Here is a 52392-nt window from a genome sequence, read left to right on the forward strand (position 1 = left end):
GGGGTATTCGTCCTTTTCGTGCTAAATCTGGCGGTTTTCCTGGCTTTTTCTCTAAAAATCAAAGACTTATGCGGTCATCAATTTCTTCCGAAGGTCAGCGCCTTAACGCAAAATCTGGCGCTTCCATCGGGCCGTACGGCGAGCGCAGGTTCGAAGGTGACAAGCAAATCCGCACCATGCGCCCGCTGTTCGGGTCCACGCTTCGGCTCATCGCACGCCTTGGCGACCAGACGCGCATTGCCCAGGTTGAACTGCCTGATCTCCCTCTGCGAGACGACCAGTCCAGTATCGAGGTTCATCGTCACTCGTTCTGCCGCGCCGCTTCACTATCCGGCCGTACGCTGCCAACGTGCCGCATCCAGTAGCATGTCGCGATAACGGTCAATCGGAAAGCTCAACGTACCGCGGAAATTGACATGCGCGAAGTGCGCCGGCCCCAGCCGCCGCAACCAGTCGTCGTCAATTCCCTGTCCTTTGCGTTGCCAGTCATCAAGAGTGGTCTGCATCCGCTGCGTGTTCCACGCAATTACCAGATTTCGCGACGAAACTCCAGGTTGCTAAAGTAATCGCACAGGAATAGCGTGCGCAGTAGCTTGCCAAGGTGGTCCGCCGCCCGGTACACCGGGTCACCCTGCGCGGCGCTGCCGAATCGCTGCAAAGCGATACTGGCGCTCACGCGTCCCGAATGAATCGACGCGACGACGCGCAGCAGTTCCTCCCAGCCATCCCGAATTGCCTTGATGGATATTTCGTAGGCAACGACCGATACCAGCCCGTCGGGAGCGGCCACTCGTCGGGGCAAATACAGTTTGCGTTCCGAGAGGTTGCGAAGCCGCGGGCATAGATCGAAACCGAGGAGCTTCGACACCGCCATTCCTACATTCGTGTACCCATGCGTGTCTACCGAAAGTCGCAGCAACCCGCCGTCGTCACGGTTCTCGTTGTGACGGATCACACCCTCGATCGCGACTCCGGCCTGACGTTCGTTCAGCACAATCGGCTGGTTATAAACAATGCCGTGCTGGTCCAGCACGTGCGTATACATACCCACCGCATGAGTGCGACGTCGCGGATCGACCCGCGCATAAAAGAGGTGCCTTGACGTATCAAGACTCATTGAGTCGCTTGATGCCTGCCGTCCGGTGCCCCAGAGTTCCGTAATCGGATGGCTGCGCTGGAATTCAACCACGCGGTCGTTTGCACGCGGCAGCCGACCGGGCATCTCAAGCAGGCGCATTGCCGTCGAAATGTGCGCAGGGTCCAGCTGCGGGATCATGGCGGCAACGTTCTTCGCGTCCATTTCCGTGCCGTGGGCGATCAGCGCAGCGTACAGCGAGACGAGTTCGTTTGCATCGCGCGCCTTGCGTGACCGGAGCACTTCACTGAAGCCCGTGTGGGCATCCGTCTCCATGATAATGTCGGCGAACTGCGCGGTGCCGATCTCCTTGAATATCAGATCCCGCGTGCGTTTCGGTATGCCGTCGGTCGGCAATGCCTCGATTGGGGACAAGTGCAGCGCGCCGTCGGTACCGATTGTCACGCGATCTGCCTCGCGCGCCTCCTCCAGCGCAGCAAGGCCTGCCTTCAGGTGTTCCGTCAACCGTTCTAGAAACGGCTCCGCGGTCCCCGGCAACCCGAGCGACGACAGATAGCGCTCGCGATCGCTTTCCCATTGCGTGGGCGGAATCAGCAACTGATCACGCTCCCGGAATGACAGGCTGTGGTTGATCCAGACCGAGCCGCGTCGAAGCCCCTTACGCAGACCTGTGATTGCCGATGCCTCCAGTGCCCGCAACGCGCGCGCCCGATCGTCACCCTTGACGAGATCGCGCCAGGCGGCGCTTACCGGCACATCGCAGTTGGGTGGCAATTCGGTCGCGCCACTGTCGTGCAGTGTGCCGATAAGTTCGAACTGTTGCAGGCTTTGTTCTGCTTCGCGGCCTACGAAGCCTAGCTCGCGTAACGGCCCCAGCAGGTTGCGGATGCGGTGATGATCGTCGGTGAGCGCTTCGCGTACGTAGGCTGCATGACTTGCCGGCGATTTGTCTGCGAGGCCGTCCAGCAGTTTGCCTATATCGTCGAGACGTTCTTGCGCCGGACGCTTGCCATCCTGAACCAACGCCTTGATCGCGAGCAGTTGCTTCCTGTATTCGACAGCCGAACGTGCCTGCCGGACCGTCGTACGGTCGTAAGCCTGCCGCACAAGGTCCGAGACCCTGCGTCCTGCCTGATAGAGGAGGGCGTCAGTCAACTCGAGCAGCGTGACCCGCAGGAAAAAAATCAGCTCAATGGTGCGGGTCGACTCCTTGAGTTCACGAACCTTCGCAGGACGGCGAGCCTGAATGCGCTGCGCGTATGCACGCTGCTTTTCGATCGGCACGGCGTCGAGTACCCACGTGTGCGCACCGAGTTCCTTGAGGAACCGAACCTTCGCGAGGGTTTCGGTAAGCGTCGTCGGGCTGTGTCGCGCGGGCGGCGTCTTCAGCCATTCGAGAACTCTCATGCCGGAGGTCCCATGCTGGGCAGAGAGGACAGAATCGGCATGCATTAACTGCGTTTCCGTGACTGCTGCTTTGATAAGTGCGAGCAGACCACGCTCAAGGTCCGACCAGATCTTGCGGCCGAGATCCCGCAATTTCCGCTCGGAGGGTATCAGGATGCGACGCTCATACAGCCAGTAATGGACGTGCTGGAGCAGCTCTTCAAGGGTAAGTGATTCGGCGGCATCCTGTCGCATCCACGCTTCCAGTGCCGCCCAGTGGTTCGGTTCGATCGACGTCAGGCCGAGATATTCGCAGGTCCAGACCTGATGCTCGTACAGCGTCTTATAGCGTTGATAAAGTGTGCGAAGGGAGGCGATAGTTGGGGTAGGAAGGCCAAGCCGCTCGCCAACGTAGTGCAGTAACGCGCGCGGCAGTGTGCCGACATGATCAAGGGTGTGGCCGCTGGCACGCAAAAAGACTAGTTGGATGGCAACGCCAGCTCGGCGATCGCGCCAGAATCGCTCGTTGATCGCGGCAATGTCGCTGTCAGTCAGCGCGAAGTAGCGCTCCACGTCGAATCCCGAGAGTCGGGAGGGCAGGCGATCCTGCCCCACATAGCGAAATTCCAGGCCTGGCATCTCCTCCCTCCCGTCAAGGTGGCGCGATCTGTAATCGCGGGCGGGTACGGTATCGCAGACGCTTTTGGTCCTTCGGACAAAAGTCAGATCCCCATGGCAGCTCACGAAATAAAGCTCTGAAGGGAAAACCGCCAGATTTAGCACGAAAAGGACGAATACCCCGGGTCGCAGACCGTCACCTGATAATCGAGGCCGACAGCGATATTGCACAAATAGCGTGACAACTGTCCGGCCCCGATTACCAGCATCCTGTAATGCGGTCCATGTGTCGTCACCAGACGCCCGTCGCTGAAGTTGACGCCGTCTCCCGAGTTTGCCTGAGCAAGACGTACCGCGCCCGTCTCCATATCCAGAGTCCGCGCAACCAGGTGACCATCCTTGATGGCTTCGCACAGCTCAGCTATGCGACTCGACTTCGTAAGCGGCTCCAGCACGAGCTGAATCGTGCCACCGCATGGCAAGCCTAAACGGCATGCTTCTTCTGCTGTGAGGCCGTATGTTAACGCTTCCGGTACCGAATACTGGGTACCGTGCTGCCGCACGTAGTCAACCAGGTTTTTCTCAATGCAGCCTCCCGAGACCGACCCTACCACCGCGCCGTCGTCGCGCAGAGCGAGCATCACTCCCTCCGGACGCTGCGAGGAGCCCCACGCCTTCACCACCGTCACCAGAAGAGCACTGTGCCCCTGGTCAAGCCATCGTGCGCCAGTCTTAAGAACCTCTACATCCACGCTTTCCATTATGTGCCTGCATCAGCTAACTCGCGGACGTCGCTACCGCATCTACATTCTTAAACCGATCCATGTTCGCCCCCGCTTCGGAGCCGACGCTACACCGGCCAATGTCATCACGCGTAGCAAGAGCAGTTTAAAAAACTGTCCCTGTCGGGGCTCTCGCTCCGCACATTGGCGCGCCGACCATCATGCGGTAGCGCGTCGCCAGCCTTCGATGACGTTGTTTCCTTGCGGTCGCTATAGTCTCACTCAACGCATCCCAGCTTGAAAAAACCCACTGTTGCGCTGAGATCCTGCCCCTGAGAGTTCAAGGACGCAGAAGCCGCCGCTATCTCCTCAACCAACGCGGCGTTTTGCTGCGTTGCATGATCCATCCCCGATACTGCGGTGTTCACCTCACTGATCCCATGGCTTTGCTCGTGCGCCGACCTGGCAATCTCGCCGGTGATGATCTCAACGTTGGAAATCGCTTCCGTCAATTCAACAATCGTCGCGCCTGCGCGGTTCACCTGCTCCGCCCCAAGCTGCACATTGCCAACGGAAGCCTCTAGCAACGCCTTAATTTCCTTCGCGGCACCAGTCGATCTCTGGGCGAGGTTACGTACTTCTGCCGCGACGACAGCAAATCCTCTTCCACTTTCGCCGGCTCGCGCGGACTCAACGGCGGCGTTGAGTGCCAGGATGTTAGTCTGGAACGCAATCCCTTCGATCATGCCAACGATTCCGACGATTCGCCCGGACTGTTCCCCCGCAACGCTCATAGTCTTCGCAGCGCTGGTCACCGCTTCGTTGCCACGCCGCGCAACTTCGACGGCACCTGCAGCGACCGCGTTGGCGCTTTTTGCCTGGTCGGCGGTACCGCGCACCGTGCTTGCGAGTTGTTCCATATTCGCAGCTGTTTGCTGGATCGACGCGGCCTGTTGCTCGGTCCGGGCTGACAGGTCAAGATTTCCAGCCGATACTTCGCTCGCCGCGAGTTCAAGAAGGCGACTGCTGACCATGACCTTTTGAAGAACGCCGTGCAATTTCTCGACGAACGCGTTGAACTGCCCCGCGAGTTGCCCCACTTCGTCACCGCTAACTATGGGCAGGCGTCGGGTGAGATCGCCGTCGCCTACTGCAATTTCGCGCATGGAGTTGGCCAGACTCCTGATTGGCGCGGTCATCCGACGCCCCAAGACTGCAGTAGCCAGGATTGAAGAAGCAAGAACCAGCATACCCGCCGCGATAAGCGTCCAGGTAAGAACGTTCGCGCCAGCCATTACTTCCGATTCGGGTACAAGAGCATAATATTTCCACCCGTTCTTTGGCGAGGTATAGACGTAAGAACGGTACACCGCGGCGTCCATCAACACGCTGCCCAGTCCATCTCCTGCAAGCGCCAGGTGCTCATATCCACCGCCGAGTCCTTTAAGTTCCTTGAACTCATGTTTTTTGTCATGGGGGTCGATCAGAATTTTTCCGCTGCTGTCCACGACCAGGAGGTAGCCGGTTTTGCCAAACCGGATACCGCTTGTCAAACGTGCGAAATCCGCTAGCGAGATGTCCTCCTCGATAACTCCAACCGCATCTCCCATGCCGTCCTTTGCTATGCGTGCAAATGAGATCATGGCGTCGCCACCGGCTGCGGCGCTTTGATATGGTGCGGGTCTCACGACATGGTCCGGAGTCGCCGCGGCTTGCTGATACCATCCCCTGGCACGGGGGTCATAATGTCCGGCACCGAGGCTTTCCATTGGCCACTGGATATATCCCCCCCAACGTGTGCCGATATCAAGATAGCGCAGGTTGGGGTGTGTATCGCCAAACTGCTTGAACAGGACAAAGATCGCCTTCTCGATCTCGCCATTGGAATCCGGCGTCATCTGACCGCCATGACTCAGGTAATTGGCGATGCTCTGGTCAGCATCCTTAACTTGCGTCGTCTGCGCCAGATAATTCAGATTCTGCTCGACCTCCGTGAAGTTGGCATCGAGCGACGCGTCGGCCTGAACAATTCGCGTCTGGCTGGAACGCGCAAACTCATCGACTGCCTGTTTTCGTACATTCAAAGCTCCGATCGTCGTGAGTAGGAAGACAGTAACGGCTAGTGCGCCGCCCGCTACGCCGCTGAACTTGAATGCGATTGAGTTAGTGAGATTCACAAACTGCCCCCGATGTGACTTCGAACGATCATCCAGTATCGCCTTGCATCGCGCGTGTTTCGCCATCTTCCATACGAGAGGCGCAATACATCTCACCTGACGCGCTCCAGATGGGCTTCATGATGGTGTGAGAATTCAGCATCGTCACGTCGTCCGTCACATGAATCATGCCTTCACGCATCCAGTGCGGCATTTATGCCGCGCCTTCGTCTTGCAGACTTACCGCGCGCCTAGACTTCCCATGCGAGTTCCAGGATGTTTCGCAGATCCTGTTCGGTACGGATCGGCCGGACATTGTTGAGCGTCACCATGGGGTGCTCCAGCGCCGGTTGAATCATTTTCTCAACGTGTTCCCGGTGAAGCCCCAAATCACGGAGCGACATTGGCATGCCAAGCTTGCGTAACAGTTCGGCAAGAATCTCGTGAAAGGGCCGCGTCGCCTCACCCAACGCCGCACGGAGACGCGCATGCTGTGGTTCGGCCCAGTCTTCTAGCCACTTTGCCTGCGCAAGCATCATGACGCATGCCGCGTCACTGTGCGCCACGCCACCGTAGGGCCCGATGATGTGCACCATCCAGTGACTGAATCCGTGCGGCACTGACATCTGACCCATTCCTGTGTACCAGGTAGCAAGTTGACAGTTGGTCAAGGAATCACGTGAGGGCCTGCTCTTCAGTTGGGGAAGGTTCTGCATATAAAGCCGGACTGCCTCCTCCGCCAGCAGCCCGGCAAAGGGATGAGGCAACGTCGAGCATGCGGTATTGATTGCATGGTCCAGGCCGCGGATACCCGTGGACAGCAGCAAGCTGGAAGACGTCTGCCCGAGAATCTCTGGATCGTAGATCACGGCACGCGGGGAACCATCTGGCACGACAAAGCGGGCCTTAAGTTTCGTCTCGTCATCAATCGGCGTACTGACCGGCGTCCACTCAGCGGTGGACAAAGTCGTGGGGATCGCTATTTGACGAATCCGCGCGCTCGCTCGAGCGGTCGATAACATTTCTGTCCCGTCTGGCGACAGCACGAATTGCAGCTTGAGCAGCGCGGCACGGTCGTACGCCTGTTCGGATACGCAAAGCTGGATGGCCTTGCACATATCCATGACTGAACCGCCACCCACCGAAACAATAACGTCTGCCCGCAGATCCCTTACAGCGATAGCAGCATTCAAGACGTTCGAAAGCGGCGAATGCTCGCCCACTTCGTCAGTCACTCCGACCAGTCGGTCTCCAAGGCATTCCGTCAATTCCGCGATGATCGTCGTTCTCGTTTTAATTGTCCGCGAGCACACGATAAACACGCGTTCATAACCGAACGTGTCAAGAGCCTGGGGCAGCTTCCCGGCGGCAGGCGCGTCGTGGTAAACACGTTCATGCCCGCTAAATCGATAACGCGGCGTAGGTTGAATGCACATTTTATTTGTCAAGATGCTCACGAGTTATATGCCCGGCCACCAACGCTTTCGCAGCGTTAGTACCGTGACACGGCAGCGGAGGCTCCATCGCAGGGGCGCGAAATTGCTGGCGTTGCAGGGGCCCCGCACCAACACGGTAATACACAAAAAAGAAGCGCCCAGAAGGCGCTTTAACTTGGAGCACCGATGTTATGCCGGCATGTCGTTGCCTGATGTTGTCAGCGATACGAGATGCCCGTTACCGATCCCGTACGACAGCGGGCAGAGGCCTATCGTAAATCAGCGATTCACAACCGCTTTTGGCATGGCAAGCGCGAGAAGCGAGCCCACCAGTACGATCACGCCAACAGTGACCAGACCTGCCGTCATGCTATGGGTGAGGTCCTTCAACCAGCCAATGAGGAAGGTGCTGGCGAAACCGCCGAAGTTAGCCACCGAACACATGAACGCGATACCGGCCGCAGCAGCTGTTCCTGCAAGAAACGTGGGCGGAAGCGCCCACACTACGGGCATCGCGGCCGCGACGCCTGCATTCGCAATCGAAAGCAGAATGATTGTGATTGCAGTGCTTCCCGTAAACATTGTGCTCGCGATAAGACCAAATGCAGCACACGCGAACGGCAATGCGATGTGCCAGCGGCGCTCACGGAATCGATCAGACGAAGACCCGTTAATCAGCATCATTACGACGGCCAGCGCATTGGGAATAGCCATCAGCAAGCCGATAACCAGGGCACTTTTCACGCCCGATTCCCGAATAATAGTCGGAAGCCAGAAACTGATGACATATGTACCAAGCACAACACAGAGGTCAATCAGTCCGACCGCCCACACCTTCAGATTGAAGAAAGCGTCTCTCATGCGATGCTGGCGGCCGGTCTGGGCGTCTCCTGCCAGGTCGGATTTCAGACGCGCTCGCTCATCATCGTTCAGGAACGGCGCGTTCTCTGCGCTGTTCGGCATGAACGCGAGGACAATTGCACCCAGTGCCACCGATGGCAGCGCCTCAAGAATGAACAGCCATTGCCACCCTCCGAAGCCATGCACTCCGTCGAAGCCAGTCATGATCCAGCCAGAAAGCGGCCCACCGATAAGGCTCGACAGCGGGACGCCCATCATGAAGAGTGCGATGATCTTGCCGCGACGTGCGCTGGGAAACCAGTTGCTCAGGTAGAGAAGAACGCCGGGCAGAAAGCCCGCCTCTGCGACGCCAAGTAAAAACCTGGCAATATAGAACTGGGTAGGCGTTGCAACAAATGCGGTTGCACCAGACAGGATGCCCCACGTGATCATGATTCGCGCGATCCACACCCTGGCGCCGACCTTCTGCAGGATGAGGTTACTGGGGACTTCAAAAATGATGTACCCGACAAAAAAGAGCCCAGAACCCAAACCGTAAACAGTGTCACTAAAACGCAGAGCGTCAAGCATCTGTAGTTTCGCGAGACCCACATTGACGCGATCAAGATACGCGAAGAAGTAGCAGAAGCACAGCAATGGGATGATCCGCCAGACTAGCTTCCTGTACAGATCACGTGCAGCATCCTCATGGACGACGCCCTGCGAGGAGTTTAAAGAAGGGGTCGACATAACGTCTCCAATGGTCAAAGGTAAGTCAAAGATTCGAAAGTTAAAAGAAGTTTGAGTAGGAACCCGAATTATTCAAAAGCGACGTCGTCGCGTGTGCCGAGTTACCAGACAGCGAGCGCGTTTTTCATTTCCGGACAGTTTTCTCGACCGAAGACTACGTGACATCCAGGCGCCCGTGATCCAAGGCAGGTATGGAGTGATCATAGTCAAAAACAATTCCGTGTACAAACTAAATTTCCGCTGCTCCCGGACTCGTTTACCCGTACACAACATAGCCTTACGGACAGAAATTTAGCGTCCGCCAAATTGACGCCAGAGCGGGACGGCCCCGCCACAGTATCTAAATCGACTTTGAAAAGATCAGGAGATTTCGGCTCCGTAAGTGCCGGGCGCGGCACGCACATCCACCGCGGTGCGAGCCGGCAAAGCAATTCGGAGTATGAGAAGGTGCGAGAGCAGCTGCGGGAAGACGTTAGTTCTTCCCACGCGCGGTCTCAAGAGGGAGAGCAAAAAGGCAGGGACTATTGCGTTGCCAGGTAGCGGAGCGTAGCGCGCACCGAGGAGTGAAAGGTGGCGGATCAATTGACGCGCGCAGCCGACTGCTCGCCTGCGCGAAGCACTCAGCCACCAGTATGGGTAAGCTTTTTCAGTAGTGCCAGCAAGGCGACGCGCTCGACGTCATTCAACGGCGTGAGGATTGCTTCCGTAATCTTACAGCCTACTTCGACCGTCTTCGAAACGACATCACGTCCTTCATCCGACAGGGCAATGATGACCTTTCGCTTGTCGCTTTCTTCAGAGGTAGTCTCAATAAGGTTCCTATCCCGAAGCCTTTCGACGACGCCCGTCATGGTGGAGCCGTCAATCGATGCGAGTTTGCTGAGCTTGCTCTGAGGCATTGGTCCGTGAGTCGCGAGCGCAAACAACATCGATATCTGAACTGACGTCAGCTGAGGTGTGGCGCTGTATTTTTGGAAGATCGCAGATGCCTGCTGGTTTGCCTTCCGCAGCAAATGACCGACCTGGTCCGAATAGATATACCGATCTCCCGCGGAGTTTACGAGCAACGCAGTGTCCCCTTTTTTGCCAGCCATAGTTCCTCAGTCGCGTGTCAATCGATTGACAGTCTCAGGTGTGAATCCGGAGCAACGAGACCTGCAATTTGCAGGTTCGATCCCGCAGCGAAGGTTTGTCCAGCCAGCACGCCGGCGGCGACCATCAAGCGACCGGCTACCAGCAGCTGATCCAAAAAACTTCGCATACGGAGATTCTACCGCAGAATAGCTGCGGCGGACCAATGGCGTAGTTCGGGAATCAGCGCGCAGTCTTCGACCAGCCCCGGTCGACAATGTATGCGTTTCCGTCAAGGATGCGCCGGGCCGTTCGCGAGAAATGAACCTGACGAACGCTCCAGCCCGATGGCGTGTGTTGGGTCTCACCGTAAATCGAGATGAGTCCGCTCGGGTGGCCGACCTTGACGTCCCGAGGCGTGGTAGCGGTCGAGCTGCACTCGTGCACAACGGTGCCGTCGATCTGTGCAGCGATCGAGATGCAGATCGATCCCCCGCCGGGAAACGCTTTGTGCATTCCGACGCTCGGCACGACCATGCGGGCCACAAAATCCATTTCCTCTGCCGTCACCTCGCGGTCCCCTGCATAGGTTACATAGGATTGCGATGGCGCGACGAGAATGGGAAATGGAGTCAACGTGTTGTCAGCGGGCAGACCGCACATCTCCGCAACCCTGCTCCTCACTTCCTCGATCACGTCGATCTGTTCGCTCGTAAGGTCGGTGGGCATTTCTACACCACTCATGTTGAGGTCACGAGCCCGGACAAATACGCTCAGTGTGCCAATGTCCACGATCGAGACGTCGACGTCTTTGCCCAACGAACTGATGTGAAGCGTGTTCCGGGGCATCCCAGTCGGCAGCAGGTGGCCGGTTGCGCCACCACTTGTGTCCGAGTAGTCAAGCTTAACCGCGGCGCCGGTTCCTGGGACTCCATCGATAGCAAAATCCCCCTGTACGCGCGGCTGCCCGTCGACGACCTGGACGATGATGTGCAACAGTTTTCCGGTGTTCGTGTTATGAACCCGGACTGTGGTCTCGGGCTCAACGGCAGCCACTAGCCCCTCCTCAATCGCAAAGACGCCGACTGCGGAGGAAATGTTGCCGCATACGATTTCATAACTCACCGTCGCATCCTCGATTCCAATCTGGGCGAACGTGTAGTCGAAATCCGCATCCGGTCGGGTTGCCGGGCCAATAATCGCGCATTTGCTGGTGAGCAGGTCCGCCCCGCCCAGGCCGTCAATCTGTCGCTTATCGGGACTTCCGAACAGCGCGAGAAGAAACTTGTCGCGTTCGCCGTCATCGACAGGCACGTTTTCCCGCATCAGAAACACCGCCTTACTCGTTCCTCCGCGCATGATGGTGCACGGCACCTTTATCTGTTCTGCCATGGGAATATATCTCCGTTTAAAGCCAAACGTTCGTGATTCGAGAGCGCACGCGAAAGAAATACGTCACGGTAGTTCCACACCTCTCAGTCACCTTTAAAGATCGGCCGACGTTTTTCAGCGAATGCAAGTCGGCCTTCAATCCGGTCCTCGGACGATAGAAGCATCGAGAACGATTGACGCTCAAGCTCGAGACCAACAGGTAGCGGAACATCGCGACCGGTCGTCGCCAGTTCCTTAACTGCGAGCACCGCGAGCGGAGCGTTTGCAGCGATACGGCTCGCGATAGCGTGCGTGGTTGTCGCCAGTTCCTCAGGCGGAACCACCCGGCTGACGAGCCCGATCCGCAGCGCTTCCTGAGCGTCTATGCGATCCCCGCCCAGCAGCATGAGCATCGCATCTGAGGTCCCAACTGCGCGAATCAGCCGTTGCGTGCCTCCCGCCCCGGGAATACTTCCTACAGAGACCTCAGGCAGTCCGAACGCCGCATTTGAAGACGCGATCCGGATGTCACACTGAAGGGCGATCTCGAGCCCCCCGCCCAGAGCGAACCCGTTGATGGCCGCAATCACAGGCTTCACGCAACGCAGGTCCGAAGGTACGGGAGAAGGGGGGATACGTCTGAAATGGCGCCGAGGCGCGCTCCCGGAAGGTGGCCTCGTCTTCTTCAGGTCTGCGCCTACACAGAAAGCGCGGCTGCCTGCGCCCGTCAGAACGATCACTCGAACTTCCTCACTTGCTGACGCCTGCGTCCACGCCTCGAGCAGCGCGGCACCCGTCTCGCTGTCAATTGCGTTGAAGGCTTCCGGCCGGTCGATCGTGATGGATGCAACGTGGTCCTTGATTTCGGTCCTCACACTCATGTCCCCACCTGCTTTTCAAGTCCACTCGTCATACCTGCAACGTTCAGTTTCCTTTCCGCCAATTCCTGAAGCAGCTCGGCGGTGTGCTGACCCAGAACAGCAGCCGGGCGGCTTCCGGTCGACGCGTCAAGTCCGAACCGGGCTCGTGGCAGGCGGCTTTCACCTGCCACAGGATGGGTGAGATGCTCTGTGACATCAGACGATTCGAACTGGGGACTCGTTACCAGATCCTCGTAGTCATTGATCGGTCCGCAAATGATGTCGACGTCGGCAAACGCTTTGAGCCAATGGCTCCGGGTACGAGTTCGCATTCGTGCCTCTAGCGCGCCAACAAGCGCCGGTCTGTTCGCAACTCTATCGGCAAGTGATCTGAATCTCGGGTCTGTCGCAACGTCCGGAAGCTCAAGCACTCTGCACAACGCATCCCATCGCGCGGGATGGTAGGCTGCCACCATCAGCCAACCGTCCTCGCACTGAAACGCTTCGTTCGGCGCCGCGTAGGGTGCGGCGCTGCCCATCGGAACGGGAACGATGCCATCCGACATATAGCTTGCCAAAGGAATCAGTTGAAGGGCAATCGCGCTGGAGAACATGTCCACGTCGACACGTTGGCCGCGACCCGTCCTTGAACGCTCCTGGATCGCACCGAGCACCTGAATTGCGCCCAGATATCCGGTGACCATGTCGACGATCGGCGCCTGGACCTTGCAAGGGCCGACGCGCGTGTCGCCGGTGATGCTCATTAAGCCGGAAACAGCCTGAATCACACCGTCAACCCCTGGTGCCTTCCTGAATGCCCCCCCCTGTCCGTATGACGAGAACGACACATAGATTGCCCTCGGATTGACGCGTTCGACCCACTCGTAACCGACTCCGAGGCGATCCATGACGCCCGGCCGAAAGCTCTCGACCACGACGTCGGCAGGGCCAATCAGTTCCCGCGCGACTGCAACGTCACCGGTGTTCTTCAGGTCGAGTACGATGCTGCGCTTGTTTCTGTTGAGTGCCATAAACGGCACACTCTCTCCATTCACGTGCGGGGTCAGTGCACGACCGAGATCACCGCTGGGCGACTCCACCTTTACGACGTCGGCGCCCATATTCGCGAGCATCATCGTGCAAGTAGGCCCAGCGGCGACCTGCGTGAAATCAATCACGCGCAATCCTTCCAAAGCCCGTTCCAACATCGCGCTCTGCCTTATAAATCAAATATCCCGACTACACGGCTCTCGCCGTGTTCCATTACCCTAGACAGACGGGCTGCTGAGGCTTCTTCCGCCGCACACGTATAGCAACTGACCTGTTACGTAGCTCGTCTGCGGCTGAACGAGAAATACGACTGCATTGGCGACGTCCTGCGGCATGCCGATGCGCTGTACAGGAACCGACTTCTTCAGACCGTCTTTCACATCGTCGCGCAGGCTGTTGAAAAGAGGCGTGTCGATAATGCCCGGGGCAATTGCGTTGACCGTGATGCCGCTGCGCGCATACTCAAGTGCCAGACTGCGCGTCAGGCTCACGACGCCACCTTTAGCCGCCGAGTAGCTAGCCTGTCCCCGGTTGCCCAACCAGGCTCTCGACGACAGGTTGACAATCCGGCCAAACCCGCTCTCGACCATATGCGGCAGCACCGCCTTGCAGCAGATGAATTGCGATGTCAGATTGGTATCCACAACACGCTGCCAGAAGTCCAGATCCATCTTTGCAACAAGACGGTCACCGCCGATGCCGGCGTTGTTCACAAGGATGTCGACCCCACCATGCGACGCGGTGAGCTCTCGAACCGCCTCCTCAACCTGATCAACGACGGTCACATCGAGCGCGGTACCAGTGACGTTAGCGCCCAGCGCCTTCAATTCGTCGATCGCCTCGACCAGGGTGTCCTCGTCGTAGTCCCAGATCGACAGCCGATAGCCTTGCCTCGCCAGCTCCTTCGCAATGCCGAAGCCTATGCCCTTTGCTGCACCCGTCACCACCGCGGTGAGCGTCTGCGGAGCTCGAAAGGCACTTGTGAGGTCTTCATTTGTTTCAGTCATTTCGGTGCCCATCACGCCGCAAAAATATGAATGGAGCACGCCGCGTGGTCCATGCCCCAGATGCCGCCACCGGTGACCTGCGTGAGTCCAATCTTCGCGTTCAAGACCTGTCTGCGCCCGGCACGCCCTTGCAGTTGCTCGCAAATCTCCACGATCTGAGCTACACCGGTACCTCCCGGCGGATGCCCTTTCGCGAGCAACCCGCCACTCGGATTGACAGGGATGCGCCCCCCCAGACTCGTTGCGCCACTCGCGAGAAGAGCAGCGGACTCGCCGCGCCCGCACAGGCCCAGTGCTTCGTAGTAGAGAAGTTCGGAGATCGTGAAGGCGTCGTGCAGCTCAATTACATCGAGGTCTGCCGGACCAATACCCGCCTGCTCGTAGGCGAGCTTTGCCGCGCGACGTGTGATCTCAGCCTCGGTCATATCAACAGATTCCGTCTCGAACAGCCCCGACTGAACAACGGATGCGAGGACCTTGACGGGTTCCGCATTTCCCTTGCCCCACGAATTCGAAATCACCACGGCCGCAGCGCCATCGACCACTCCGGGGCAACATTGGAGAAGCGTGAGCGGCTCTGCGACGGGCCTCGATGCCAGCACATCCTCTCGTGTGACTTCTCGGCAGAAAGTCGCAATCGGATTGAGCAGTCCGTGCCTGCGGTTTTTTACCGACACATCTGCCAGATCTGATTTCGAAAGGCCGTATTCGGCCATGTAGCGGGTTGCGCGCATCGCGTAGAGTGCGGGCATGATCATGCCTCGCCTGTTATTCCAGTCGTCGCTGCTGAGCGGCAATGCACCGCCGCCGAACGCACTAAGCTTGTCCATGCCGAATACAAGCACAGTGTCGTACTGCCCCGACCTAACGGCCTGCAGGCCAAGCTGGAACGCAGTCGCGCCGCTTGAACAGGCATTGTCGACGTTGTACACCGCCTGCCCCCGCGTATGCAGCTCCCGCAATGCACGCTGCCCAGGCAGCATCCCACCAAACGCGTTACCGCAGTAGAACGCGTCGATCTCTCCGATCTCCAATCCCGCGTCTGAGAGTGCGTCTGAAATCGCCACTTGCGCAAGAGTCTCTTCCGGCAACTCAGGGAAACGCCCGAAATCGGAGATGCCAACACCAACAATTCCTACCTGTTTCATAAGTCTCTCCTTAAACGATCGCGAACGCGTAATCCTTCGTTCCATCGGGAAACTCCCATGGCACTACCTTGACCGCCCTCTCGAGGACAATCGTCGACTCCGGATCGATCAGCAGACGTCCGAATACGCGTACCTGTCCGGGGAAGTCAACCATCGCGAGCCCGTACGGTGCGCGATCCTTACCTGGGTGAACAATCGTGTATGTGTAGAGGGTTCCGCGCGACCCCAGGGAAACGTCCTCGTTCTGAATCCCTCCTACGCCGTATTCGGCGGGTGGGAAGCGGGCGTGCTCGGCACGCGACGACACGCTACCAATCAGCTCGAGGCTGCCGTCCAGTTCACGAAAATGCGATCCTTCTCTTTTTGACAGATTCATACCGTTTCCCTGTTTGCCAACATCGCGCAGTTGACTAGCCATCACCAACCGCGCATTTACAATTCAAGAATCAGAACTTGTGATCGATACCAATCGCAATCTGGTAAGCCGACCTCGCTCCTGCCCTAAGAGGAGTGCCAGTGTCCAGCGTGGCTCCATTTGCGTTGAACCGTTCAAGCTCGAAAAGTCCGATCAATTCAGTGCGTTTTGACAGGAAGTATTCCGTTACGAAATAGCCCTTGTTCGCTATGCTTTTTGGCGATACATCGCTGGTCCGCTGTCCGCGGTAATACGCCAACGTCAGATCCAGAAATGGAGTCGCAAACCAGCTCACACCGCCCGAATACACCGAGGTCTTCAGGTTGGCGTAGCCAACGCTTCCGCTGTTAATTTTGTTCTGCGTCCATGTCGCCCGAAGCTGGACTGTTCCGAGGCTTACGACGCCACCCGCGGCGAACGCGTTAAGATCGACTCCCGCAGCGTCGCGAAATTGCATTGCTGCACCCCGCAGCGTGACAACGCCACCGTCGTAGCCAACCTGCCCACCTGCCGAACTGTTGCCTCGAAAGTTTCCGCCAATCCCGCTGAATGCGTACATCGCTTCAGCCGTTACGCCGTGATTTGCATAGGCATACTTGATCGAGTTATCTTGGCGATCGAGGCTGTTGCCGGTCGTCGTCGCGTCCGCTCCGAAGTGGGTTGCGATTGCCGATCCCGGGATTCCGAGGTAGCCGAAGGCGACGTTCATGTTCGTTGCCGCATTACTGGCGCGAAGCGGATCGGTCGCCCAAAAAAGCTCGGCGAGCGGCGTGTAGTTTCTGCCGAGCGTCACCGTCCCGTATTGATCGTTTGATGCCCCGACATACGCATTACGATCGAACATCCTGGAATTGTTTCCCCCAACTCCGTTCGCAACGTTGATTGTCGATACAAGGCTGAAAACTACCTTGGTACCCCCGCCAATGTCCTCGTCGCCCTTGATACCCCAAAACGACGGTGACCAGAAACCCGATCCCAGCGTGACCAGACCGCCCCCGCCCCCGGAGCCTGCCTGATTGCTTCGGTACACCACTCCGGCGTCAAGTACGCCAAACAACGCTACGTCTGAAGCTGCGTGTGCAGCCGTTGCGACCGTCAGCAGCGCTGAAAGCAAGACAAAACCCTTCACACTCCCTGAACTCATCACCAATTCCCCTTTGTCGAAAAGAACACCTTATACAAGTCCGTCGGCACCTTTTTATTTTGTAGTACTTATCGAAAGCAACAAGCCCAACGCTCCAAGATCTTCAGGTGTTTCCTTGCGCTTTCTTCTATCTTCCGGCCTTGCCAGCTCCTATGCAGCCAGACTACGACCGGTGTTCAGCATGAGTGACTCGTGGACCATTTCTCCATTCGCGAGGATTCGCACGTCGTCAAGCCACATTGAACATCCCCGCATCGGGACGTCGACGTGGCAAGGCGTGTCATTCAGCCCGCCAACCTCCCGGTTCGGACCAGTCGAGAACAGAACGTTCCCATAGAATGCCAACGCGTCCATGCCGATCTCTTTCTGAGGGTCGGCAATTGCCATGTGATGCCACTGTGCGGACTCGTTAAGTCCCCAGCCGATATGCGATATGGCGTAAGCTTTTTCGTCAAACGAAGCCATGTAGTCCCGCAGCAACGCGGCGTCCAGACCACGACCCTCAATCGAAACCACGTAGCCAGCTTCGATCTCAAGCGTGATGGGCTCTTCCACATACCGGCGGAACGCGCAAAGAATGTCGCCTCTATTGATAACCACGCGGCCGTCGACTCCCGCGTCATTGCCTTGCGTGAACAGGAAACCCGATGGCCAGTGATCCCATCGACCGGGCGTGTCTGTATAGCCGTACTCAGGGACTACCGGATACTGGCCCAGCTGGTATACGACATCCGTCCCGGCATCCGAGCGAATTTTCAGCGTCTTTGCAGCCGAGAGCATTTCGGTCGCACGTTCCACGCGTTTTCGGACACTCTCAGTGGGAAACATGCGCGCGAGGACTTCGGGCGGCTCGATAACGAGCAACATGCGCGCCCCAGCAGCAGTGATCTCATTCTGCTCATCCGAGAACAGCAACGTAACCAGATCAACGACCATGTCGGCACGCTTGAGCGCTTCGATGGCCGGACGGTTACCAGCAAGCGATGTCTGCCCAAAGTTCTGCATCACGCCGCCGTACGCCGGTCGTTTTGGAAGATTCATCTGATAGGCATGACCGCCAAGTTGCTGCGCCGCGAGCAGAAATGCTTCCGCGTAATCCGCACGCTCTCCACCTTCTGTAAGAATCGCGAGCGTCTGGCCGGGCCCGAATTTTGATAACTCGAGCTGCGCGCGAAACATCGCTACGAGATCAATGGTGTTCATTCTTTTCTCCGGAGTTATTCGGGCCGGGCCGCCTCGAGAGCAAGGCGCACATCGGGCAAACGCATCACATCCGCGTACTTCTGCTGCATATCGAAGATGCTGTTGTCGTGCGCGGGGATCGAGCGATCGCCACAGCAATCTTCGACCACAACGGTCCTGAAATTATGACTGACAGCGTCTACAACGGTCGCGCGCACACAGCCCGACGTGGTGCAACCCGCAACGATCAGGGTGTCGACCCGATGGCTCACCAGCCAGGCCGCGAACCCCGTGCCAAAGAAAGCCGAGGGTTCGGTCTTGTGAATCTCGAGTTCCCCGGCAATGGGCGCCATTGAACCGACAAATTCAGACGCGGGGTTTGAAAGTGTCAGAGTGGCCAACGATGGTACTTTCGTCGCCAGGACGCCAACATTGCTTCCGTCGGCGTGGTAGATGATCCGCGTGTGCGCGATCGGGAGATGCAGATTCCGGGCGTGTACCAGTAGTTCAGACGCCGAGTCGACTGCGCCGGGGATGTTGCCGCCACCGAAGAGTCGCGGATCGTTGAAGCCGACTGTGATGTCAACGAAAACGACTGCGGGCCGTCTGCCAATTCCGACACGGTTCCCGAATCCCTGCGTCTGAAAGATTGCGCTGTCGTTCATACAGCCCCCACGCGTTTCGTAAGGTCACTGGTCGCCTCGCGAGCACGATCGACAAGAGGAACATTAAAGACGTCATAACCGAAGACCCAATCTGGGTTGGTGTCGTGACGAAGCCAACGGTTCAGAGACGATTCGTGCTGGATCGCTGTCGCCCGATCAATGCGGTTTTCGCGGTAAAGCGAGAAAGCTGCGTCGTACTCGTCGGCTCCCGTTTCCTTGAGGCAACGCACCAGCATGGCTGCGTCTTCAATGGCCATGCAGGCACCTTGCCCCATGTGGGGCTTCATCGGGTGACAGGCATCACCCAGCATCGCGACGCGCCCACGACTCCAGAGCGGAAGAGGATTACGCTCGTAAAGCGCCCACTCACTTACGTCCGTGCATGCATCCAGGATCTTCTGCACCCGCGGCTCAAAATCCGCGAACGTCTCGCGCAAGGCGGAAATACTTCCTTCGCGCGATGACGCGCCGGCGTCCCAATTTTCAGACGGCACACCGGTAACGAAATACAACTCGTCTCTGGCTCCCGTCAGGAAGTAGACGATGATGTGCCTATCCGGCGACCACCACTTCGTACAGTCATCAAGCGCCAGGCCTTGAGCTGCGTTGGCCGGGAAGATAGCCCGGTGCGCCAGGTAGCCCGTATAGCGGGGCGCTTCGGGGCCAAGAAGAATCTCCCGGACTGTCGAATTGACGCCGTCTGCGCCGATAACCAGGTCAAAGACTTGGCGCGCCCCATCCGAAAAATGTAGCTCGACTCCGCGCTCATCCTCCTGAATTGATACCAGACGCTTGCTCATTGCGATCGAATCCGGGCGAACAGCGTCAGCGAGGATGGAATGAAAGTCGCCGCGATGGACGGTGAAGTACGGCGCACCGTATTTCGCCTCGATTGCGTCGCCCATCTCGAGTCGAAAGGTCTCTTCACCCGTGTCGAACATCCGACTGATAAAGGACCGCGGCTGGACCGCTGTGCCCCGCAACTTCTCGTCGATGCCGATGGCCCTGAGAATCCGCGTAACGTTCGGACTAAGATTGATGCCGGCACCAATACGCGCGAGCGCCGGCGCCTGTTCGAAGACCGTGACCTCGAATTCCGCCTGCTGCATCAACGCGGCGGCCGCCAGTCCTCCGAGCCCACCTCCAACTACTGCAATTCTCGGCTTTGATCGACTATTCATATTTCCTCTGTGCTTTTCCTGTAGTGGCAGCGGGCATCGACGTGGCTGCATCAACCGTAGAAACATTGTACACGGACTATTTTCATTCGGCGCCGCCTCGTGAGTCATGGATAACCCTATCAAAATGCGTTATTTTTTGTGATTCCGGGCCCGCGACGGCACCGTTTTGTCAGTACACATGCGATTTAGTCAAAGAGTGGCAGGACTGAGGGCTCGGGCACGATTTTCATCCCTGGTCGGGCGGGCGTCCGCACGAACCGTTGTGGCAGGTCCGCGGACACTGGTGAACCAGGTGCACAAAGAGAGTGGCGCCTGTATTCCAGAAAAAGCAGACCGCCTTGCCGCGGTGGGCGCTGGGCACACCCCAACTTCACCCGAGTTCACATTCATATTTCAACTCATTCAGCGCGAGCGCTTTGCGCAGAAAGTTTCAGCCTCAGTCCGAGGTTTCACGAGGCCATTTACGACGGGGAAATCGGTTGCGGCACCCGGCGCACGGTCTCGGCTCGCGTTTTCCCGCCGGGCGGGCGGTCCGGATCGCACTGAAACGTTGGCACGAGGCAAATAATACTTTGTACACAATCTATATTTATACATACAATGAGACTGCGCGGGTGGTTTGCGAAAGGATTGGTGCTCGGTCGAGGCGGACATCGCACGCATCGCCCGGCGCGTGAGTTCCAATTCCAGGAGAGCAGGATGAGTTCTACGGTTCGGGGGCGCCACGTCTTCGTAAATGGCATTCGATTGCACTATCTCGAGTTCCCGCGCGATGCGCCGGCACTTATCGTTCTCCCCGGCATCACGATGCCGGCCGCCACATGGGAGTTTGTCGGACACAGACTCGCGCAGAACTTCCACGTGATTCTGATCGACAATCGTGGCCGTGGCCTGTCGCAGGCAACCCCGGCAATGAGTTACCAACTCAACGATTACGCGAGTGACACGTTGGGGCTTGTGCGAGCGTTAAAGCTTGAAAGGCCTGCAGTGCTCGGACATTCGATGGGCGCGCGAATCGCTACGAGGTTTGCGGCCATGGCACCCGGCAGTTGTGGTCGACTCGTGCTTGCTGATCCACCCATGACTGGCCCGGGCCGGAGGCCCTACCCGGCCCCGCTCGACTGGTATCTCTCGTCAATGGAAAAGGTGTCTCGCGGCGAGGGCTTCGAGGAGATGCGCGCGTCACTAAACTGGCCGGAAGACCAGCTTAATCTCAGAATGCAATGGTTGCCAACTTGCGACCGCAAGGCAGTAACTGACTCCTACAACTCATTTAACGACGAAGACATCTTTTCGAGTCTGCCTAGGATCGAGTCAGAGACTCTGCTCATGTATGCGGAACACGGCGACACCGTGCGAGACGGTGAAGCCGCGGACTTCGTTGGCAGATTGCAGCGTGGTCATCTATGTAAAGTGGAGAACGCCGGGCACATGATTCCGTGGGACAACCCCGACGCGTTTCACGAGACCGCTGCCGCGTTCATCCAGACGGGCCGACTCCCGTAGATCCGCGTTCTGACCTGCCATATCGTTTAAGTAGCCACAGAGGCACACCACCTCTGCGGCCGACTGAAAGCGAGACACGCAGCCGCTGGCAGCGCCTCGACCTTGAACCGCATCCTCTTGCGCCGACGTCCAAAGCCAGGCTACCGGGATGGGGGTTAGCCAGACAGGTCCGGCTTCGGCCAACCACAGCGGCCCCCGACAATCGTTCTGCCGAGCTTGCATCCCGGCCACCTTGCAGATTAGCAAATTACCACGCGTACTGAGTACTATCGATTCTCAGCGACTGCCGCTTGAGTCTCTTTGCAGAAATACCCGAGATTTCCCGCCTCCTGCAAGCACATAGGGGGAAATCCTGTTCGAAATCATTTTTGACATACTTTGCATACGGACTTTATTTCCTCTAAGATGGGTTCAGGCAACCCTTGCATGCCAAGCATCTGCTCCCGCTGCGTTGTAAGTTCTTGCCGGATTCGGCCCTTGGCGTGATCTTTAGGTAGCGCCCTTCCCGATCCATAGAACGCCGGCATTGAAGCAAATACTTGAAGTTCCATGGACGGGTTCGGGGGAGACGTTTCGTTTAGTCTACGCGTGCCGATCTTCCGGCAAAGGAGCGCTTGCAAAAGCGGCAGTCAACGGGCGCGTGAAAGGCAGTACAGCGACTCAACATCGCAAAGAGAAGTGGATTAGCCATCGTTCGTCCGGCAGCCGCAGGAGATTCCGCGTTACATCCACTCAGTTTTTTCCATCAACCCTTGCAACCCACAAAAACGAGAACGCACGTGAGACATTCCTGCAAGATTATTTTATCGGCGTGTTTGCTTAGCACTACATATGATGCCTCCGCCCAAAGCTCCATAACTCTCTACGGTATCATCGACGACTCCCTTCAATACGTTCACAACACGGATGGCAAGAGCAATCAGGTCGGGTTGCAATCGGGACAGTACTCTGTCAGCCACTGGGGCTTGAAAGGCAACGAAGATCTGGGCGGTGGCCTGTCCGCCGTCTTTACACTCGAAAGCGGGTTTGATGTCAACTCCGGAGCACTGACGGGGAGCGAATTCGGACGACAGGCGTTCGTGGGTCTGAAATCAGACCTGTTTGGGACTGTCACGGTCGGACGGCAGTATGATGCCGTCGAAGACCTGACCTACGAGGTGCAGCCGAACGCCTACGGCTACTATTTCACCACTCCCGGCGATGTCGATAACGCCGATGCTTCGGTACGCATCAATAACGCCATCAAATGGGCCAGCCCTGTGATGGCGGGATTCCAGGCGGAGGTCACGTACGCATTTGGAGGGGTTGCGGGAAGCACGGGATCCGGTCAATCGTACACGGCAGCGGCTCTTTACACTCATGGACCGCTCAAGGTGGCCGCCGGCTATCTGCACATCGATAACGGAAACGCCACAACTTCGTCGCGAGGCGCAACTACCGCGGGGAGCCTTTTCTTCTCCCCCGTCAACGAGGCTTATGCGTCGGCAAGTTCTATCAATATTGGCCGAGCTGGTCTCAGCTACACGCTCGGACCAGTCACCCTCGGCGGCTACTATAGCTACGCCGAATACCTTTCCGATGCGAACTCGAAGTTCTCGGGTGCGGAGCGCTATAACAACGGATCGGTTTATGCAGTCTGGCAGGTGAACCCTGCGACGCTCCTCCAGACGGGCTACGACTATCTGAAGTCTCATGGAAATTCCTCTGCAACGTATCAGCAGGTCACGGTGGCGGCCGATTATTACCTCTCCAAGCGAACCGATGTCTACGCGTCCGCGTCATACGGCCATGCGTCAGGGAAGAACGGCATCGGCAGCGCCCAAGCCGTCATCGCTGATTCGTACGCCGCTGCGGGAACAAATACCCAGGAACTAGTGATGCTCGGCATACGTCATCGCTTCTGATTGCGACACTTCTCTTCTAATCAAGATCGAAGTGTTTTATTTCGTTATACCAATCATATTGCTTCAATACAATGAGGTCATCATGTACAAGCAAGACCGTCGGACGCTCTTAAAATTCGCTGCCGCAGCCACCGTGACAGGTAGGCTCGGCGTCGCGAGCGCTGCAGGCAAGGCAGCAACCGGGCAACCTTTCAGACCAGGCAACGATTCTGTAATGATCGTCGTCGACATGCAAAATGACTTCCTTCCTGGCGGCTCACTCTCTGCAGCGAAAGGTGGTGACGAAATCATTCCTGTCATCAACCGCCTGGGTGCGGTGTTTCCTAACATCGTTATCACACAGGACTGGCACCCCCCGGGACACATCTCGTTCGCAAGCAGTCATCCCGGGAGTAAACCGTATCGGACGATCACGCTACCATATGGAGAGCAAATGCTGTGGCCCGACCATTGTGTGCAGGGTTCGCGCGGCGCAGAGCTAAGTAATAAGCTCGAACTCGCCACGGCACAACTGATCATCCGCAAGGGATACCACAAGAACATCGACAGCTATTCTGTGTTCGAGGAAGCTGATCACGAAACCAAGACGGGTCTGGCCGGTTACCTGAAGCAACGCGGTATCAGCAAAGTCTTTTGCACGGGAGTGGCGACCGACTTCTGTGTGGCGGGGACGGCCATGGATGCACGCAACGCCGGTTTCACGACCTACGTCATCGAAGACGCATCGCGAGGCGTCGACATCAACGGCTCACTCGAAAAAGCCTGGGATGCGATGACGAAAAAAGGCGTCCGCCGCATTCAATCCAGCGCCGTGCTTCCAGCCTGACCAACCTCAAAATCGGTTAATGCGACGCCCTGTGAAGATGGCGTCGCAGCGCAGCTGCAAACCGCGCCCGATCATTTGATTCAACGCCGTCTCCCAGGATTTTCGAGACAGACGGGCGTCGTCACGACGCATGATACGGATGATGCACCCGGGCGAACCGCCAAGTAGGCAGCCCGTGCTTTGTAAGCATCGCGCCGACCAGCGCGCAGATGCCTCGGAGCGCATGTGTGTCCTGTACTGCTTGCCAGGCGACGTTCAATGGTAGGTGGTAAATCATCGCCTTGTCGGCAAGCGTCACGTAGACACCGCATGGCGTAGCAGATAAATGGTCAGATTGTAGTTTAGCCAATGAGTGCCAAAGTGATAGACGTTCCCATTTCCGACGAGACGTGGCAGCGTGTCCGCTATCTCCTGCCTGAGGATTCGAAGCGACGTTTCGGCCGCCCACCGCGGGACCCGCGAGAAGTATTGAATGCGATCCTTTGGGTCGTGATTCACAAGGAGAAATGGCACCGGTTACCGTCTGATTATCCACCGGCGCAGACGTGCTATACGAAATGGCTCCAATGGAGACGCGATGGTCTCATGTCGAGAATACTTGATGAGTTAGAGATTGATCAAAGCTAGGTGGCCTCAGCCAGAACTGCGACACCCGATCGAAGCAACGAAGCTTAGGGACCGCCTACAGGTAGATGAGGCCAGCGGTTAGTCCTTTGTGTCGCTCGATCGCGCCGATCGCCACGGCCAATGTGCAAGCCATGCCGGACGCTCCACAGGCAACGAGTCCCCCGGACGCGGCCCGACCCAGCGCAGCGCTCGCATCAGGCGTTCGTGGCCGGAACACAGGGACACGTGTCCGATGAGTACGCGGTAGAAAGTGATCTGATTTCGGTGTTGTCGGCGGACCGGAAAAATAGACCCCACGCGCCGCGAATGTCGCGACGCGTCGAGCCGACAATGCCTGTGTAGTCGAAACGGACGTCTTATAGGAACAGAATCGTTAAATTGAGCCTTGAGGGGCCTGCTTTCTCGTGAACCTGCCGATCAGGCGCTCAGGTAATTGCTTTGCAACACGTCGTCGGCCTTCAGCTCGTCCATCGAGCCTGCGTAGCGAACCTGGCCTTTTTCCAGGATGACAGCCTGATCCGCGATAAGCTGGGCGAAGTGAAGATTCTGCTCCGAGATCATGATTGCCAGACCTTCCTGTTTCAAGAGGAGGATAGCCTTCGCCATGTCCTCTACAATCTTTGGCGAGAGCCCCTCCGATGGCTCGTCCAGTAACAGAAGCGACGGGTTTCCCATCAAAGTCCTGGCGATTGTGAGCATCTGCTGCTCCCCACCGCTCATCTTGCCGCCGCTGCGATTGCGCATTTCCCCGAGGTTGGGAAATATCTGGAATAGCCTTTCCGGAGTCCAGTGGGGCACCCCAGCCCGGCGCGGCTGCCTGCCAACTTCCAGATTCTCCAGTACTGTCAACTCCGTGAAGATTCTTCGATCTTCAGGAACGTAACCTATTCCATTCCGGCAGATACGGCTGGTCGAAAAATGATCAATGCGGCTCCCCTGAAAAGTAATCTGGCTCGAGCACGGCTTGACGAGACCCATTATCGACTTGAACGTGGTCGACTTCCCGGCCCCATTTCTGCCAAGGAGCGCAAGGACCTCCCCCCGGTCGAGATCCAGCGCAACGTCGAAAAGGATGTGCGCCTTCCCGTAAAAGCTGTTCATGGCTCGAACAGAAAGCAGACTTCGATTCGAACCGTTGAGCGGGGCGGGAGATTGATGTTTGCTATTCATTTTGCGAACACTGAGCCGTCACCGAGATAAACCCGGCGCACGTTGGCGTCGTCCCGCACATCCTTGGGTTTCCCATATGCGATCACGGCCCCTCGGTCGAGAACAATAATGTTGCTTGCCTTGTTGAATACGATATCCATGTCATGTTCCGTAAAAAGTACAGACATATTTCGTGAATGAACGATTTCCGCCGTCAGTGCCATAAGGTCCATCCGTTCCCCGGGTGCCATGCCTGCGGTTGGTTCATCCATTAATAGAAGTTTTGGATCATTCGCCAGCGCAACAGCAAGTTCGACCCGCTTGAGGTCACCATACGCGAGCACAGCGCACGACCGATTGGCGTGAGCATGCATACCAACTGACCGAAGCAACTCCATCGCTTCATCAATGCACAGCCTCTTCGCTCTTTCACGCATTGAAAGCAACTTTCGCTGATATGAAATCAAGGCTGTCTGAACGTTCTCCAGGACGGTCATGGACGAAAAGGTCTGCGTAATCTGGAATGTTCGCCCAACACCCTTTTCCCAGATTTTTTTTGGTGTGAGGCCCGTTATGTTTTCTTCGCCGAGCATGACCGTACCTGCATCCGCTCGCAATTGTCCGTTCAACAGGTTAAAGCATGTCGTTTTGCCTGCGCCGTTTGGCCCAATCAACGCGAGAAGCTCACGAGGCCCGATGTCGAAGCTGACATCCTTTACGGCGCGGACACCCCCGAAGCTTTTCTGCACTCCACGAACAGTCAGGACATTCATAGATCCTTTCCTTAGAAAAACTGTGCCCCGTCGCCGGCTCACCTTCGGGGTGCCGGCGACCGGACAATTGCAGACGACGGGCTGGTTGACTAACGGATGCATGGAGTTTTGATACATGCATCGCCCGCTACTAACTCCGCTGTCCTTTCCACCGGGTCGAACTGCAAGGCCGTTCGGGCCCAGCAACGGCGTGTTTAACACGTCGTACCCGAGCAACCCCACCCGGATCGGCGCTGCATCTCAGCCGGCGATTGAGGCACGGCTCAGTCTGAGCATCACATGCGCGGTCGATCTGACATGCTCAGTGTTCTGGCATCTGGCGGACTCGGGTAACAGCTTGCGTAAGGTCGGACCATGCTGACCTGTCAGGCGCAAACCGTTTCCTCATGTAGCCGGCGAGTTCCGCAATCTGCTGGTCGCTCAAACTTTCTCTGAATGCGGGCATGTAGCCGGTCTGACGTGAAGGAGGCTGGTTTATGCCGTCAAGGATGATGCGAATCAGATTGTCCGGTGCGGAACTGTGGAGATTGCTGTTCAGCGCAAGTGGCAGATTTAGCGCATTGCCCGCGGGCCCGGGGCCGTCGTTGTGGCATGCGCCACATGCAGAATTGAACATTCGTTGAGCGCTGCCTCGCAGCAGTTGCCCTTCTTCGCGGGTGCGCGCGACCAGCGTTTTGGTGTGTGCTTCCGCCTGTTCAGTCGTCAAAGAGGGGTTGAACGAAGCCAGGTAATGGGCCATCGCCCGAACGTCTGGGTCAGGCAAGACACCAAGTTCACTCACAACTGAAGCCATTGGACCTGACGCGCTCCCGTGCGCCGAGCTGAAGCCCGAACGAAGGTAGTCGTAGAAATGGTTCTCGCTCCAAGGCAGCGCGGCGGCCTTGCCGATCAGTCCAGGAGCTTCCCAGCCGCCCGTCACCGCGCCAGACAGGTAGGCGAAGCCCGCTTTCTCGGCGCCCAATGCGTTTCGGGGCGTATGGCACGCGCCGCAGTGGCCCGGGCCATTCACCAGATATGCTCCACGGTTCCATTGCGCGGAGCGGGAGCGATCTGCCTGCTCTGGGCCTGGTTTGAGATACAGCGCATTCCAGGCAGCGAGCAGTGGCCTGACGCTGTACGGAAAGGCCAGCGAAGTTTGCGGTGGCTGATTTTTGACCGGCGTCTGCGCCATGAGATACGCGTAGAGAGACGTCAGGTCGTCGTCGGTCAATTTTGTAAATGCCGTGTAAGGAAAAGCTGGATAAAGCAGATGCCCGTCGCGCGACACACCTTCGCGCATTGCCCTCTGAAATGCTTCTAGCGACCAACCACCAATGCCTGTCTGCACGTCTGGGGTCAGATTGGTCGAATAGATTGTTCCGAAAGGCGTGTCCATTGAACGGCCACCGGCGTTTGGAATGCCGCCCTTCGCTGTGTGACATCCAACGCAGTTTCCGACGGCGGCCAGCAGTCGCCCGCGCTCGATGGTCGCTGGGCTGAAAAGCTCTGACGGGTTGGTTGTCACCGGCGCAATGGTCGAACGCATGCCTACAAGCGAAGACACGATACCGGTCGCGCCGAGCAACAGCGCACCGACCATAGCGGGAAAGCTCTTACGGATTTTCGGTGGTGCCGCAGCGCGCTGGTCCTTCGGTAACAGCTCCGGCAGTACAGTCTCCGGAGTGAACGGAGGCTTTCTGAAACGCACACCGGTCGCGTCGAAAATGGCGTTGGCAATCGCAGCAGTTCCAGGTACAGACGCTGACTCGCCGGCTCCGAGAGGAGGCTCAGTCTGACGAGGCATCATCATGACTTCAATCACTGGGACGTCACGAAAGCTCAGGATTGGATACGAACCCCATTCCTTGCTGGCAACGACGTTCGTCTTGGGCTCGATTTCCACCCTCTCCAGGAGAGTCCTACTGGTCACCTGAACGACATTTCCGTGGATCTGATGCTGCACGCCGGCCGGGTTAATCATCATGCCTGCGTCGTGGCCTACCACGACTCGCCGCACGTGTACCTCTCCAGTCCGGCGATTGACTTCAACATCCGCAACCCACGCTGCCCAGGCAGCACCAAAGCCTGGAAAAGTGCTGTGGATATAACGCGCATATGCAAAACCTCTGCCGCGCAGAAAATCGCCATCTGACGCCTGCTGTTGCGGTCGGGTGTGCGGCATCCATCCGGCCCGCTCTGCAGTCGCTTTTACAAGGTCAACGGCGCGTTCGTCGTTTAGATAGCGCAGGCGAAATTCGACTGGATCGACGCCGGCCGCTGTGGCGAGCTCGTCGATGTAGGACTCGTGCGCAAAGGAACTTGGGAGCGCTGAAACGCCCCTCAACCACGCAGCGCGAAGGATTGCCGGCATGTCATTTACAGCAACCCGCATGTTTGAGTAATCGTATGGAGGAATTGCCGTCCGGTCGCCCAACGGCACAGCCTGGGATTCGGGCTTGGTCACCCCCGTCAGGAGCAGAGCAAGCGTCGGGGCCATGTTCGATGGGTAAGAGGTCTGATAGTCGTAAGCGGCAACTTCACCATCGGCGGTGAGGCCGCCATCGACTTCCATGAGTTGAGCAGCCCCTTTCGGCTCCCAGAGGTGCTCCTGTTCCCGCGTCAACTGCACTCTTACCGGCCGCCCTACCGCGCGCGAAAGTAATGCAGCATCCGCGGCCACGTCATCAGCGCAGTTTCGTCCATAGCACCCCGACGCCTCCATCCTGATCACATCGATCGCGACCTCCGCCAATCCGACTAGAAGAGACAGGTCTGCGCGCAACAGGTGGGGGTTCTGCGTCCCGGACCACACCGTGAGCGATGTTCCTCGCCAGTCGGCCACCGCACACGACGGACCGATAGATCCATGCATCTGGTACGGCCAGAGATACGTTCGCTTCAGCCGTTGCCCGGCTTGCACAAGTGCAGCATCAACGTCACCTTTGTCAAGCAGCACACGCTTCGTACTGGGATTGGCGCTTATCGCCCGCTCCATGTCGGAAAGGTCAGGCATACCAGGCCACGGCTTCCAGTTCACCTTTAGCTCTCGCATCGCCAGCTGCGCGTTTTCCTCGCGCTCAGCAACAACACCCACAAAATCCCGAAGCACGACGACTGCTACAACCCCGGGAATGTGCGCAATGGACGCTTGATCAACCGATTCGAGAGAGTTACCGACGAACTCACCTGAATCCACACCGGAGTATGGTGGCCGAACCACGCGTCCGTGAAGCATCCCAGGAACCCGCATGTCGTGCACGAAGACCGTTTCCCCTGTCACCTTGGCCGGGATATCGACACGCGGGATGCTCGTACCGACAAGCTTGTGTTCGTCCGGCCGCTTTATCTTCACATCGGCGGAAAGCACGAGCTCCACATGCTGTTCACGAAGCAAGTCACCGAACGAAATCGCTTGCTGCGATGCGTGACCGACCGAAACTATCCCGTCGGTAACCTCAAGCTCTGACGCCGAAACATCCAGCCGTCGAGCAGCCTCCGCCAAAAGCCATGCACGCGCCTGCGCAGCCGCATGCCTAAGCGGGACAGCAGTCACTTGAATGGTCGAACTCGCGACGGTAGGGCCCTGGTCCGGGACGGAGGCCGTGTTACCCAGAACCATCGTGACGCTGTCAAAGGAAACGTCCAGTTCGTCAGCCACAATTTGCGCGAGCGATGTCTTGATGCCCGTACCGAGGTCGACATGGCTCGACAAACACGTGACGCTGCCGTCGTCCCATACAGCCAGAAGTATTTCCGGGCCTTCTTCAAGGTTTGGTCCGCGAAACAGCAAGGTAGAACCCTTGGGCGGAGGCGGAGGCGCCACGGGCTGTCGCATAACGAGCAGAACACCTTCCGCGCGGCGGAAGTCTGCTCTCGTCACGGGGACCTCGGACCGCTGACTCATTCCTGCACCTTTCTATCCTTTGCGCCGTGAGCAACTGCCGCCTTTACAGCATCAAGTATTTCCACATGGGTCCCGCACCGGCAAAGGTGATTGTTCAACGCGTCGCAAATCTGCGCGTGGGTAGGTGCCGGATTGCGGCTAAGCAGCCCCACCGTTGCGATGACCATTCCATTGAGACAGTAGCCACATTGTGCCGCCTGCGTGTCAACGAAAGCCTGCTGCACGAAATGAAGATTGTCCCGGGTGCCAAGGCCCTCAAGTGTCGTAACTGTTCGACCGTCAACACCACATACAGGTATGACACAAGAGCGCTTCGCAACGCCGTCGACCAGCACCGCGCATGCGCCACACTGCCCGAGCCCACACCCGAATTTCGGACCGTTAAGTCCTAGATCGTTACGAAGGATGTAGAGCAGAGGCACCTCACCTGGCACGTCGATCACGTGCTTCGTGCCGTTCACGCTCACAGTGACAATCAAAGACGTAGCGTGCTTCAAGATGACCGATACCTCCGACATCTCGCGATGGCCGGCGCACATGCTTCAAACAATCCCGCAATCCCCTTTGGAAGCAGCATCACGAGAAGCAGAATCACAACACCAGTGACCGCTCGCCACGCTTCCGTCGAGAGTTGGATCCACGTCTTGAGGCCGTGATAGATTGCCGCGCCAACAATCGGCCCGACGATCGATTGCATTCCCCCCACAAGAGTCATAAGGATTGCGTCGATCGATGTCGTCACACTTGCAACTTCGGGATAGACACCACGCTTCAGATAGGCCATCAGTCCGCCTGCCAGTCCCGCGAATGCTGCGGAGACGGCGAGACCTAGCCACTGCTGCATGCGCACGTCAATGCCGATTGCAGCGCTTCGTACTGGAGCGTCGCGGCCAGCCCGCAGCCCATAACCGAAGGGCGAAAAAATAATCCATTGAATCGCCAGCGCACCAACTGCCGTCACGACTAACGCGAGGTAATAAAAGTCAACAGTGGACGATAGCCATCGCGTCATGTGAATACCCACCAGACCATTTTCCCCACCCGTTAAGTCATTCCACGAATAGACAATCGACCATACAATCTGCGCAAATGCCAGTGTGAGCATGGCCAGGTAGACGCCGGACAATCGCACGCAGAACCAGCCAAAGATCAGGGCTGCTGCGACCGCCGCCACCGGGGCGCAGAGCAGATTAAAAAATATCCCGGTACCGATGGATCTGTCCATCAACGCGACCGTATAGGCACCGATAGCAAAATATGCGGCGTGTCCGAAGGACGGCATACCGCTCGGTCCAATCAGGAAATAAAGGCTGCACCCAAAAAGCGCAAAGATGAGTATTTCCGTTGCGACCACGACACCGAACTCGCTCAGGAACAATGGCAGCAGGACCAGCGCCAAGGCAACCACGGCCGCGACATAGCACTGGTGACGACTGAACGGCCTGAGCACCCACTCCGCCGTGGTTCCAGCCGCGCGCACGGCAAAGGCTGGCTTACCAAGCAATCCGTTCGGTCTCACCGCAAGCGTAATCGCCATGATCACGAATACGAGCACAATCGCTGCCTTCGGAAGAAAGATCGCCCCAAAGGACAAGAATACGCCGACAATCACCGACGCAAGAAAGCAACCCATGAGACTGCCCATCCCCCCGATGACGACGACCACGAAAGCCTCGATAATCGTATTCAGGTCCATTCCCAGGTTCGCGCCCTCACGCGGCACCTGAAGCCCTCCTGCGAGTCCCGCCAGGATCGAACCGAGAAAGAACACTGATGTGAACAGCCATTTCTGGTCGACGCCAAGCGCTTCAACCATCTCTCGGTCTTGGGACGCCGCTCTCATCAGGGTTCCCCAACGCGTGTAGTTAAAGAGCAGCCACAGCCCACCCAGAAGCAGCGGAGCAACGATAATGAGGAGCAGGTTGTATTCCGGAAAATTCCGGCCAAAAATATTGAGTGCGCCTTTCAGATAAGGGACGCGCGGGCCGATGAGATCCTCTGGTCCCCACACCTTTTGCACCGCATCCTGAGCGATAAGAACGAGTGCGAATGTTGCGACCAGCTGCAAAAGTTCTGGCGCCTGATAGATGCGCCGCAGAACGAGAATCTCAACCAACACTCCGAGTGCGCCAATCGCGAGCCCAGCTCCGACCACGCTGAGTACGAACGCCCACAGCGTTGTCGGAAGAGCCGAGTAAATGGAGTACGCAACGTAGGCACCGATCATGTAAAACGACCCGTGCGCAAAGTTGGCGACGCGCGACACGCCGAAAATGATGGATACTCCGGCAGCAACAATGAACAACATTGACGCCGCGACGAGACCGTTAAGCAAAACAATGAACATCCCGGCTAAAGAAAAGCTTGCCATTGCACACCTCTCGAGATAAGACGCCTGTCGGTCTGGTGGCTACTGGCTAGCCGTTGGCGGTCTGAGCTTCGCGGCATCCGCCTCGGAGGGCAGGAATCCGGCCCCATCGAGAAACTTCCAGTTGGCCATATAGCCTTTTCCGTCCTTCTGCGCGAGCGTCCCCACCCATGCGCCCGTAGTGGCCTGATGATCCGCAGCACGAATGGTCACTTTGCCCATTGGCGACTGGAATTGAAGGCCTTTTAGAGCAGATACCATTTTTTCCGTGTCAGTAGAACCGGCCTTGGCAATCGCGTGGGCGACCGCCTGCACGCTCATATACCCGATCAACGAGCCAAAGCGCGGCGTGTCACCGTATTTCTTCTCGTATGCTGTCCGGAATGCGACATGCTCGGGCCTGGGATCACCGATCACGTAACCGGTTGTCAACCAACCTTCTGGCGTCTCCTCCTTCAACGGACCAAGATACTCCGGCTCTCCAGACAGGACGCTGACGACAAACTTGTTCTTAAAGAGGCTCCGAGTATTGCCTTCCCGAACAAAACGCAGCAAATCCGGCCCATACGTGACGTTTAGTATTGCCTCTGGATTCATTCGCTCAAGGGCGTCCACTGTCGGTCCTGCGTCCAGCTTGTTTGGCGCCGGCCATTGTTCGCCGACCCAGACAATATCGGGCCTCAATGCCGACAATTGCTTCTTGAACTCGCGTACGAATGCCTGGCCGCCTTCAAAATTTGGCGAGACAGTTGCCCAACGTTTTGCCGGATTAGCGGCAGCCTCCTTTACGACCATAGCGGTCAGCATGTAGATCGAACTGCGCATCCGGAAGACATACTTGCTGCCGTTTTTCCAGACAAGATCGTCAGTTAGCGGCTCGGTGGCAACGTATAACTTTCTCTGCCGCGTCGCAAAGTCATCAAGCGCGAGTCCAACCGAGGACGAAAAGCCTCCCATCAGCAGGTCGACCTTTTCGTCAAGCACCAGATCGTTCGCAGCCTTCACGGCATCAGCCGGACTGAGGCTGTCGTCGCGATAAATAACCTCTAGGGGCCTTCCCAACACACCGCCCTTTGCATTGACTTCCTGCACCGCGAGCTCGATACCTTTCTTATAGGGCAGCGTGAAGGCGCTGCCGCCGGTGTAGCTGTTGATTTCACCAATTCGGATCGGCTGCCCTTGCGGCGTCTGGGTTTGAGCCACAACCGTTGTCATTGAAATGACGGCTGCAAACGCAAGCGCGCCTAGCCTCAGTAGCGGCCGGTGAAAACTACCAAAAATCGAAGACATGTAGCGCTCCTGAGATACCTGCATTGGTGATGAAATGCTCGGGACACCGCGGTGAGTGAAGTCGATCTTAGTAGAAAACAATTCCGTGTACAAACTAGTTTTTACCCTCTGTCACGACCAGACCGTCCTTCTACGGATTAATTTCGGCGACATTTTGGCAGTCTGCGAGCGCAGGGTTTTAAGTGATGAAACGAATTCCCCCTTGCCGGTAGCGCCACCGGGCAGGAGGTCGGAACCTCCGCGCGCTCAGAACGCTTACGCTACGGCGGCAGTCAACCGGGGGGCGCAGCCAAGTGGGAGGCAAAGGCAATGGAGTCCGCCCCAGGCAGCCGCGAACGTTAGTGCAGCTATGTGGTGCGTGGCTCGCGTGAGGATTACAGCTCGGAGCGTTGCGTTGAACCGGCCGTTCGGTTACCCGATCGGCGCGCCTTCGCGCAATCGGCACGCAGCGGCATGTGGTCCGCGACAGGCCCGTCGTCCTGTCGTGCCGGGCACGCACCGGGAGAAGTCGTCTGGGGAATCTGGACCGTGCACGGGCCAGGACGCTGACCGCGAAACGTCAACTCCCGGGTTCTGCGCGGGAGGTCCTGTATTTCCCGAGGGTCGACCGGCGCAGACCGCCGGGCATGTCTCTACGTTTGCAACGTCTTCTATTACGCGTGGCCGCGCGCTTCGCGGCTGCGGTCACAAATCAAGTCCCGCGTCCTCAGGTCACGGTCTGCGCACCGCGTCACTACCCCATGATGCGATCCGGTGACGCCGTCCGGCTCATACCAAGACGATTGTCCGCAAATGAAGCGGTAGATAGCTGTGAACTATCGTAGACCGACGCAAAAGTGTCAACGTTCCGGCAGTAAATGTGTCAATCTGCCTAAACTTCTTACTCACAGGGGTTTGGCCATTGTTCTGGTGCGTGCCAACAGGCGAACTGGCATGTCGCCGACTCGCTCCGGGCGCATTGACAGCCGAAATTTTCCCGGACGTCGCTGGTGCCATCGAACGAAGCGAGGCGTCAAAGCTCGCTTGGGCCACTACAGTAACCCCCGCTCGATATAGACGCGCGTGATCGCCCGTCGATGCTCCCCCGGCATCGGTTGTACCCTGTCCGGGGACCATTTCTTACTGCCGTACCTTGCGCCGCAGTCTGCACAGCGATATGGTGTCTCGAGAAGTCGCACGTTTAGCAGATATGGCGCTTTATACCCGCACCTCCGGCATGCCACCTCGAGAGGCAACGAATGCGCAGGGCAAACACTAACCCTTTCAATCTGGTAGAGCGCGCTGTGGTACCCGCAAGCGATGCATCGGCGGCAGTAGCGGAATGACTCGCTGCAAGGCCGATGCTGAAGTGCCGGCAGGAGCGCAGCACGCAGTGCTTTCACCGGCAGATCAAGGGTGCTGCGTAAGCGTTCAAGCTCGATTGCTTCCAGTTGCGGCACCACCCCTTCGTACGGATCCACACGCGGCCCCATCAGTTGGGCGAGAGCGTACCCGGGAAGGGCGTTGGCCGTCTTGAACTTCCACAGGATCGAAACGATTGACTCGTACGGCTCGAGCCATTTCCTGTTGAAAACGTACCCGAGCGCGGGCGTTAGCGAGCGCTCCTCAAGCGTGAGAATTGGAAAACTCAGCCGCGTTAGCTTCGCAACGCTACGCGGCGGCGATGAGGACGCGACCGGTTGCATGGCGTGATTGAACATAGCCGCAGTGATGTACCGCGTAGGCCCACAAAGCGGGTTCCGGACAATAGCCGAGCCCGTCCTTGAGTTCGCTTTCTTTCAGGACGATCTCAACGACGCGTGCGAACGACTCCATCGGGATCTCCAGGCGCCCAGGTAGACTTGCCTTGTGGTGCGCCGCTTCGAACGCCCGCCAAAGCGTGTCGGCATCACTGACAAGACGATACCCGGCGTCGAACGCCTGTGGAATATAGAACCGTGTGAAGCTCCACTCGCTTGCTTCAGGGTACGCGGTCTGGTCGTATCCGTTCAGGCACGTCGCGACATCCCCGGCGTTGCGGATACCGTGGAATGACAGCTCCTCGACCATCAGGCGCGCAACGATCTGGGTTTTGGCTGCGATCTGCAGCCCGGTCTTCTGCGCGAGCAGTTCCTGCTGGCCGACGAGGAACGTGAACAGTTTGATCTGCTGCCGGTCGAGCGCGTCGTGAACATCTCGCAACCACTCGTACTCGTTTTCGTTGTAGCGCTGGGCCTCGTCGCAAAACAGGAGCACCGTTCCGCTGCCAGCGCTCGCCGCTGCCTCCCGTATCCTCAGCGACAAGCGCATGCGTTTTGATGGATTTGTACCTGCGTTGGGATCCGGGTCGCCGACGGCCTCAAGCAGGTTTGCAAAGAACGGCCCTTCTGCGTGCCGCGGTTTATGCTCGCACTGCGCGTGGTAGCTCGTCATCTTTGGATGGTTCTGCGCTAACAGCAGGCGAACGTATTCAATCGCGCGCGTTTTGCCGATCCGGGACGGGCCGTAGATCAGAGCGCCCATGATCCGGTAGCCCAGACAGCGGATGACCAGCTCATAGAAGGCCTCAATGGCGGGCGTGGCGATACGGTAATTGCCAGTCACGAGCGGGTGGAGCGACGGGTCGATCGGGCGCGGTATCTGAAGCGACATGACTCACCTCCCAAAAGCAAAGTCCAGAACTAAAATACCTGACCGGTGCCGATTGACAGTTTGCGGGGTCGGGCCGCGGTGCCTTGTGTACGATCAACGACACCGTCGGTCGGGGCGGCGAATGTCGCCGTGGCTTCCAGCGCAGGGGCGACGACTGTTTCAGGCTGGCGCGCCGGGCCCGGTGGAGTTTTCGCAGTCGACGCCGACCCAATCAATCGGTTGACGTTGGCAAGTTCTGTCGCCGCCTTCCGCGCTGTCTTTGCACCTGCCAGCTTTTCCTTAACATAGGCTTCGATCGGGTCTGGCGCGCCCGCTCCACGTTGACGGCGTTCGCCTGCCTGCTTCAGGATTTGCTGGCGTAGCTTGAGGTTGTGCGGAATCAGACGCCATGACCCTTGCACGTCAAGCACGCCCAGTTCAGCGCCATCGGACAGAAATGCCCGGACGCAGCGCAGATCGTCCGTGTTCATGTAGACGAGCAACTGCTGGCCGATGAGGTGCGTGCTAGTCGCGAGCACGCGGTTGGTGTAGCGGGCACCATGCAGATTGATGTGAGGACGCACGCCCTGGTCGAGATACGCCCGAACGCGACACCGCCGCGCCGACTGCATCAGGCAAAGAGTGCGACGGTGATGCTCGGCTAGCCACGTTACCAGCGTCTGCCTGCCGCGCACGAAATACCCGATCGCTTCAAGAGGCGTGACGTTGTTCAGGCCGCCGTGTGGCGTACCGTTGTAACTCGCGATGGCATATTCGACCAACTCTTCAAGCTCGTCGAACGAGACATACAACCGCAGATTACCCTTGGGGTCGCTCAGCGCTCTGCGCAGATCGCGTGGGTGGGACCCTGTGTAGCCTGGCAGGCGGGAAGACAGCCGACTTGCGATCGTGCCGAAGAACCGTTCGATGTAAGGCCGTTCGTCCGGGCTGTATTTTGGTCCCGCGTCAACAAGACACCCGATAAACTCACACAACGCGGTCAACGTCTCGTTCGCGAGGTTAGCCCTCCCGTTGTCGAGCTTCATCCATTCCCAGGTGGCATACGCCAACTCCGGTAGCCGTTGCGACGGAAAGCCGTCCTGCGGCCCGTATGTCAGGCCCGCGATGGTGAAACTTCGCTCACGATGTGGCTCCAGAGCCTTCTCGATCGTCTTGATGACGTCGTAACGGCTGTATTCTTTCCCAAGTGCAACGTGACATCCGAGCACGGCGCGTGTGCAGACATCGATGATGACAAGGAGCCACGCCCGGTCGATCTCGAACTCATGCTCAAAGCCAAGCGGGTCACGCGTGACCACCTTAAGTCGGATATCAAGCCGGTGGCCGTCGAATTCGACCACCTGATACGGGCGGCTCGCTGCGGGGACACCCGCGTCGGTCGGGCGTGGCAAGCCCTTGAGATGCGAAGCGCCTGCCGATCGCGCTGCTGTGTCGAAGCGACGCAACAACTCTGCCTTCACGCGTCGCGACAGGGAACGGATCGCGTTGTCTGAGGTGTTGAATGGGTAATCGCCGACAGTCAGTCCGACCGTGCGACATTGGCGGAGAAATTCATCGTGCAACGCTTGCAAACCGCTTAGACGGGTTCGCAGCCCCGAGTCCGTATGTATCTTTACGAGCAGTACCTTGCGTTGCTTGAGTTTCAGCAGCAGCCAGCCTGTCAGGGCCGGGTATTGCTCGAACAGGAGCGATAGCGCTCCTGCTGCCCCATAGCCACCGCAATCGCGACCGGTCTCCACGGCTCTTACCCGCGTATATTCCGCGATGCGCGTGTAACGCACGAGAGCGCGGAAACCATACGGTCTTCCATCCGGGTGCGGCAACGTAGCGCGTTCAAGCAAGCGGTACAGCTGACGACGGTTCACCCCTGTTGATAGCTCGATCGATTTGACCGATTCTCCGGCGGCATAGCGCACCACGGCCTGCCTGCGTTTTTCGAAAACTCGCCGCGCGACCTCGTCGAGTTCTGTATGCGCAACGGTCGGCCAGACGCTCACGTCGATCGCCTGCAACTCGGTCTTCCAGTGGTTCAAGATCCTGCCTCCGTCTCTACAAATGACGACAACAGAGACAATGGCCGGGTGTGAAGCTCCGGTGCCTTGACTCGCCCGCTGTACAACAAGCCAAACAACGCCGCACGGCACAGAACCGGATCGCCGGTCGAAAACTCACGCTCGATGGCAAGGAGTCTCTGAGGCACAGCAACGAACCGCACGATCGCCTCCGACAGCGCCGGTGAGATAAGGCCATGGTTGGCGACAACATAGGGCGACATGCGCTGCCAGTTCTCAATCCAGACCCGTTCGGCGGCAAGCTCAGCCGGGTCGACTCGACGGATGGCTAACGCGTTGCCATCGATTGAACGTTGGGAACTCATCGCCTCGCACACGCTACTTTCAGTATCACAGCCTGTTAGGACTGCAAATTCATCATGGTCAACGTAACGAACCAGAAAATCCGCGAGCCGTAGGCGCCCTTCCATCTGTATATAACCGGGACGCTCGCAGAAAGCGACCACCGCCGGATCCGTCTCTAACAGCACCCACAACTCAAGCAGGGAATGTCGACAGAACGTAACACGGCGCTGCAGCTTGGCGCTGAATGCTTCGAACCGATGCGCGCCTCGTGGTCGCACGAGCGCGATCGGCTTGACCAGCGGCAAGGACAATTCCATGAGATCCACGCCTTCAAGACGGGATTCGAAGTGTAGGAGGCGAATTGATAATCATTGAAAGGCCTCCTGGCCGCCCAGGAAAGGGGCGGCCAGGGTCTACAGTTGAGAGGCAAACGATCAACTGACCCGTTCAGGAGGCTGAAATGAAGTATAGCGGCATTGATCTGCACTCGAATAACGCCGTGGTCGCCATAATCGACGACCAGGACCGGGTGCTGTATTGCAAACGGCTGACCAATGATCTCCGACTGATTCTGGCGGCGCTCGCACCTTATCAGGCTGAGCTGGAGGGAGTGGTGGTGGAGGCGACGTTTTATGCACGCCCCGGGATTATGCATGGTTTGTCATTGAGCGGATTGGATTGCGCGGCGTAAGTGCCAATGTGAACTGCAATGCAAACCACGCCGCGCGACCCATCCGGATGCGCGAGCCTCACGGCCTTCGCGGACCGCACGGGCTCTTTGGGACGTGCATAATCACAGCCCATCGAGAAACTGCAGCAGGCGGTCAGTCGGCCGGTAGCGGCGCTGCTTGCTCTGGGGCGCCTGGAGTGCACTCAGGGCTCGTTCCTTCATGGCCAGGTCTGCTTCTATGTACATGTGCGTAGTCGCTGGATTCTCGTGACCCAGCCACAGCGCGATGACTGTCAGGTCAACGCCAGCCTGGAGCAGATGCATGGCAGTCGCGTGCCGCCAATGTCGTTGGAGACATTGGCGACACACGACCGCCGCACATTTGCTGCAGGCTGGCATCGACATCAGTATCATCGCCCTCTGGCTCGGTCACGAGAGTATCGAGACAACACACATCTACATCGACGCCGACCTGACAACAAAGGAGCGAGCCCTTGAGAAGCTCGCGCCCACAGACGCAACTTCGCTTAGGTTCAAGCCCACCGACAGCGTGCTTGCCTTCCTGCAACAGCTCTGATTATCTACAGTTGGTCCGCCGGCAATCCAGAAGCATCGGATCGTCAGCGGTCCAACTGTGTACAACCCGGAACTGTGCCTAAACGCGCGAATTCCTATCATAAGCGTCCAGGTTATATAAACCGGAAAGATCATACCGTTTCAGGGCGGTTCAGCTGGAACACTATCTTTCCGCGAAGGCGTTCCGGAGCTGGTGGGCGCGCTTGACTTCGTCGCTGTGCAGATAGATCGACGTCGTCGCGATCGAGGCATGGCGCAGGTTATCCCGTACCGTGGTCAGCTCAGCGCCGCGAGCCAGGGCGTGAGTTGCATGCGTGTGCCGAGTCCAATGCGGACTCGCGCGACGCAGCTTTTCCGCGAGCACCGGGTTGTCAGCCTCGATGACTTCGGCCGCTTTCGCAAAAAACCTCCGTGTGACCTCCCATAGCCGGACACCGCTGATGCCTGCCGCGCTGTCCTGCTCGAGGCTGCCGATGAGAGGCGTATCGGGATGCCAACGGGTCGGCGTGACCGGCAGCCTTCGCTCCACCAGGTACCGGTCCAGCGCACTACGGGCCAGTGGTGGCAGCGCGACCTTGCCCGCCTTGCGCCCTTTCCCGATGATGCTCAGCCAATGATCGCCCCGGGCGTCGGTGTCGACGTTGCCGAGACAGGCGCCGACCAGTTCGCTGACGCGCAAGCCGGTCGCATACGCGAAGTCCAGCACGAAGCGCAGGCGTTGCCCAGCCGGTGCTTCCCAGCCATATGACCACTCAAGTCCGTCAGCAATGGCGCGCACGAGCATCCACTCGCCCTCGGTAAAGGCGTGGGACGTGTCGAGCACGGTTGAGCGGCTGGTGCCGCGTACCTTGACGCCGGCGAACGGATTGGCCAGCAGATAGCGCTGCTCGATCAGCCAGCGGAACATCGCGCCGAGTACGGACAGCGCGTAGGCGGTTGAGCGGGCCGACAGCCCACCGGAGAATGGTCGCCACTCCGGCGAGGTGCGCGGGCGCATGGGTCCCACCCAGCGCTCGCGCGGCGTCGGCCGACGCAGGAAACTCCGGTACGCAATGGCATCCTCCGTCGTCAGCGACGACAGGGGGCGCTCACGGTCCACGATCGCCCAGAGGATTAGGCGTTCAGCTTCCTTACGGTAGGCTCGCTGCGTTGCGGGGGATTCGTGCAGTGACAGCCATGCCTGCACGGCTGCGTAATCGTTGTTGGCGTCGAGCGTGCAGGTGTGCCGGGGCGCGCGAAACGCACCCGACGAGCCATCGACCTCATGTGGCAGCCGGAGCGACTCCCACGGGACGACAACGCCAGGACCGCAGACCGCTATCAGGGCGTGCGCCCGCTCGGACAGTGCCGGATGCGCTGCGAAGAACGTTTCGATCCGCCGGGCACTCGCCGGGCCGAGCCCGGCGACAGCTTTCCACCACTGACGCCGGCGCGGAATCCGCACAGTGAGGTCCGCCAGCGTCGCAATCTCATGTGCTTGCAGCACAGAAACGGCACGAGCCGGCAGCCACAGAGCGATGTCGTCACTGATCTGCGGAGTCGGCGGGTCTGCATGTCGCAGAACTTCGATCGCGTCCGCGGCTGCGCTCGCTTCCCGTAAGCGCTCACCGTCGACGTGCTCGAAAACAGCGACGAGATCCGGCCGGCAGGCCTGCTGAGCTAAGTTCGCCAGTCGCCGTCGAAGCTTGCCGAGCAGGCCGCGCGCCGACTGCCCTGCCGCGATTCGATCCGGCACATAGCGCTCCGCGGCTTTGCGAACCGGCATGCCGGCGTACCAGGCTCGGAGCAGGGCGAGCTCGTCAGCATCGGGAAATTCCACGGGGCGATTTTCAGGCGAAGGTGTCGAGGTCAGGCGCGTTTTCATGACAACGAGTTTAGTCAAGAAACGTAGCCACAGAGATAAGAAAAGTTATCTTAATGGACCGGCCAGCAAGCGCATTTGTACCGGGACCTCACATCCCATGAGCCCATCGCCGGGTCCGTGAACGGCCGCTGTCGGGATGGCGCGACCGCCCCTTGTCGACCCAAAAGCGACTTTCGACCTTCAGACTCGCAGCCGTCCGTTGGCAGGCGTCAAACGGACATTCGGGCCACTAGCTGGAGGCTGTACATTCGCCGAACCCACCGGCCCGGTCCTGGCGGTTGGGTCCATCAGGAGTGTCCTTTGAAGGTGCCCAAACTAATGCTCTTGACACGACGGGGACTTCCGGGATGGTATAGCGCAGATGGTGGCGCGCTCTGAAGAAAGCGTATAGACGGTCTCAGTCGACTCGCATTGAGAGCACCGCCCGCGCTCCCAGCGCGCACCTCCCCCCCAGTAGGCTGCAGCGGCGCCATTGCCTGGTCCTCGGCCGTCACCTCGATTCGCCCCTCTCTGACCTTCTCTTTGTGCTGGCGCTACCTGCCCCGCGTTCGGCTGTCCCACCTGGCTGCCGCGTCCGCCACGTCATGGCCTGCGTTCTGGTTTATGCCGGCGCGCCCATTTCCATGCCGTCCCGAAAATCGTCAATCGCATCGGCCACCGAGACGCGGCGTCCCAAATGGCCGACGCGATCCTCCAGTCCTTCGGCACGAAGGATATCCCGCACCTCGGCGTGCGCTGCAACGAGTCGCAACCCGATCCCCTCTGCCTGCAGTGCCTCGTGCAACGTCGCCAGCATGCGCGCGCCGGCGAGGTCCACGGCGGGTGATGTGGACAGATCCCATATCACCAGCCTGACCGGTCCGGTGGTCGAGCGCATTTTCTGCCAGACCGCAGCGCGCACGTGCTCGACATTGAAGTAAAGGAGCGACGCCTGGACGCGGCACACCAGCATACCCGGAACGGGCTCATTGTCCGGGTGACGCTCGATGTCCGAGTAAATCCGGGTGCCGGGGATGCGACCAAGGAAGGCCACATGCGGATACGCGGCGCGCCGTATGAGCAACAACATCGAGACGAGCACCGCCACAATGACGCCGTTCAGGATGCCCAGCACCAGCACGGCGGCGAAAGCAACCATTGCTACGCAGAATTCGTAACGGCTTACCCGCCACAAGTGGCGCAGTTCGCGAATGTCGATCAATCCCTTGACGGCGACCAGCACAATGGCCGCAAGCACCACGTTGGGCAGGTTGCCCAGCAAACCAGTCAGGTACATCAGACACAGCCCGATCGTGATCGACGCGAAAACCAGCGCGAGCGGCGTTTTGGCGCCGGCCTTGTCGTTCACCGAGGACTGTGACAGGCCGCCGGCAACCGGGTAGGCCTGGAAGAGTCCCGCGGCCAGATTCGCCGCGCCCAGACCGAGCAGTTCCTGACGCGGATCAATCTCGTCACCGTGCGCCTGCGCCAGGGCACGCGCTGCGGAAACGCTTTCCACGTACGACAGTAACAGACAGGCGAACGCCAACGGAATCACGCCGTCCACATCGCGCACCCGCAGCCCCGGCAGGCGGAACTCAGGCAACCCTTGCGGTAACGCGCCGACGACCTTGAAGCCGAGACCACTCAGTTGAGTGACTGACAGCAGAACGATGGAAATCACCACCACGAATAGCGCGACCGGGCGGCCCGGCAGGAATTTTTCGCCCAACAGCAGCGCGGCGATCGCGGCAAGACCGAAAGCAAGCACGGCGAGGTTCGTATCAGGAATCTGCCCGGCCAGGACGACGACGCGTTCGAAGAAGTTCTCGCCGCCACCCTTGACCCCGAACAGCTTTGGCAACTGGGTCAAGGCGATCGTCAGTGCCGCGCCGGCCTTGAAGCCGAGCAGTATCGTCTCGCTGATGAAGTTGACGAGGGAACTCAGCCGCAGCAGCCATGCCAGCACACACATGCCCCCTACCAGCAGCGCCGTTAGCGCCGCGATGGACGCCCAGCGGACCGTATCACCGCCTGCCATGTCCGCAACCGTGACCCCGACGAGCAACGAGATCGCGGAGGTGGGTCCAATTGCAAGCTGGCGCGACGAGCCAAACAGCGCGTAGAACAGCCCGCCTACCAGATAGCAGTAGATGCCGTACTGCGGTGGCAGCCCGGCGAGCGATGCGTAGGCGAGAGACACCGGGATACCGTAGGCAGCAAGCGTCACCCCGGCTATGGCGTCGTGCGCCAGCCACTGCGGACGATAGGCGGCCAGCCATTGTGCCGGGGGGAACACCGCGCGCCACCCGCGCACGGAATCACCGCTCCTGACTTTACCGGCGTTGGGAGGTGCTTCGCTCACGGACTCGCTCCTTCGAAGGTCGACTCAACAAGGAAACCGCGCAAACCAAACACTCGGGGTGCGAACGCCTTCACACTATTGCCTGTTCCACACCACTAGCATAGGGCGTCCGGTGACCAAAGAAATTGGACCTTGGTCTAATGGACTGGTCCGCGGGAAGCAAGGGCAAGCTGCCCAGGAAGAACCATGAAAAGGCATTGAGGCGGCTCCACGTGGAACTGGTCAAAGCTGCCGCGACAGGTCGTGCGCAAGCGTCTGTCGCGTGTGTGTGGTGCAGCGCGCTACTCCTCGATGAGGGCTTCCAGCCGCCCGGCATGTACCGCCTTCACCAGCGCCGCGTGGTCACGCTCCGTCTGATCTGCATAGGCGAGCGAAAACGCGCTGATGGCCTCATCAAAAGCGTCGTTCTTGCCCAGATAGCCACTGATAGTCGTGGCATCCCCGGACTTGGCATGGGCGCGGGCCACGGTCCAGCCGCAGAGCTGGGCATAGTGTTTGATCTGCGCGGCGGTGACTTCCTCGACGGGAGCCGACATCTTCATGTCCCGCAACTGGCGCACAAAGAAGTCATGCCCTCGCTGTCCCCGCAACCATCCCAGGAAGATGTCGCTGGAAGACTGCATCAGCCGTTGTCCCATGACGACACGCTGCCCCTGATTGTCATAGTGGCTCTTTCCCGCGTAGGGTTCGAGGACCGACCGGCGCTGTTCCTTGAACTGGAGAATCAGGGGATGGTCTTCCTCGTCGAAAAACAGTCCGATGAAGCATCGGGTGCCGACGCTGCCAATACCCACGACCTTCAGGGCGAAGTCCTCCAGGTGGTAGCGATCCAGGAGGACACGGCGCTCATCGGACAGCGACTGGCGATAGCCGGCCAGTGCCTCACGAACCCGCTCCTCGAAGCCCGCATCAGTGACGTGATAGAGAAGCGGTGGTTGATCGACCAGGCGGCGGCGTCCAGCCACTTCGCCGGCAATCTTGGGGAAGAGGTTTTCGACAACACGCTGGCGGGCTTTTTCTGCCAGTCGCTCGCGGGTCTTTTTGACCTTTTCATCGGGAGCCATCGCAATGATGGTTTCCATGTCCAGGCGGGTGTACCAGACTTCCAGAGGATTCATCCGGGAATACTCCCGCAGGCGCTGCCGATAGGCGCGTGTGCACTCCAGGACGGCTTCCCGAGAATCCGCATCCGGCAACTGGTTGTCGCGTCCTGCGACCGTGAAACTGACGGCCAGCCGTTTCAGATCCCATTCCCAAGGCGCCGGCAGCGTTTCATCAAAGTCGTTCAGATCGAAGACCAGATTGCGCTCCGGCGTGGCAAACAGGCCAAAATTCAACAGATGGCAGTCTCCACAGGCTTGCACCCGAAGACCTGTACCTGGGGTAGTCGCGAGATCGTAGGCCATGAGCGCCGCCGAGCCGCGCAGAAACGTGAAGGGACTGCGGAGCATCCGGCCGTAGCGGATCGGTACGAGTTCCTGCAGTCGATCCTGATTCGATTCCTCCAGGATCTCGATGGGGTCCCGGCGTTGTGCCGACGGTGTCCAGTCGGCGTGGCTGCTGCGCGGCACCCTATTGCGCAATGCCTGACCGGCCGCGAGACGCTCTGCGCGGGAGCGAAGAACCGGGACGTCCTCCGCGACGTTACTGCGTTTGGCCATGGCCTTCCCAGGCGCCTTCATCACGGTTTCCATGCTCGTCTCCTCCTGGTCCGGCTCGCGCCGCGGATTGTACTTTTGCATGACGAATCGTCACGGTAGCCGGGATGGCTGGCGAGCACGCACACCACGATCGGCCCTGGCGCGCCGTCCTGCCCCTGGTGTTCGTGCTGTCAGCTGTCGTGCGGACCCGGTATGTCACATCGACGCATCCACACGTGCAGGGTTCGGGCATTACGGAAATAAGCCCAGCGCCGGTGAGCCGCCTAATTAACAATAGCAGGTAGGCTGCAGCGCACGTAGATCGAAATCAACAGCAATGACAGCTCGGGGCCATGCGTGATGGCTCCGCCATGTCCGTGGCATGTCCGGTTAATCGTTCGGAGACAAGGCTGGCGTATGAACAATGTGGTGGACTATCCATTGCTGGTTTTCGTGCTCATTGTTCGCAATGTGGGTCTCAGTGCGAATCGGGGCGTCCCTGTCTCAGACGGCGGCAAAACCTGGAAGCGACCGCACGTAAAGAGTTTGCCGTTATCCAGGGCGCCACGCTGACGCTGGAGCAATCGTCAAGAGTGGTGTACGCGGGTCTGTCGGCATGATCAGGCGGCCAGCGCTTGAGGAGCCGGTGTGCTTTCAATCATCGGGGTTCCGTCCTTGAAGGGGATACCCTTCAGAAGCTGTTCGATTTTGTCGACACCGCGGATTCTCCTCCAGGACTGCTCAGCCGCTTCGATGAGTTTGAATGCCATCGCGAGGAAGGTCGAGCGCGACAGACAGTTGCGCGTACGGCTGGTGCGATGACGTACCGTCCCAAACGTCGATTCAATCGGATTCGTGGTGCGCACGTGCTGCCAGTGCTCGGCCGGGAAGTCGTAGAACGCGAGTAACGCATCGCGATCCTTCGTGAGCTTCTCGACCGCCTTCGGGTACTTCGCCGCGTACGTGTCTACAAACCGGTTGAACGCGATAACCGCATCGGCGCGTGTCGCGGCATTCCAGATTTCCGCGAGCGCCGCCTTGGCCTTGCCGTGCTGCGACTTTGGCATCGCATTGAGGACATTTCCGATTTTATGGAACCAGCACCGCTGATGCCGTGTCTGCGGGAACACCTCGTCAAGCGCCGCCCACAGTCCCATTGCGCCGTCGCCGACCGCGAGCAGCGGCGGTGCCTGCAGACCACGCGATTTCAGATCGAGCAGCAGGTCGACCCACGATTGCTTCGATTCGCGATAGCCGTCGCTGAGCGCCACGCGCTCCTTCCCGCCGTCCGGCTTCACGCCGATAATGACCAGCAGGCACTGGCCGTCGGAATCCTCCGTGCGGGCTTGCGTGTGGATGCCGTCGGCCCACCAGTACACCCAGCGTGAGGCCGACAGATCCCGCTTGTTCCACTGCTCGTACTCGTCTGCCCAGGCGGCCTTCAGGCGGCTCACGACGCTTGCCGACAGCCCTTTGGCCTGCTCGCCAAGCAGCTCGGACAGGGCATCACCCATGTCGCCCGTCGAGACACCACGCAGGTAAAGCCACGGCAGCGAGGACGATACGCGCGGTGACTTGCGCACATAGGGCGGCACGATCGACGAGTTGAACTTTATGCCCGAGCCCGAGCGGTCGCGCACCTTCGGCACCTTGACCGGCACCGTGCCCACGGCCGTGACGATCTCGCGTTCTGGCAGATAGCCGTTGCGCACAACCGCCCGTCGACCCTCGATCGACTTCACATTCGAATACTGCTCGAGCATCGCCGCCAGTTCCGCCTCGATTGCCTGCTGGATGATTCGTCGCGCCCCTTGCTGGATCAGATCGTCCAGACCCGGCGCCCCCTTGATTTCCGCTTCCGTCGTTTGACCGCTGTTCGTTTCCTGAGTATGTTTCGCCATGGTGGTGGAGTTCGATTGGGAAAGTGTTACCGTGGAAAGCAACATTCTCCTCCAATCGCCACCGCCTTCTCCTGCCTCCCGCCTACGCCGCGTACACCACTTTCAACGATAGCTCGCTGACGCTGCTCGGCCTGATCATCGCATTCAGCTTTTCGATGCCTAAGTCGGTACGACCTGCGCGAAAGCTACGAGGAGGCAGGGGCGAACGCGATCCACACCGAATACGTCCGGGCCGATCTGTTGCCTGCCGCCGATGCGCTGAAAGTGCGCGCGCTGCTTAAGCGCTACCTCGACCAGCGTGTTTTGTTCTACGAGACTCGCGATGCACAACAGCTTCAGCGGATCGACGATAACGACACGGCCCGACCGCACGCTTTGGCCAATGAGTTGACAGACCTGGTCTGCATCCGAAGGCTTCGCGGCAAACTGATTCGTCGTCGACAGCGAGCCGATAACGGCCGGCCGTACGAGGACTTATCGAGGCGCGATTTCAGAAGCTTGGCACCGCTTACCTATTAGACCAAGGTCCTATTGTCTCGCTGGAAAAATAGGAGCAGATTGATTGTGCGAGATTGCACAACCATGCGCTCCCCAAAACTCGACCAATTTGACGGGATTTGTGGAGGGCTACGGCAGGCAGCGGCCTGCTACGAACCAGCGTGACCAGGCTGCACTGTAGTGGCGTACCAGCGATCTCTGCGAGGACTTGTCATGGACCAACGGGAGCGAGCGATGAAAGTAATCAAGCCATTCAAGCTAATGGGTAGCGCGGTAAGCGCCGGGAGGCTGGAAGCTCTCGTTGAGGAATAGCGTCCTGCACCACTCACATGCTTTGGTTGTCGTTATTCATACATAGGATTTCCAGCGTGCTCGATCTCAGCGATGCGGCAGGCCGCGTTAAGGCGAGGGCGTAGGAGACGATCGTTGCTGACGGGCAGATGGCGCGCGGCGAACGCTGTATCACGGATTCGAAATGCCCTAAGTTTTGAACGGCGGCGGTTTGATTTTCCGGATTGCCGTTCAGATGGGAAGGACATGTCATGACGAGACTTCGTTTTCTTGCCGCCTTGCTGGTCGGGATCTCGGTGCTCTCGTCGTCGGCGCGAGCCGCGTCGGGACCGAGTGCGTCCGCTGTAGCCCAAGCATCGTCGCCCCCGGCTGCTGTCGCGAAGGCCCGCCAGTTGAACCTCGCGGTCAAACCGTGGACCGGCGACTTCGACGCGATGCTCGAGCGCCGTACGATCCGCTTTCTTGTGCCATACAGCCGTACGCTGTACTTCAACGACAAAGGCAGGGAACGCGGTCTGACCGCTGAACTCGCGCGCGACTTCGAACGTTACGTCAACAAGCGCTACGCCAACCAGCTTGGGAAACGCCCTGTGACGGTCTTTCTGATCCCAACGACCCGGGGCAAACTTCTGACGAACCTCCAGACCGGGCTGGGCGATATCTCGGCGGGCAACCTCACGGCAACCGATGAGCGGCGCAAGCTTGTGGACTTCGTTGTGCCGCGTGACCGAAAGCCGGTCCGGGAACTGATCGTGACCGGTCCTCGCGTGCCGGCTATCGCCACTCTGGACGACCTCGCAGGAAAGCAGGTCTATGTACGCAAGGCAACGAGCTACTACGAGAGTCTGACGGCGCTGAACGAGCGGTTCAGGAAAGCGGGCAAGCCGGTCATGCAGATCACGCTGCTGCCCGATGCACTCGAAGATGAGGACACGCTCGAAATGCTCAATGCGGGAATGCTCGACATCGTGGTGGTCGACGACTGGAAAGCAAAACTGTGGGCGCAAGTTCTGCCTCAGATCAAGGTCAGGGAGAATCTGGTGGTACGAAGCGAAGGCTATGTGGGTTGGGCGATCAGGAAGAACAGCCCGCAACTGCAGGCTGCGGTGACCGATTTCTATAACGAGTTTCTCAAAAAGCAGGGTGTCATCGACTATCGGCTCGTACAGTTCATGAAGCGTATTAAGCAAGTTAGTGATGCTTCGGGTGCGGCGGAGCGCAAGCGTTTCGAAGAAACTCTTACCCTCTTCGAGAAGTATGGCAAGCAGTATGGCTTCGACCCTCTGATGCTGGCTGCCCAAGGTTATCAGGAATCGCAGCTGAACCAGTCGGCACGCAGTCACGTTGGCGCGATCGGCGTCATGCAGTTAATGCCGGGAACAGGTAAGGAAATGGCAGTCGGCAACATTGGTGTAACCGAGTCCAACATCCATGCGGGCACGAAATACATGGACAGGCTGATGACACGCTACTTTCCGGACGCGCACTTCGACGATGACAATCGCACATTGTTTGCCTTCGCGAGCTATAACGCGGGGGCGGCCAATATTGCAAAGATGCGCAAGGAGGCCGCGGCCCGCGGGCTGGATCCGGATAGGTGGTTCAACAATGTAGAAATCGTAGTCGCGGAGAAGATTGGCATCGAAACAACGACCTACGTACGCAACATATTCAAGTATTACGCCGCATACCGCTTGATCGTCGACGCGCAGCAAGCGCGCGACAAGGCGATTCGCACGATGAAACCCGGCGGTTAACCGTTGTCGGGCGGAGTCGACGTTCGAATGTCCACGCGAGAACTCCTGCAGCGTTCACGCTATGTTTGCGCGGTGCCTCCTTTTTATCTTGACTCCGGCCGACTAGCTAGCGGGCGCCCGACGTCGGGAAAGCGTAAGCGTCAGTACCGGCCGGTCGCGTGACGAGCGTGATCGGCGCGTGAACGTCTCGTGTCCGGTGCGGAGCCGACCTTGGACAGTCCGCCTGAGCGCTCCGTCGAACGACCGTAACTGGCCGGCAAGCGCCCACTCGCCGGTCATGGCTGTCAGACTTCGGTTTGCTCGGCCATCTCGAGCGCGTCGTCTACCTCGATCCCGAGGTAACGCACTGTACTTTCAAGTTTTGTATGGCCTAACAGCAGCTGAACCGCGCGCAGATTCTTGGTACGCCGATAGATCAACGATGCCTTCGTGCGGCGCATCGTGTGAGTGCCGTACGCCGCGTCATCCAGTCCAATCGAAGCGACCCAACGATGAACGATGCGGGCGTACTGGCGTGTCGACACGTGCGCCGACGCATGCAGCCGACTCGGGAACAAATAGTCGGCGGGCTTGAGCCCCCGCGCGGAAATCCAGGCCGCGACGCTTTGCCGAGTCTGCTCCGTAATTTCGAACTGGACCGGTCGTTGCGTTTTTTGCTGCATGAAGGTCGCTCGCGAGACCACGTGGCTTCCCATAGAGATGTCCTGGACCTGCAGTCGCGTCAAATCGCACGCCCGGAGCTTGCTGTCGATTGCCAAGTTGAACAGCGCCAACTCGCGAACGTTGGACGACATTTGAAGTCTCGTCCGAATCGCCCATATTTCACGAAGCTTCAATGGCGGCTTCTGGCCGGTCAGCCTTCCCTTGTTCCACGGCGCGCGTCGAGCGCCGGAAGAATCAATAACGGTTTCCATATCGACCTCCTCTTCAATGAAGGGAGATAGATTTTGCGCTCCTCAACCGGTCACTCTTCGACCCTTCTCGGTCGTACGGTCGTGGCCGTCGGACGTCTCCTCTGGCGGCATCATCAGTCATTCAATCTTCGCTCCAATTCGCTTCGGCTTCAGGCCGTACGCTGACGGTGGCGCGCGGGAAAACCGGGAAGCCCGGAAACACGCCGCTGCCACGAGCGGCAAACTTCGCCTGTCAACTTGTGAGCCTTGCCGCGATATCGCGCACGAAATCGATCAACGTCTCGGGATTGACCGGCTTGACAAAGTGCCGCTTGCAACCGGCTTCGCGTGAGCGCGCGCGGTCTTCCGGCGCCCCGAATCCGCTGAGTGCAACCAAAACCGCATGTGCGGTTTTTGGTAGCGCCCTCAGTCGCCTCGCCAGTTCGTGTCCGCTCATCCCCGGTAAGCCAATGTCGAGGACGACGATGTCAGGAAGAAATCCTTGTGCGGTGGTAAGCGCCGCTTCCCCATCGGGGGCACATTGAA

General features: G+C 58.7%; 38 protein-coding genes and 4 pseudogenes. 7 read left to right on the forward strand and 35 right to left on the reverse strand.

Translation table 11 applies throughout. From position 1 onward, the window contains the following. Nucleotides 1-77: 77 nt before the first annotated feature. The 18 genes and pseudogenes from P0D73_RS39310 to P0D73_RS39395 all read right to left on the reverse strand — a co-directional run bounded on the left by P0D73_RS39310 (nt 78) and on the right by P0D73_RS39395 (nt 20098). Nucleotides 78-299: a hypothetical protein gene (locus tag P0D73_RS39310; RefSeq protein ID WP_408435384.1), complete on the reverse strand. Its 222-nt coding sequence runs from the start codon at nt 297-299 to the stop codon at nt 78-80. A 27-nt stretch (nt 300-326) separates the two neighbouring features. Beyond that, nucleotides 327-3121: pseudogene (locus P0D73_RS39315) on the reverse strand (Tn3 family transposase). A 161-nt stretch (nt 3122-3282) separates the two neighbouring features. Beyond that, a pseudogene (locus P0D73_RS39320) lies at nt 3283-3861 on the reverse strand (XdhC family protein); the annotation flags it as partial. A 239-nt stretch (nt 3862-4100) separates the two neighbouring features. Beyond that, nucleotides 4101-5999 (reverse strand): methyl-accepting chemotaxis protein, encoded by a 1899-nt coding sequence (locus P0D73_RS39325; protein WP_408435386.1) that lies wholly within the window; start codon nt 5997-5999, stop codon nt 4101-4103. A gap of 28 nt (nt 6000-6027) precedes the next feature. After that, nucleotides 6028-6192 (reverse strand): hypothetical protein, encoded by a 165-nt coding sequence (locus P0D73_RS39330; protein ID WP_408435388.1) that lies wholly within the window; start codon nt 6190-6192, stop codon nt 6028-6030. 37 nt (nt 6193-6229) lie between these two features. Next, nucleotides 6230-7435 (reverse strand): iron-containing alcohol dehydrogenase, encoded by a 1206-nt coding sequence (locus P0D73_RS39335; RefSeq protein ID WP_408435390.1) that lies wholly within the window; start codon nt 7433-7435, stop codon nt 6230-6232. Between the two features lie 258 nt (nt 7436-7693). Continuing rightward, entirely contained in the window at nt 7694-9004 is a 1311-nt protein-coding gene (locus P0D73_RS39340; RefSeq protein WP_408435392.1) for an MFS transporter, read from the reverse strand. A 620-nt stretch (nt 9005-9624) separates the two neighbouring features. Further along, a complete protein-coding gene (locus tag P0D73_RS39345; protein ID WP_408435394.1) occupies nt 9625-10098 on the reverse strand; it encodes a MarR family winged helix-turn-helix transcriptional regulator in 474 nt (157 codons plus the stop codon). Nucleotides 10099-10318: 220 nt separating this feature from the next. Continuing rightward, nucleotides 10319-11467 (reverse strand): 2-methylaconitate cis-trans isomerase PrpF family protein, encoded by a 1149-nt coding sequence (locus P0D73_RS39350; RefSeq protein ID WP_408435396.1) that lies wholly within the window; start codon nt 11465-11467, stop codon nt 10319-10321. Between the two features lie 83 nt (nt 11468-11550). Next, the gene (locus tag P0D73_RS39355; protein WP_408435398.1) at nt 11551-12327 is read right to left on the reverse strand and encodes an enoyl-CoA hydratase/isomerase family protein; all 777 of its coding nucleotides are present in this window, start codon (nt 12325-12327) and stop codon (nt 11551-11553) included. Beyond that, nucleotides 12324-13514, reverse strand: a complete 1191-nt coding sequence (locus P0D73_RS39360; RefSeq protein WP_408435400.1) for a CaiB/BaiF CoA transferase family protein — start codon at nt 13512-13514, stop codon at nt 12324-12326. The genes P0D73_RS39355 and P0D73_RS39360 overlap by 4 nt, the downstream gene beginning before the upstream one ends. Before the next feature lie 60 nt (nt 13515-13574). Then, a complete protein-coding gene (locus P0D73_RS39365) occupies nt 13575-14363 on the reverse strand; it encodes an SDR family oxidoreductase (RefSeq protein WP_408435402.1) in 789 nt (262 codons plus the stop codon). Nucleotides 14364-14374: 11 nt separating this feature from the next. Next, nucleotides 14375-15511 (reverse strand): thiolase family protein, encoded by a 1137-nt coding sequence (locus P0D73_RS39370; RefSeq protein ID WP_408435404.1) that lies wholly within the window; start codon nt 15509-15511, stop codon nt 14375-14377. A gap of 10 nt (nt 15512-15521) precedes the next feature. After that, nucleotides 15522-15887 carry a Zn-ribbon domain-containing OB-fold protein gene (locus tag P0D73_RS39375; protein ID WP_408435406.1) on the reverse strand — a complete coding sequence of 122 codons (366 nt, stop codon included), beginning with the start codon at nt 15885-15887 and terminating at the stop codon, nt 15522-15524. A gap of 70 nt (nt 15888-15957) precedes the next feature. After that, nucleotides 15958-17055, reverse strand: coding sequence for a porin (locus tag P0D73_RS39380; protein WP_408435408.1), 1098 nt, complete (start codon nt 17053-17055; stop codon nt 15958-15960). Between the two features lie 165 nt (nt 17056-17220). Next, nucleotides 17221-18273, reverse strand: coding sequence for a 2,5-dihydroxypyridine 5,6-dioxygenase NicX family protein (locus P0D73_RS39385; protein ID WP_408435410.1), 1053 nt, complete (start codon nt 18271-18273; stop codon nt 17221-17223). A gap of 14 nt (nt 18274-18287) precedes the next feature. Then, nucleotides 18288-18917 carry an isochorismatase family protein gene (locus P0D73_RS39390; RefSeq protein ID WP_408435412.1) on the reverse strand — a complete coding sequence of 210 codons (630 nt, stop codon included), beginning with the start codon at nt 18915-18917 and terminating at the stop codon, nt 18288-18290. Next, nucleotides 18914-20098, reverse strand: coding sequence for an FAD-dependent monooxygenase (locus P0D73_RS39395; RefSeq protein WP_408435414.1), 1185 nt, complete (start codon nt 20096-20098; stop codon nt 18914-18916). The genes P0D73_RS39390 and P0D73_RS39395 overlap by 4 nt, the downstream gene beginning before the upstream one ends. A 699-nt stretch (nt 20099-20797) precedes the next feature. On the opposite strand from P0D73_RS39395, the gene P0D73_RS39400 reads away from it, so the two are divergent. The 4 genes from P0D73_RS39400 (at nt 20798) to P0D73_RS39415 (ending at nt 24961) form a co-directional block, all read left to right on the forward strand. Further along, entirely contained in the window at nt 20798-21604 is an 807-nt protein-coding gene (locus tag P0D73_RS39400; protein ID WP_408435416.1) for an alpha/beta fold hydrolase, read from the forward strand. A gap of 779 nt (nt 21605-22383) precedes the next feature. After that, nucleotides 22384-23508, forward strand: a complete 1125-nt coding sequence (locus P0D73_RS39405; RefSeq protein ID WP_408435418.1) for a porin — start codon at nt 22384-22386, stop codon at nt 23506-23508. Between the two features lie 82 nt (nt 23509-23590). Continuing rightward, nucleotides 23591-24334, forward strand: coding sequence for a nicotinamidase (locus P0D73_RS39410; RefSeq protein WP_408435420.1), 744 nt, complete (start codon nt 23591-23593; stop codon nt 24332-24334). A 348-nt stretch (nt 24335-24682) separates the two neighbouring features. Continuing rightward, nucleotides 24683-24961: a transposase gene (locus P0D73_RS39415; protein WP_408435422.1), complete on the forward strand. Its 279-nt coding sequence runs from the start codon at nt 24683-24685 to the stop codon at nt 24959-24961. 417 nt (nt 24962-25378) lie between these two features. Here the strand turns inward: P0D73_RS39415 and P0D73_RS39420 are convergent, their stop codons facing one another. From P0D73_RS39420 to P0D73_RS39460, 9 genes are all read right to left on the reverse strand, one after another. Then, nucleotides 25379-26062 (reverse strand): ABC transporter ATP-binding protein, encoded by a 684-nt coding sequence (locus P0D73_RS39420; RefSeq protein ID WP_408435424.1) that lies wholly within the window; start codon nt 26060-26062, stop codon nt 25379-25381. A gap of 65 nt (nt 26063-26127) precedes the next feature. Beyond that, entirely contained in the window at nt 26128-26883 is a 756-nt protein-coding gene (locus tag P0D73_RS39425) for an ABC transporter ATP-binding protein (RefSeq protein WP_408435426.1), read from the reverse strand. Nucleotides 26884-27184: 301 nt separating this feature from the next. Further along, entirely contained in the window at nt 27185-30766 is a 3582-nt protein-coding gene (locus tag P0D73_RS39430) for a molybdopterin cofactor-binding domain-containing protein (protein WP_408435428.1), read from the reverse strand. Further along, nucleotides 30763-31284 (reverse strand): (2Fe-2S)-binding protein, encoded by a 522-nt coding sequence (locus P0D73_RS39435; protein ID WP_408435430.1) that lies wholly within the window; start codon nt 31282-31284, stop codon nt 30763-30765. The genes P0D73_RS39430 and P0D73_RS39435 overlap by 4 nt, the downstream gene beginning before the upstream one ends. Continuing rightward, nucleotides 31260-33137: an ABC transporter permease gene (locus P0D73_RS39440; protein ID WP_408435432.1), complete on the reverse strand. Its 1878-nt coding sequence runs from the start codon at nt 33135-33137 to the stop codon at nt 31260-31262. The genes P0D73_RS39435 and P0D73_RS39440 overlap by 25 nt, the downstream gene beginning before the upstream one ends. Before the next feature lie 39 nt (nt 33138-33176). Next, a complete protein-coding gene (locus tag P0D73_RS39445) occupies nt 33177-34424 on the reverse strand; it encodes an ABC transporter substrate-binding protein (RefSeq protein ID WP_408435434.1) in 1248 nt (415 codons plus the stop codon). Nucleotides 34425-36074: 1650 nt separating this feature from the next. Further along, nucleotides 36075-37055 (reverse strand): AAA family ATPase, encoded by a 981-nt coding sequence (locus tag P0D73_RS39450; protein ID WP_408435436.1) that lies wholly within the window; start codon nt 37053-37055, stop codon nt 36075-36077. A 29-nt stretch (nt 37056-37084) separates the two neighbouring features. Further along, a complete protein-coding gene (locus P0D73_RS39455) occupies nt 37085-39088 on the reverse strand; it encodes a TnsB C-terminal domain-containing protein (protein ID WP_408435438.1) in 2004 nt (667 codons plus the stop codon). After that, the gene (locus P0D73_RS39460; RefSeq protein WP_408435440.1) at nt 39085-39729 is read right to left on the reverse strand and encodes a hypothetical protein; all 645 of its coding nucleotides are present in this window, start codon (nt 39727-39729) and stop codon (nt 39085-39087) included. Before P0D73_RS39460 ends, P0D73_RS39455 begins: the two co-directional genes overlap by 4 nt. 143 nt (nt 39730-39872) lie before the next feature. On the opposite strand from P0D73_RS39460, the pseudogene P0D73_RS39465 reads away from it, so the two are divergent. Continuing rightward, a pseudogene (locus P0D73_RS39465) lies at nt 39873-40043 on the forward strand (IS110 family RNA-guided transposase); the annotation flags it as partial. A 162-nt stretch (nt 40044-40205) separates the two neighbouring features. Here the strand turns inward: P0D73_RS39465 and P0D73_RS39470 are convergent. Continuing rightward, a pseudogene (locus P0D73_RS39470) lies at nt 40206-40421 on the reverse strand (tyrosine-type recombinase/integrase); the annotation flags it as partial. Here P0D73_RS39470 and P0D73_RS39475 point away from each other — a divergent pair. Further along, nucleotides 40405-40659 (forward strand): tyrosine-type recombinase/integrase, encoded by a 255-nt coding sequence (locus P0D73_RS39475; protein WP_408435444.1) that lies wholly within the window; start codon nt 40405-40407, stop codon nt 40657-40659. The pseudogene P0D73_RS39470 and the gene P0D73_RS39475 sit on opposite strands and share 17 nt — an antisense overlap. Nucleotides 40660-40821: 162 nt before the next feature. Here P0D73_RS39475 and P0D73_RS39480 read toward each other — a convergent pair whose 3' ends face one another. The 5 genes from P0D73_RS39480 to P0D73_RS39500 all read right to left on the reverse strand — a co-directional run bounded on the left by P0D73_RS39480 (nt 40822) and on the right by P0D73_RS39500 (nt 49605). Next, nucleotides 40822-42522 (reverse strand): site-specific integrase, encoded by a 1701-nt coding sequence (locus P0D73_RS39480; protein ID WP_408435460.1) that lies wholly within the window; start codon nt 42520-42522, stop codon nt 40822-40824. 601 nt (nt 42523-43123) lie between these two features. Continuing rightward, entirely contained in the window at nt 43124-44866 is a 1743-nt protein-coding gene (locus P0D73_RS39485; RefSeq protein ID WP_408435446.1) for a SulP family inorganic anion transporter, read from the reverse strand. Nucleotides 44867-45147: 281 nt separating this feature from the next. Further along, nucleotides 45148-46560, reverse strand: a complete 1413-nt coding sequence (locus tag P0D73_RS39490; RefSeq protein ID WP_408435448.1) for a DUF2252 domain-containing protein — start codon at nt 46558-46560, stop codon at nt 45148-45150. Nucleotides 46561-47126: 566 nt separating this feature from the next. Beyond that, nucleotides 47127-48407, reverse strand: a complete 1281-nt coding sequence (locus tag P0D73_RS39495; protein WP_408435450.1) for an IS256 family transposase — start codon at nt 48405-48407, stop codon at nt 47127-47129. A gap of 823 nt (nt 48408-49230) precedes the next feature. Next, nucleotides 49231-49605, reverse strand: coding sequence for a hypothetical protein (locus P0D73_RS39500; protein ID WP_408435452.1), 375 nt, complete (start codon nt 49603-49605; stop codon nt 49231-49233). Between P0D73_RS39500 and P0D73_RS39505 the strand changes: the two genes are divergently transcribed. Then, nucleotides 49589-50953: an MltF family protein gene (locus P0D73_RS39505; protein WP_408435454.1), complete on the forward strand. Its 1365-nt coding sequence runs from the start codon at nt 49589-49591 to the stop codon at nt 50951-50953. The two genes, P0D73_RS39500 and P0D73_RS39505, sit on opposite strands and share 17 nt — an antisense overlap. Nucleotides 50954-51237: 284 nt before the next feature. On the opposite strand, the gene P0D73_RS39510 is transcribed toward P0D73_RS39505, so the two are convergent. Together P0D73_RS39510 and P0D73_RS39515 are read right to left on the reverse strand one after the other, a co-directional pair. Then, a complete protein-coding gene (locus P0D73_RS39510; RefSeq protein WP_408435456.1) occupies nt 51238-51867 on the reverse strand; it encodes a tyrosine-type recombinase/integrase in 630 nt (209 codons plus the stop codon). Between the two features lie 232 nt (nt 51868-52099). Beyond that, on the reverse strand, nt 52100-52392 hold a 293-nt coding region (locus P0D73_RS39515), incomplete at its 5' end, for a response regulator (protein WP_408435458.1).

The sequence above is a fragment of the Paraburkholderia sp. RL18-101-BIB-B genome, assembly GCF_046026985.1.
Taxonomy (GTDB): Bacteria; Pseudomonadota; Gammaproteobacteria; order Burkholderiales; family Burkholderiaceae; genus Paraburkholderia.

Bases quoted from the DNA above. Each gene is read 5' to 3' on its own strand.
- P0D73_RS39310 (WP_408435384.1), bottom strand. From the start codon at position 299: ATGAACCTCGATACTGGACTGGTCGTCTCGCAGAGGGAGATCAGGCAG.
- P0D73_RS39330 (WP_408435388.1), bottom strand. From the start codon at position 6,192: ATGCCGCACTGGATGCGTGAAGGCATGATTCATGTGACGGACGACGTG.
- P0D73_RS39340 (WP_408435392.1), bottom strand. From the start codon at position 9,004: ATGTCGACCCCTTCTTTAAACTCCTCGCAGGGCGTCGTCCATGAGGAT.
- P0D73_RS39345 (WP_408435394.1), bottom strand. From the start codon at position 10,098: ATGGCTGGCAAAAAAGGGGACACTGCGTTGCTCGTAAACTCCGCGGGA.
- P0D73_RS39350 (WP_408435396.1), bottom strand. From the start codon at position 11,467: ATGGCAGAACAGATAAAGGTGCCGTGCACCATCATGCGCGGAGGAACG.
- P0D73_RS39355 (WP_408435398.1), bottom strand. From the start codon at position 12,327: ATGAGTGTGAGGACCGAAATCAAGGACCACGTTGCATCCATCACGATC.
- P0D73_RS39360 (WP_408435400.1), bottom strand. From the start codon at position 13,514: ATGTTGGAACGGGCTTTGGAAGGATTGCGCGTGATTGATTTCACGCAG.
- P0D73_RS39365 (WP_408435402.1), bottom strand. From the start codon at position 14,363: ATGACTGAAACAAATGAAGACCTCACAAGTGCCTTTCGAGCTCCGCAG.
- P0D73_RS39370 (WP_408435404.1), bottom strand. From the start codon at position 15,511: ATGAAACAGGTAGGAATTGTTGGTGTTGGCATCTCCGATTTCGGGCGT.
- P0D73_RS39375 (WP_408435406.1), bottom strand. From the start codon at position 15,887: ATGAATCTGTCAAAAAGAGAAGGATCGCATTTTCGTGAACTGGACGGC.
- P0D73_RS39385 (WP_408435410.1), bottom strand. From the start codon at position 18,273: ATGAACACCATTGATCTCGTAGCGATGTTTCGCGCGCAGCTCGAGTTA.
- P0D73_RS39390 (WP_408435412.1), bottom strand. From the start codon at position 18,917: ATGAACGACAGCGCAATCTTTCAGACGCAGGGATTCGGGAACCGTGTC.
- P0D73_RS39395 (WP_408435414.1), bottom strand. From the start codon at position 20,098: ATGAATAGTCGATCAAAGCCGAGAATTGCAGTAGTTGGAGGTGGGCTC.
- P0D73_RS39400 (WP_408435416.1), top strand. From the start codon at position 20,798: ATGAGTTCTACGGTTCGGGGGCGCCACGTCTTCGTAAATGGCATTCGA.
- P0D73_RS39410 (WP_408435420.1), top strand. From the start codon at position 23,591: ATGTACAAGCAAGACCGTCGGACGCTCTTAAAATTCGCTGCCGCAGCC.
- P0D73_RS39415 (WP_408435422.1), top strand. From the start codon at position 24,683: ATGAGTGCCAAAGTGATAGACGTTCCCATTTCCGACGAGACGTGGCAG.
- P0D73_RS39420 (WP_408435424.1), bottom strand. From the start codon at position 26,062: ATGAACAGCTTTTACGGGAAGGCGCACATCCTTTTCGACGTTGCGCTG.
- P0D73_RS39425 (WP_408435426.1), bottom strand. From the start codon at position 26,883: ATGAATGTCCTGACTGTTCGTGGAGTGCAGAAAAGCTTCGGGGGTGTC.
- P0D73_RS39430 (WP_408435428.1), bottom strand. From the start codon at position 30,766: ATGAGTCAGCGGTCCGAGGTCCCCGTGACGAGAGCAGACTTCCGCCGC.
- P0D73_RS39435 (WP_408435430.1), bottom strand. From the start codon at position 31,284: ATGTCGGAGGTATCGGTCATCTTGAAGCACGCTACGTCTTTGATTGTC.
- P0D73_RS39440 (WP_408435432.1), bottom strand. From the start codon at position 33,137: ATGGCAAGCTTTTCTTTAGCCGGGATGTTCATTGTTTTGCTTAACGGT.
- P0D73_RS39445 (WP_408435434.1), bottom strand. From the start codon at position 34,424: ATGTCTTCGATTTTTGGTAGTTTTCACCGGCCGCTACTGAGGCTAGGC.
- P0D73_RS39450 (WP_408435436.1), bottom strand. From the start codon at position 37,055: ATGTCGCTTCAGATACCGCGCCCGATCGACCCGTCGCTCCACCCGCTC.
- P0D73_RS39460 (WP_408435440.1), bottom strand. From the start codon at position 39,729: ATGGAATTGTCCTTGCCGCTGGTCAAGCCGATCGCGCTCGTGCGACCA.
- P0D73_RS39475 (WP_408435444.1), top strand. From the start codon at position 40,405: ATGGCAGTCGCGTGCCGCCAATGTCGTTGGAGACATTGGCGACACACG.
- P0D73_RS39480 (WP_408435460.1), bottom strand. From the start codon at position 42,522: ATGAAAACGCGCCTGACCTCGACACCTTCGCCTGAAAATCGCCCCGTG.
- P0D73_RS39490 (WP_408435448.1), bottom strand. From the start codon at position 46,560: ATGGAAACCGTGATGAAGGCGCCTGGGAAGGCCATGGCCAAACGCAGT.
- P0D73_RS39495 (WP_408435450.1), bottom strand. From the start codon at position 48,407: ATGGCGAAACATACTCAGGAAACGAACAGCGGTCAAACGACGGAAGCG.
- P0D73_RS39510 (WP_408435456.1), bottom strand. From the start codon at position 51,867: ATGGAAACCGTTATTGATTCTTCCGGCGCTCGACGCGCGCCGTGGAAC.